This window comes from Arthrobacter sp. LFS091 (genome assembly GCF_047977885.1).
Taxonomy (GTDB): Bacteria; Actinomycetota; Actinomycetes; order Actinomycetales; family Micrococcaceae; genus Arthrobacter.
The window spans coordinates 115,344-173,014 of sequence record NZ_JBFPFP010000002.1; the positions used below are offsets into that span (position 1 = coordinate 115,344).

At 64.6% G+C, this 57,671-nt stretch carries 45 protein-coding genes, 1 tRNA gene and 1 pseudogene (2 of these 47 cut by a window edge); 25 read left to right on the top strand and 22 right to left on the bottom strand.

Annotation, left to right across the window (positions count from 1 at the left end):
- From ACNQOP_RS03295 to ACNQOP_RS03310, 4 genes are all read left to right on the top strand, one after another.
- A protein-coding gene (locus tag ACNQOP_RS03295) for a hypothetical protein (protein ID WP_416403320.1) crosses the window boundary here: on the top strand, window positions 1-98 show its final stretch. 757 nt of this gene lie to the left of the window's left edge; only the last 98 of its 855 coding nucleotides appear in the window; its start codon lies beyond the left edge, outside the window; it ends in the stop codon at window positions 96-98.
- Between the two features lie 133 nt (window positions 99-231).
- Window positions 232-1,587 carry a glycosyltransferase gene (locus ACNQOP_RS03300; RefSeq protein WP_416403321.1) on the top strand — a complete coding sequence of 452 codons (1,356 nt, stop codon included), beginning with the start codon at window positions 232-234 and terminating at the stop codon, window positions 1,585-1,587.
- Window positions 1,584-3,623: a glycosyltransferase family 39 protein gene (locus ACNQOP_RS03305; protein ID WP_416403322.1), complete on the top strand. Its 2,040-nt coding sequence runs from the start codon at window positions 1,584-1,586 to the stop codon at window positions 3,621-3,623. Before ACNQOP_RS03300 ends, ACNQOP_RS03305 begins: the two co-directional genes overlap by 4 nt.
- Before the next feature lie 2 nt (window positions 3,624-3,625).
- Window positions 3,626-5,671 carry an ArnT family glycosyltransferase gene (locus ACNQOP_RS03310; RefSeq protein WP_416403323.1) on the top strand — a complete coding sequence of 682 codons (2,046 nt, stop codon included), beginning with the start codon at window positions 3,626-3,628 and terminating at the stop codon, window positions 5,669-5,671.
- Window positions 5,672-5,735: 64 nt separating this feature from the next.
- Here the strand turns inward: ACNQOP_RS03310 and ACNQOP_RS03315 are convergent, their stop codons facing one another.
- The 4 genes from ACNQOP_RS03315 to upp are packed head-to-tail and all read right to left on the bottom strand — an operon-like array spanning window position 5,736 to window position 8,968.
- The gene (locus ACNQOP_RS03315) at window positions 5,736-7,127 is read right to left on the bottom strand and encodes a pyridoxal phosphate-dependent decarboxylase family protein (RefSeq protein ID WP_416403324.1); all 1,392 of its coding nucleotides are present in this window, start codon (window positions 7,125-7,127) and stop codon (window positions 5,736-5,738) included.
- A gap of 38 nt (window positions 7,128-7,165) precedes the next feature.
- Window positions 7,166-7,864 (bottom strand): HAD-IA family hydrolase, encoded by a 699-nt coding sequence (locus tag ACNQOP_RS03320; protein ID WP_416403325.1) that lies wholly within the window; start codon window positions 7,862-7,864, stop codon window positions 7,166-7,168.
- A 30-nt stretch (window positions 7,865-7,894) separates the two neighbouring features.
- Window positions 7,895-8,272 carry a VOC family protein gene (locus tag ACNQOP_RS03325; protein ID WP_257370406.1) on the bottom strand — a complete coding sequence of 126 codons (378 nt, stop codon included), beginning with the start codon at window positions 8,270-8,272 and terminating at the stop codon, window positions 7,895-7,897.
- 60 nt (window positions 8,273-8,332) lie between these two features.
- The gene (gene upp / locus ACNQOP_RS03330) at window positions 8,333-8,968 is read right to left on the bottom strand and encodes a uracil phosphoribosyltransferase (protein ID WP_026542238.1); all 636 of its coding nucleotides are present in this window, start codon (window positions 8,966-8,968) and stop codon (window positions 8,333-8,335) included.
- A gap of 22 nt (window positions 8,969-8,990) precedes the next feature.
- Between upp and ACNQOP_RS03335 the strand changes: the two genes are divergently transcribed.
- Both ACNQOP_RS03335 and ACNQOP_RS03340 read left to right on the top strand, forming a co-directional pair.
- Complete coding sequence (locus ACNQOP_RS03335) at window positions 8,991-9,524, top strand: nucleoside deaminase (RefSeq protein ID WP_416403326.1); 534 nt, start codon at window positions 8,991-8,993, stop codon at window positions 9,522-9,524.
- Window positions 9,525-9,547: 23 nt separating this feature from the next.
- Window positions 9,548-9,928 carry a VOC family protein gene (locus ACNQOP_RS03340; RefSeq protein ID WP_235519966.1) on the top strand — a complete coding sequence of 127 codons (381 nt, stop codon included), beginning with the start codon at window positions 9,548-9,550 and terminating at the stop codon, window positions 9,926-9,928.
- A gap of 18 nt (window positions 9,929-9,946) precedes the next feature.
- Here the strand turns inward: ACNQOP_RS03340 and ACNQOP_RS03345 are convergent, their stop codons facing one another.
- Genes ACNQOP_RS03345 through ACNQOP_RS03360 form a run of 4 tightly spaced genes read right to left on the bottom strand, consistent with a single transcriptional unit; the run spans window position 9,947 to window position 13,593 of the window.
- The gene (locus ACNQOP_RS03345) at window positions 9,947-11,161 is read right to left on the bottom strand and encodes a DNA glycosylase AlkZ-like family protein (RefSeq protein ID WP_416403327.1); all 1,215 of its coding nucleotides are present in this window, start codon (window positions 11,159-11,161) and stop codon (window positions 9,947-9,949) included.
- A 26-nt stretch (window positions 11,162-11,187) separates the two neighbouring features.
- Window positions 11,188-12,177, bottom strand: a complete 990-nt coding sequence (locus tag ACNQOP_RS03350; RefSeq protein WP_416403328.1) for a glycosyltransferase family 4 protein — start codon at window positions 12,175-12,177, stop codon at window positions 11,188-11,190.
- Window positions 12,178-12,576: a 6-pyruvoyl trahydropterin synthase family protein gene (locus ACNQOP_RS03355; RefSeq protein ID WP_211711465.1), complete on the bottom strand. Its 399-nt coding sequence runs from the start codon at window positions 12,574-12,576 to the stop codon at window positions 12,178-12,180.
- Window positions 12,577-12,579: 3 nt separating this feature from the next.
- Window positions 12,580-13,593, bottom strand: a complete 1,014-nt coding sequence (locus tag ACNQOP_RS03360) for a zinc-dependent alcohol dehydrogenase (protein WP_211711466.1) — start codon at window positions 13,591-13,593, stop codon at window positions 12,580-12,582.
- 114 nt (window positions 13,594-13,707) lie between these two features.
- Here ACNQOP_RS03360 and ACNQOP_RS03365 point away from each other — a divergent pair.
- A tRNA-Ser gene (locus ACNQOP_RS03365) sits at window positions 13,708-13,797 on the top strand.
- 441 nt (window positions 13,798-14,238) lie between these two features.
- Here the strand turns inward: ACNQOP_RS03365 and ACNQOP_RS03370 are convergent.
- The 5 genes from ACNQOP_RS03370 to ACNQOP_RS03390 all read right to left on the bottom strand — a co-directional run bounded on the left by ACNQOP_RS03370 (window position 14,239) and on the right by ACNQOP_RS03390 (window position 22,911).
- Window positions 14,239-14,427, bottom strand: a complete 189-nt coding sequence (locus tag ACNQOP_RS03370; RefSeq protein WP_257370412.1) for a hypothetical protein — start codon at window positions 14,425-14,427, stop codon at window positions 14,239-14,241.
- A gap of 353 nt (window positions 14,428-14,780) precedes the next feature.
- Window positions 14,781-15,335: a DUF805 domain-containing protein gene (locus tag ACNQOP_RS03375; RefSeq protein WP_257370413.1), complete on the bottom strand. Its 555-nt coding sequence runs from the start codon at window positions 15,333-15,335 to the stop codon at window positions 14,781-14,783.
- A gap of 1,140 nt (window positions 15,336-16,475) precedes the next feature.
- A complete protein-coding gene (locus ACNQOP_RS03380) occupies window positions 16,476-16,892 on the bottom strand; it encodes a hypothetical protein (RefSeq protein WP_257370414.1) in 417 nt (138 codons plus the stop codon).
- Window positions 16,893-16,909: 17 nt separating this feature from the next.
- Entirely contained in the window at window positions 16,910-22,480 is a 5,571-nt protein-coding gene (locus ACNQOP_RS03385; protein WP_416403329.1) for a DUF6531 domain-containing protein, read from the bottom strand.
- A gap of 149 nt (window positions 22,481-22,629) precedes the next feature.
- Complete coding sequence (locus ACNQOP_RS03390; RefSeq protein WP_026547649.1) at window positions 22,630-22,911, bottom strand: hypothetical protein; 282 nt, start codon at window positions 22,909-22,911, stop codon at window positions 22,630-22,632.
- Between the two features lie 236 nt (window positions 22,912-23,147).
- Between ACNQOP_RS03390 and ACNQOP_RS03395 the strand changes: the two genes are divergently transcribed.
- The 10 genes from ACNQOP_RS03395 to ACNQOP_RS03440 all read left to right on the top strand — a co-directional run bounded on the left by ACNQOP_RS03395 (window position 23,148) and on the right by ACNQOP_RS03440 (window position 42,527).
- Entirely contained in the window at window positions 23,148-26,009 is a 2,862-nt protein-coding gene (locus ACNQOP_RS03395; protein ID WP_416403330.1) for a hypothetical protein, read from the top strand.
- Complete coding sequence (locus tag ACNQOP_RS03400) at window positions 26,006-27,349, top strand: hypothetical protein (RefSeq protein WP_416403331.1); 1,344 nt, start codon at window positions 26,006-26,008, stop codon at window positions 27,347-27,349. The genes ACNQOP_RS03395 and ACNQOP_RS03400 overlap by 4 nt, the downstream gene beginning before the upstream one ends.
- A 25-nt stretch (window positions 27,350-27,374) precedes the next feature.
- Window positions 27,375-31,667: an FtsK/SpoIIIE domain-containing protein gene (locus ACNQOP_RS03405; RefSeq protein ID WP_416403332.1), complete on the top strand. Its 4,293-nt coding sequence runs from the start codon at window positions 27,375-27,377 to the stop codon at window positions 31,665-31,667.
- 19 nt (window positions 31,668-31,686) lie between these two features.
- Window positions 31,687-33,666, top strand: a complete 1,980-nt coding sequence (locus tag ACNQOP_RS03410; RefSeq protein ID WP_416403333.1) for a serine/threonine-protein kinase — start codon at window positions 31,687-31,689, stop codon at window positions 33,664-33,666.
- Window positions 33,667-33,755: 89 nt separating this feature from the next.
- Complete coding sequence (locus ACNQOP_RS03415) at window positions 33,756-34,313, top strand: SRPBCC family protein (protein ID WP_416403334.1); 558 nt, start codon at window positions 33,756-33,758, stop codon at window positions 34,311-34,313.
- 155 nt (window positions 34,314-34,468) lie between these two features.
- Window positions 34,469-35,089, top strand: a complete 621-nt coding sequence (locus ACNQOP_RS03420; protein WP_416403335.1) for a hypothetical protein — start codon at window positions 34,469-34,471, stop codon at window positions 35,087-35,089.
- 104 nt (window positions 35,090-35,193) lie between these two features.
- Window positions 35,194-35,931 carry a YcnI family protein gene (locus ACNQOP_RS03425; RefSeq protein ID WP_416403336.1) on the top strand — a complete coding sequence of 246 codons (738 nt, stop codon included), beginning with the start codon at window positions 35,194-35,196 and terminating at the stop codon, window positions 35,929-35,931.
- Window positions 35,932-36,036: 105 nt separating this feature from the next.
- Window positions 36,037-36,675: a DUF4232 domain-containing protein gene (locus ACNQOP_RS03430; protein ID WP_416403603.1), complete on the top strand. Its 639-nt coding sequence runs from the start codon at window positions 36,037-36,039 to the stop codon at window positions 36,673-36,675.
- Window positions 36,676-36,730: 55 nt separating this feature from the next.
- Entirely contained in the window at window positions 36,731-41,704 is a 4,974-nt protein-coding gene (locus tag ACNQOP_RS03435; protein WP_257370423.1) for a DEAD/DEAH box helicase, read from the top strand.
- Window positions 41,697-42,527 (top strand): DNA-formamidopyrimidine glycosylase family protein, encoded by an 831-nt coding sequence (locus ACNQOP_RS03440; protein WP_416403337.1) that lies wholly within the window; start codon window positions 41,697-41,699, stop codon window positions 42,525-42,527. Before ACNQOP_RS03435 ends, ACNQOP_RS03440 begins: the two co-directional genes overlap by 8 nt.
- 202 nt (window positions 42,528-42,729) lie before the next feature.
- Here the strand turns inward: ACNQOP_RS03440 and ACNQOP_RS03445 are convergent, their stop codons facing one another.
- On the bottom strand, window positions 42,730-43,992 hold the full coding sequence (locus ACNQOP_RS03445) for a ricin-type beta-trefoil lectin domain protein (protein WP_416403338.1): 1,263 nt from the start codon (window positions 43,990-43,992) through the stop codon (window positions 42,730-42,732).
- Window positions 43,993-44,327: 335 nt separating this feature from the next.
- On the opposite strand from ACNQOP_RS03445, the gene ACNQOP_RS03450 reads away from it, so the two are divergent.
- From ACNQOP_RS03450 to ACNQOP_RS03460, 3 genes are read left to right on the top strand one after another with little or no spacing between them, the layout of a single operon-like run.
- Window positions 44,328-46,223, top strand: coding sequence for a glycosyltransferase family 2 protein (locus ACNQOP_RS03450; RefSeq protein WP_416403339.1), 1,896 nt, complete (start codon window positions 44,328-44,330; stop codon window positions 46,221-46,223).
- 50 nt (window positions 46,224-46,273) lie between these two features.
- Window positions 46,274-46,711 carry an STAS domain-containing protein gene (locus ACNQOP_RS03455; protein WP_416403340.1) on the top strand — a complete coding sequence of 146 codons (438 nt, stop codon included), beginning with the start codon at window positions 46,274-46,276 and terminating at the stop codon, window positions 46,709-46,711.
- 1 nt (window position 46,712) lies between these two features.
- Window positions 46,713-47,972 (top strand): glycoside hydrolase family 26 protein, encoded by a 1,260-nt coding sequence (locus ACNQOP_RS03460; protein ID WP_416403341.1) that lies wholly within the window; start codon window positions 46,713-46,715, stop codon window positions 47,970-47,972.
- Here the strand turns inward: ACNQOP_RS03460 and ACNQOP_RS03465 are convergent.
- Window positions 47,969-48,613 carry a YczE/YyaS/YitT family protein gene (locus ACNQOP_RS03465; protein ID WP_257370429.1) on the bottom strand — a complete coding sequence of 215 codons (645 nt, stop codon included), beginning with the start codon at window positions 48,611-48,613 and terminating at the stop codon, window positions 47,969-47,971. The two genes, ACNQOP_RS03460 and ACNQOP_RS03465, sit on opposite strands and share 4 nt — an antisense overlap.
- Before the next feature lie 61 nt (window positions 48,614-48,674).
- Here ACNQOP_RS03465 and ACNQOP_RS03470 point away from each other — a divergent pair, with 61 nt between their 5' ends.
- On the top strand, window positions 48,675-50,129 hold the full coding sequence (locus ACNQOP_RS03470) for a PLP-dependent aminotransferase family protein (protein ID WP_416403342.1): 1,455 nt from the start codon (window positions 48,675-48,677) through the stop codon (window positions 50,127-50,129).
- Here the strand turns inward: ACNQOP_RS03470 and ACNQOP_RS03475 are convergent.
- Window positions 50,126-50,638, bottom strand: a complete 513-nt coding sequence (locus ACNQOP_RS03475; RefSeq protein WP_416403343.1) for a DUF4188 domain-containing protein — start codon at window positions 50,636-50,638, stop codon at window positions 50,126-50,128. The two genes, ACNQOP_RS03470 and ACNQOP_RS03475, sit on opposite strands and share 4 nt — an antisense overlap.
- Window positions 50,639-50,737: 99 nt before the next feature.
- Here ACNQOP_RS03475 and ACNQOP_RS03480 point away from each other — a divergent pair, with 99 nt between their 5' ends.
- Window positions 50,738-51,313, top strand: a complete 576-nt coding sequence (locus ACNQOP_RS03480; protein WP_284985386.1) for a TetR-like C-terminal domain-containing protein — start codon at window positions 50,738-50,740, stop codon at window positions 51,311-51,313.
- 7 nt (window positions 51,314-51,320) lie between these two features.
- Here the strand turns inward: ACNQOP_RS03480 and ACNQOP_RS03485 are convergent, their stop codons facing one another.
- The gene (locus ACNQOP_RS03485) at window positions 51,321-52,013 is read right to left on the bottom strand and encodes an SRPBCC family protein (RefSeq protein WP_416403344.1); all 693 of its coding nucleotides are present in this window, start codon (window positions 52,011-52,013) and stop codon (window positions 51,321-51,323) included.
- Window positions 52,006-52,656 carry an ArsR/SmtB family transcription factor gene (locus tag ACNQOP_RS03490; RefSeq protein ID WP_235519929.1) on the bottom strand — a complete coding sequence of 217 codons (651 nt, stop codon included), beginning with the start codon at window positions 52,654-52,656 and terminating at the stop codon, window positions 52,006-52,008. Before ACNQOP_RS03490 ends, ACNQOP_RS03485 begins: the two co-directional genes overlap by 8 nt.
- 141 nt (window positions 52,657-52,797) lie before the next feature.
- On the opposite strand from ACNQOP_RS03490, the gene ACNQOP_RS03495 reads away from it, so the two are divergent.
- Window positions 52,798-53,727, top strand: a complete 930-nt coding sequence (locus tag ACNQOP_RS03495; protein ID WP_257370532.1) for an RluA family pseudouridine synthase — start codon at window positions 52,798-52,800, stop codon at window positions 53,725-53,727.
- 8 nt (window positions 53,728-53,735) lie between these two features.
- On the opposite strand, the gene ACNQOP_RS03500 is transcribed toward ACNQOP_RS03495, so the two are convergent.
- Window positions 53,736-54,230, bottom strand: coding sequence for an Lrp/AsnC family transcriptional regulator (locus ACNQOP_RS03500; protein ID WP_235519928.1), 495 nt, complete (start codon window positions 54,228-54,230; stop codon window positions 53,736-53,738).
- A 173-nt stretch (window positions 54,231-54,403) separates the two neighbouring features.
- Here ACNQOP_RS03500 and ACNQOP_RS03505 point away from each other — a divergent pair.
- Window positions 54,404-55,588: pseudogene (locus ACNQOP_RS03505) on the top strand (amino acid permease); the annotation flags it as partial.
- A 104-nt stretch (window positions 55,589-55,692) separates the two neighbouring features.
- On the opposite strand, the gene ACNQOP_RS03510 reads toward ACNQOP_RS03505, so the two are convergent.
- Window positions 55,693-56,250, bottom strand: coding sequence for an O-acetyl-ADP-ribose deacetylase (locus tag ACNQOP_RS03510; RefSeq protein ID WP_416403345.1), 558 nt, complete (start codon window positions 56,248-56,250; stop codon window positions 55,693-55,695).
- A gap of 53 nt (window positions 56,251-56,303) precedes the next feature.
- On the opposite strand from ACNQOP_RS03510, the gene ACNQOP_RS03515 reads away from it, so the two are divergent.
- The gene (locus ACNQOP_RS03515; protein ID WP_284985382.1) at window positions 56,304-56,951 is read left to right on the top strand and encodes a DedA family protein; all 648 of its coding nucleotides are present in this window, start codon (window positions 56,304-56,306) and stop codon (window positions 56,949-56,951) included.
- Window positions 56,952-56,961: 10 nt separating this feature from the next.
- Here the strand turns inward: ACNQOP_RS03515 and ACNQOP_RS03520 are convergent, their stop codons facing one another.
- On the bottom strand, window positions 56,962-57,267 hold the full coding sequence (locus ACNQOP_RS03520; protein ID WP_416403346.1) for a hypothetical protein: 306 nt from the start codon (window positions 57,265-57,267) through the stop codon (window positions 56,962-56,964).
- 106 nt (window positions 57,268-57,373) lie between these two features.
- Window positions 57,374-57,671, bottom strand: the 3' end of a protein-coding gene (gene ppc, locus ACNQOP_RS03525) for a phosphoenolpyruvate carboxylase (protein WP_416403347.1). 2,501 nt of this gene lie beyond the right edge of the window; the window shows 298 of its 2,799 coding nt (coding positions 2,502-2,799); the start codon falls outside the window, past its right edge; it ends in the stop codon at window positions 57,374-57,376.

Here is a 57,671-nt window from a genome sequence, read left to right on the forward strand (position 1 = left end):
ACCAGACCCAGATCAAGTGGGGTTTGAACTACATCAAGGAACGCTACGGATCCCCGTCGGCTGCCCTGGCCTTCCACTTGGCCAACAACTGGTACTAAGCCAAGAGCTTTCACGAAAAGCCGCTCCCGCTCCGGGGGCGGCTTTTCGCTTTTAAGGGGCCCCGTCAACTTACACAGTCGCGTCACAGCTTCCGCCTAAAGCACTCACAATCGGCGGCCCCACTGTGAATGCATGACGCTCATAGATCCCGCCACCAGTGCGCTGCCGAACCCCGCCCATGCGGGGACCTTCGCCGCTCCTGCCTTGCCCTACCGGCAGCCGCGGCGCTTTCCCGTGGACACGCGGACCACGGTCCCTGTCCTGGACGTCACCATTCCCGTCCACAACGAAGAGACCGACCTTGAGGAATGCCTGCGCCGCTTGCACGGGCATTTGGTGGAGACGTTCCCGCATACGTTCCGCATCACGGTCGCGGACAATGCGAGCACGGACAACACATTGAAGATCGCCGAGCGCCTGGCCCGTGAACTCCCCGAAATCGGCGTCATGCGCTTTGAGGAGAAGGGCCGGGGCAACGCCCTCCGTCAGGTCTGGCTCGCCTCCCCGTCCCCGGTGCTCGCCTACATGGACGTGGACCTCTCCACTGATCTTGCCGCCCTGGCACCCCTGCTGGCTCCCCTGATCTCCGGCCACTCGGACCTCGCCATCGGGACCCGGCTCTCCCGCAACTCCCGTGTTGTCCGCGGGCCCAAGCGCGAGTTCGTCTCCCGCAGCTACAACGTCCTCCTGCATACGCTCATGGGCGCCCGGTTCTCGGATGCCCAATGCGGTTTCAAAGCCATCCGGGCAGACGTCGCCCACAGGATCCTCCCCCACACCCTGGACAACGCCTGGTTCTTCGACACCGAACTCCTGGTCCTGGCCGAGCGCTGCGGCCTCCGCGTCCATGAAGTCCCCGTCGACTGGACGGACGATCCGAACTCAAGTGTCGACGTCGTACGAACCGCCCTGGCCGACCTCCGCGGAATGGCGCGCCTGACGCGCGACCTCGTCACCGGGCGCATCCCTGTCCCCGAACTGCGCGCGGCCTTGGCCCGCGGCCCATTGCCGGCGTCGTCGCGAACATCGGAATCGACCCCACGCGCCAGCCTGTTCGGGCAACTGGTGCGCTTTGCGGTGATCGGCGCGGCGTCCACAGTGGCCTACCTGCTGATCTTCCTGCTGTGCCGGGGATTCATGGACCCGCAGCTCGCCAACTTCCTGGCCCTGATCGTGACGGCCGTCGCCAACACAGCCGCCAACCGGCGCTTCACGTTCGGCATCCAGGGCGGCAGCCACGCCCGCCACCACTTTGAAGGCTTGATTGTTTTCTGCATCGGCCTGGCACTCACCTCGGGCGCGCTGGCCCTGGTGCACGGAACCACGACGCCGGACCGCTGGCTTGAGGTGGCAACGGTAGTTGGCGCGAACCTCGCCGCGACCGGGGCCCGCTTCCTGTTGTTCCGCCTGTGGGTGTTCCGCCGACCCGCCACACCGGCCCCTCAAACCGAGGGTTCCGACAAGACCACAGAGGTGCCAGCGAAATGATCACCGCCCTTCAGCCAAGCCATGCCGTTGACGAACCAATGAAGTCCCCGGAAACACCGACCCGCCTGCAGCGCCTCGTTTTCGGACCGCAACCACGCTGGGTACGACCGTCCGCCGCCGGGCTTCTGGTGGGGACCGCGTTCCTCTATCTCTGGAACCTTGCCGCCACCGGATACGCCAACTCTTTCTACGCCGCAGCTATCCAAGCAGGCACCAAGGACTGGACGGCACTCTTTTTCGGCTCCCTCGATGCCGGCAATGCGATCACGGTGGACAAGCCGCCGGCATCCCTCTGGATTCCGGCCTTGGTTGGCAGGATCTTCGGCTTCTCCCCTACCAGCATGCTGGTTCCGGAGGCTCTCATGGGGGTCGCCGCCGTCGGGCTTCTGTACCTGACGGTCAAGCGCGTGTCCGGTCCCGCGGCAGGGCTCCTCGCCGGTGGCGCTTTGGCGCTGACCCCCGTTGCTGCCCTGATGTTCCGCTTCAACAACCCCGACGCCATGCTGACGTTGTGCCTGGTGTTGGCCGCATACCTGACAACCCGCGCCATTGAGAAGGCCGGCTGGAAATGGTTGGCCGCGGCAGGCGCAGTGGTGGGGCTGGCTTTCCTGAGCAAGATGCTCCAAGGGTTCCTGATCGTGCCGGGTTTGGCACTGGCCTATCTGTGGGCCGCTCCCACAACTCTGGGCAAGCGAATCCTGCACCTCCTTGCTGCGGGCGCGGGCATCGTTGCCGTGGCGGGTACCTACATTGCGATCTTCCAGCTGACTCCGGCGTCGGCCAGGCCCTATATGGCCGGCTCGGCGGGAAACAGCTTCCTGGAACTCACCTTCGGCTACAACGGGCTGGGGCGCATAACCGGTTCGGGTGAGGGCGGCGCCGGCGGCGGCATGCCCGGGGGTTCCGGTGCGGACGGCGGTCTGCCGGGCGGCGGAGGCTTTGGTGGCGGTCTGCCGGGCGGTGGCTTCGGTGGCGGTGGCTTTGGTGGCGCTGCGGGACTGGGCCGTATGTTCGGGACCAGCTTTGGCGGTGAAGTCTCATGGCTCCTGCCCGCGGCGTTGATCCTGCTGGTGGCCGGGCTGAGGTTTACCCGCCGCGAAGCCCGCACGTCGCGAAGCCGCGCTGCCCTGCTGATGTGGGGCGGCTGGCTGGTTGTCACGGCCGGCATCTTCAGCTTCATGAGCGGCATCGTCCACCCGTACTATGCAGTGGCCCTGGCACCGGCTATTGCCGCACTTGTCGGCATCGGATGCGTCGAACTCTGGCGCGGCCGGGCGTCGTGGACGCCCCGGATCGTGCTGGCAGTGGTGGTGCTGGGAAGTGCGCTGTGGTCCGCGGTACTCCTCGGCCGGGATGCCTCGTGGCTGCCGTGGCTGCGTATCGTGGTGGTGGTTCTTGGTGTCCTTGCTGCAGCCGCTCTCCTGCTTCGTGTGGATCAACTGGGTGGCACCAGGCTCAAGGGTGGCCTCCGGCGGCTGCCTGCTGCCGCCGTCGTCGTGATGTCGTTGCTCGCCGGCGGCCTCGGAACCGGGGCATGGACAGTGGCTACTGCGGCGACTCCGCACTCGGGTTCAATTCCGACGTCGGGACCTGCCGGTGCGGCCAGCGGCGGCTTTGGCGCCCGGGCAGGACTGGACACCCGAGCAGGACTGGACACTGGAAGCCGCGACTTTGATGGTGCAGGAGGCGGTCCGGGCGGGAGCACCGCGAACGCCGAGCTGACGGCGCTACTGAAATCCACCACCACCAAGTGGTCTGCCATTGTCTCCGGAGCCACCCAGGCCGCTGACCTGGAACTCGCCACGAACACCAGCGTGATCGCCCTTGGTGGCTGGAACGGCGGCGACCCCTACCCCACGCTGGCCCAGTTCCAGGACATGGTAGACAAAGGCCAGATCAGCTACTTCATCTCCGGCGGCGGCATGGGCGGCGGCATGGGCGGCCGCGGTGGCAACTCCGAGGTCGCGGCCTGGGTAGCTGCAAACTACCAGGCCCAAACCGTTGGCAGCACTACCGTCTACAAGCTGGTGGGCTGACCATGACCACGTACTTCAAACCGCTGACCGAACCAGCAGGACAGGCGACCACGGCACAAAGCAGCCGTCTGGCGCCAGGAAGCCGGGCCGGACATCGCAGAAACCAGGGCCCCGTCCGGAACCGCCTCGAACTCACGGCAGTCCTTTTGGGAACTGCAGTCCTTTACATCTGGGGCCTTGGATCTTCCGGCTGGGCCAACGCGTTCTACTCCGCTGCTGCCCAGGCAGGCTCGCAGGACTGGACAGCGTGGTTTTTCGGCTCCTCCGACGCCGCCAACTCCATCACCGTGGACAAACCTCCGGCGGCACTCTGGATCACTGGACTGTCCGTCCGAATGTTCGGCCTGAGCTCCTGGAGCATCCTGGTTCCCCAGGCGTTGATGGGGGTGGCGACGGCGTGGATCATGTACCTGGCCATCCGCCGGGCAGCGCTCCCTGCCACGGACAACCTCCGCTTGGCGCACCGCGCTGGCCTCCTGGCTGCCGCGGTCCTGGCCCTGACGCCGGTAGCCACGCTCATGTTCCGCTTCAACAACCCGGACGCATTGTTGGTCCTGCTCATGACAGCCGCGGGCTATGCCGTGCTCCGTTCCATCCAGGACCGGAAACTGCGGTGGCTCATCCTTGCCGGGGTATTCCTGGGCTTCGGATTCCTGGCCAAGCAGCTTCAGGTCCTCCTGGTGGTTCCGGGCTTCGGGCTCGCCTATCTTGTCTGTGCTTACCCTAGGCCGGGCCGGCGGGTACTCCACCTCTTGGCCGCAGGGGGCGCGATGGTGGCGTCGGCTGGTTGGTGGATTGCCGCCGTCGAGCTTGTCCCCGCGAACCTGCGCCCCTACATCGGCGGCTCGCAGAACAACTCGATCCTGGAATTGACGTTTGGCTACAACGGCTTGGGGCGCCTCAACGGCGACGAGACCGGCAGTGTGGGCGGTGGCGGCAACGGGTGGGGCACTCCGGGTTTGCTGCGCATGTTCGGCACGGAGTTCGGCGGCCAGATCGCGTGGCTCATTCCGAGCGCACTCATTCTTGGCGGCGCACTCCTGTGGCTGGGCCGGCGAGCGCCGCGAACTGATGTAGTCCGTGCGTCGGTCATTGTGTGGGGTTCATGGCTGCTGGTGACCGGCCTGGTGTTCAGCTACATGCAGGGCATCATCCACCCCTACTACTCCGTGGCGCTGGCTCCGGGAATTGCCGGGCTGGTGGGCCTGGGCGGCGTGCTGTTGTGGCAGCGGCGCTCGCGGCTCCCTGTCGCCCTGCTGCTTGGGGCGTCACTCATGGCCGCAGGGTTCACGGCCTTCGCCCTCCTGGGCCAGGCTCCGGCGTTCCTTCCGTGGCTGCGGTGGGTGGTGGTTCTTGGCGCCGTGGTCCTGGCCGCCGCCGTCGTCGCGAGCGGCCGCTGGCGCCGGGCCTGGGTGACGCGTACGACGGCGGGCCTCGCGGTCGCTGTTGCACTCGCCGCGCCGTTGGCCTACTCAGTGGCGACCGCCGCCACGCCTCACACGGGGGCGATCGTGAGCGCAGGGCCGGTCACGGCTGGATTCGGGCCCGGTTTCGGCCGCAACACGTCAGCGCAAGGTATCAGGAGGCCTGGCACGCAACAGGGCACGGGCCAGGCGCCCGGCGGGCAGGGTTTTGGTGGCGGCGGTACTAACGGTGGCGGTTTTGCCGGTGGCGGGCAAGGCGGCGCCATGGGCGGGCTGCTCGGTGCCACCACACCATCCTCCGACTTGGTAAGCGCCCTCAAAGCCGACGCCGACAACTACACGTGGGCGGCCGCCGTCGTGGGTTCCAACAACGCAGCCGGCTACCAACTGGCTGCCGGACTGCCGGTCATGGCGGTTGGCGGGTTCAACGGAACGGACCCTTCGCCGACGTTGGCGCAGTTCCAGCAGCTCGTGGCCGACGGGAAGATCCACTACTTCATTGGAGGGCGCCTCATGCAGGGCAACGGCGGTTCAGACGCTTCCAGCGAGATCGCTGGTTGGGTGGCCGCGAACTACCAAGCCACCACCATCGGCGGAACCACTGTGTACGACCTGGGCGGCTGAGCGCTCCTCGTCCGCCGCGCGGCAAAAGGTGCGAAAATCCCGCCGGACAGCACCTGGAGTAGGGCTATGCTTCCGGTTCTGCTTCCAGTGCCCCGCGGACGGCGGCGATCGAAGCTGCGACGTCCCCGGCGTCCGTGGTCCAGTTGCTCACCGAGATCCTAAGGATTTCCCGGCCCCGCCACGACGATCCGGACATCCACACTGCGCCTTCGGCCATGAGCCGTTGCGTCACGCGGTGGGTGCGGTCATCGCTGCCGAAGCTCACGGAGACCTGCGTGAAGACAACATCGTTGAGCACCTCCACGCCGGGAATGGCCGCGAGTCCCTCTGCCAGCGCTCGGGCATTTGCCGCCAAGCGCTCCACCATGGAGATCACGCCATCCCTGCCCAACTGCCTGAGCGCCGCCCACACCGGGATGCCACGGGCGCGTCGGGACATTTCCGGTACCTTCTCCAGAGGGTCCCCCAGCCCCGCTTCGGTGGCGATCAGGTAACTGGTGTGGACGCTGAAAGCCCTCCTCAGGGACTCGGGCCGGGAAACTATGGCAAGCCCGCAGTCGTACGGGACGTTCAACGTCTTGTGGGCGTCCGTGGCCCACGAGTCGGCCTCTTCCACACCGGCAAGCCGTTCCCGCAGGGTCGGGCTGATGGCCGCCCATAAGCCGAACGCGCCGTCCACATGGACCCACGCTCCGCGGTCGTGTGCCACGGCGATGGCTTCCGTCATGGGGTCAAAGGCGCCGGAATGCAGGTTGCCCGCTTGCAGGCACACCAGTGTTGGCCCCGGTTGCTCATCCATGGCTTCGGCCAATGCGTCCGGGATGATCCGCCCTTCCCGGTCAGCGTCCACGGGGACACAGGCTCCCAAGCCCAGGTACCGCAATGCGAGATCCACAGCGGCATGGCGTTCCCGTCCCGCGAACGTGGTGATCCGCGGGCCTCCGTTGAGTCCCAGCGCCTCGAGGTCCCAGCCGGCCTCGTCCATCAGGTACTGACGACCAGCCGCCAGTCCAACAAAGTTCGCGGTGGTGGCACCCGTGGTGAATCCGACGTAGGCGGTTGCGGGAAGGTGCAACAGGTCCAAAAGCCAAGCCGCAGCTGATTCCTCGATAGCTGCGGCAGCGGGGGTGGCGAAACGGAGGCCGGTATTTTGATCCCAGGCCGAGACAAGCCAATCAGCGGCCATTGCAGCCGGCAAGGTTCCGCCCATGACCCATCCAAAAAAGCGGCCTGACTGGATTGCCATGAGGCCTGGCTCAGCCAGTGCGGCCAGCTCATCCACCACTTCTGCCGCATCAGTAGGCCCATCCGGGAGTCGCGGCAAGATGCTTCCGGCAACCTGATCGGCGTCGGATGAAGGGCGGACGGGACGGGTAGGCACCGACGCGAGCCAATCACCGGCGTGGACCATGGCCCGCCCCAATGCAGCACCGTACGCCTCCGGCATCGCAGACATGGGCACAGCCTACTCCCGGCAAGCCGGGCCGAACAGGGCTAGAGAGTGAGCGTCAGGAGGTGACCGCCGTCGTCGTCCTTTACAGCGGTGACCGTCACCGCGGAGTAGTCCGGGATCCGCCACATGCCTGGTTCCAATTCCGCATTGTGCCTGGCAGCGGCCTTGCCCACCACCACAGTGCGCATCCCTGCGGCACGCGCAGCTGCGATCCCGGCAGGTGCGTCTTCGAAGACCACGACGTCGGCCGGGTCGGCTCCCAGCAGCGCGGCGGCTTTGAGGTAACCCTCCGGATGGGGCTTGCCGCGGGTGACAGACTCCGCGGTCACGGCGGTGGAAGGCATGGTCAGCCCGGCTGCCCGCATGCGGATTTCGGCCAGGATGCTGTCAGCAGAGGTAACCAACGCAACGGCATCGTCCGGAAGTGCTTTCAGAAGGGCTTCGGCACCGGGAAGGGCAATCACGCCATCTGTCCGGGACCTTTCCATCTCGCCAAGTTCTGCCGTCAACGCTGCGAAGTCGGACCCGGCCGGCGCATACCGCCGCACCGTGTCGCCGGCCTGGACGCCGTGCGAGGTGCGGAGGATCTCGTCAAAGTCCAGGCCGTAGCGCTCGGCGAACTCCAGCCACACCTGTTCAACGATCGCCGTCGAGTCAACCAACGTCCCGTCCATGTCGAAGAGGACGGCGCGGACAGTCAGGACGGGTGGCTGGGAAGGGCGTTCGGCAGGATGGCTCATGGTTCCATCCTGCCGCACGCCAAGGGGATGTCAGCCGTTGGGCCGCTGCGGGAGGTACTGAAGTGCCCACTTGTTGCCGTCTGGGTCCGCAAAGTAGACGAAGTGGCCCCAGGCCTGGATGTCGATGTCGCTGACGTCCACTCCGTTGTCCTTGAGCTGCTGGTGGGCCTTGTTGATGTCGCTGACCACGATTTGCAGGCTTGGAGCTGTACCCGGAGGGGCGTCGTTCAGGCCCTCTCCAATGCAGATGGAGCATGCCGAGCCCGGCGGTGTCAGTTGCACGAAACGGATGTCCTCCGAGGGACGCTCGTCGTAGTCGGCGTTGAAACCAACCTTGTTGACGTAGAAATCCTTCGCGCGATCGACGTCGGAGACAGGGACATATACCAGTTCAAGTTTCCAGTCCATGCGCCACAGGCTAGCGGGCTGGTTTGAAAACCGGTAGGGGTCAATCGTTCCCTGTGGAGATCAGCCGGCCACGCCGTAGAGGCGGTCGCCGGCGTCGCCCAGGCCGGGCACGATGTACGACTTCTCATTGAGCTTCTCGTCGATGGACGCCAGGACAATGTTGACGTTGGCGTCGGAAAGCTCTTCTTCCAGTTTGGCCAGTCCCTCAGGAGCAGCAAGCAGGCAGATGCAGGTGACGTCGGAGGCGCCGCGCTTGAAGAGGAACTTGATGGCCTCGCGCAGGGTGCCGCCGGTTGCAAGCATGGGGTCCAGGACGAAGATCTGGCGGCCGGTGAGGTCCTCGGGAAGGCGCTCGGCGTAGGTGATGATGTCCAGGGTTTCTTCGTCACGGGCCATGCCCAGGAAGCCAACCTCGGCGGTGGGGACCAGCTTGGTCATGCCCTCAAGCATGCCAAGGCCTGCACGCAGGATGGGGACAACCAGCGGAGTGGGCTTGGTGAAAGCCGTACCGATGGTCTTCGTGACGGGGGTCTCGATTTCGACCGGCTGCGTCTTGACCTCGCGGGTGGCTTCATAGGCCAGGAGGGTGACAAGTTCTTCAGTGAGTTGCCGGAAGACCGGTGAAGGGGTGTTCTTATCCCGCAGAACGGTGAGCTTGTGAGCGACCAGCGGGTGGTCCACGACGAGTGTGCGCATCCCCCAAAACTATCATTGAGACATGAGCGCCACCGAGCCGTATCACGCAGACCACATGGCCTGGATGGGCCTTGCCCTGGACGAGGCCCGGTTGGCGCTGAAAACGGACGACGTACCTATTGGCGCAGTGGTGTTGGGGCCGGACGGCGGCGTGCTGGGTTCCGGACGCAACGAACGCGAAGCGCACGGGGACCCGACGGCCCACGCTGAGGTGGTTGCAATCCGCCAAGCGGCTGCTTCGCTGCGCCAGCGCGCTCATGATGCGGGCGCCGGCGGTGACGGCTGGCGGCTTGAGGACTGCACCTTGGTGGTGACCCTTGAACCGTGTGCCATGTGTGCCGGGGCTATCGTCCTGGCACGGATTGCGCGCGTGGTTTTTGGCGCGTGGGACGAGAAGGCGGGAGCGGTGGGATCCGTGTTCGATATTCTCCGCGAGCGCCGGCTAAACCACTGGGTAGAGGTCTACGCCGGTGTGCGGGAGGAAGAATGCGCGGCCCTGCTGAAGGAGTTCTTCGCCTCTCATCGCGTGCCCGGCGGGAGTAACTACCCGGCCTGATCCTCTTCTTTGCGGGAGTAGCAATGCCAGTCTCTTTCAACCACACCATCGTCTACGCAACGGACAAGCACGCCTCAGCCGAATTTCTGGCGCGCATCTTCGGCCTTCCGAAGCCGCAACCCATGTGGTCCTTCGTCACGGTGTTGTTGGACAACGGTGTCACGTTGGACTTCCTGGAGGCGTCCGGGGAGATAGCGCCCCAGCACTACGCCTTCCTGGTCAGCGAAGAGGAGTTCGACCAGATCTTCCTGCGAATCACGGCGGAGCACATCCCCTATTGGGCCGACCCCGCCCGATCCCGTGCGAACCAGATCAACCACAACGACGGCGGCCGCGGCATCTACTTTTCCGATCCGGACGGCCACTTCCTCGAGGCGATCACCCGCCCGTATGGATCGGGCTGAGTTGGTTCCTTGAAGGCGTCAGCGTCCGGCGGCCTCATCCAAGGCGTCGATCCGCACTTGCCGTGATGCCGGCGAGTCAAGGCTGAACGAGCGGAAATCGCCGAGTTCTTCCCGGATCCACGTTTCCACCTGCGTGATCCTCTCGCGGACCGCCTCCGTCGGCTGATCGAAGGTCCAGGCGGCGATCCGTTCCTTGCCGGGATCGTACTGCCACAGCCCCATGATCCTCCCTCGGTCCAGGATGGGGTGATCCGGGAGGTCGGCCTGAAGCGCAAGCGTGGTGTCCAGGACTTTCTTGCCCTTGTCCTCGTCGGCGAACATGTCCACGGAGTTCCTTCTGTGGAGGACCAGTGAGTCTGTGCCTGCCAGCAGCTGGATTTGTTCGTCGCCCGGCACTTCGAAGTCCGCCAAACGATCGACGTCAGCGGGCAGCATCCAGAGCACGTCCCCGTTCGCTGTTGGCACCTCCACAGCCCCGATGCCAGCGAGCGCCGCTTTGCTCTGCGCCACGGTAAACGCGGTGAACCATTGGGTCTGCTTGAAGGTCGCTCCGCCAGTCCAGCGCAAGTACCGTTCGAGCAGGAGGCGGCGGGCGCCGTCGTCGCCCATCCCGCTGGGCTGCAGGCCCCACCCGGTATAGGCGTAGCGCTGCTGATCGAGGCGGCCGTTGACGGGGACGCGGCGGATACGGCCGTCCGCCTGCAGCAGCCCGAGAGCAGTTGGCAGTGTGGTGGAGGCACCCTTCTTCTTGCCTTCCTCTCCCAGGCTGCGGACCGAATCGCCCAGTACGTCCCTGAGCTGTTTGGGGTCCATGGGGCTGCTGGATTCCTTGAGGGCATGCTCCACTTCGTCCTCAAGGAGGGTGATTTCGCCGCGCTCTACGCCCAGCCTCGCCAACACTTTGAACGGGGCAATCGCGGCGTCGCGGCCGATCTGGAGGGCCCACGCGTAGTCGGCCTGCCCCAGGACGTAGGTGCATCCGCGGGCCGTAGGGAGTTCATGGATTTTCAGGGCTTTGACGTCCTGGTCTGCCTGATCGCGGCTGATCCCCGCCCGCGCGAAGAGCGTGAGGTACGGGTTGGCGCCACCCACCGAACGCGCCCATCCGGCGTGGTCAAGAACTTCCTCGGAAGTCCTGCCGATCAGTGAGCCGTCGAGGCCTTGTTTGTGCCAGGCCCACGCCCGAAGGCGCTCGGGAGTGAGGGTGGCTGCGGCGGGAGCGGTGGCGGTCATGGCCCCATTCTGCCCCTAAGCCGCTGCTACGTGATGGCTTTTAGGACCGTCGCGGCAGTTACGTCCCAGCTCTGCAGGCTGTCACGGGCTGAGATGGCTGCTCCGCGCCAGCGCTGCTGAAGGGCGGGGTCGGTCAGCCAGTTCCGGAGAGTCATTGTCAGGTTGTGGGGGTCGCTGAGGTCCAGCGCCGCGCCCGCTCCTGTGTCACCGAGCGCTTCAACTGCCCCGGTCCCCCGCCGGACAATCACCGGGACGCCGTGGGCCACCGATTCTGTCACCACCATGCCGAACGACTCGGACCTAGACAGGAGGACGCTGAGGTCGGCTTCGTGCCACTGGTCCTCAAGTTCCTGTCCCGTCAGCTCGCCGGTCAAGGTGACGCTGTGCTGCAGCCCGTGATGTTCGACGGCGTCCCTCACCTTTGCCGCGTACGCCGGGTCGGCGTCGTGGGAGCCGATCAGGGACGCGGTCCATTCCAGGTCTTGCAACTGGCTGAGGGCCTCGACCAAGAGCGTTTGGCTCTTGTTGGGAAGCAATGCGGCCACCGAGACGATGCGCTTCGGTACGGATCCGGCACTGGCACCGGCCGATGCTGTGCCCGGCGTCGCCACCACCGCATCCAGTACCCCGTGCTTGGCCACCAATTCCGCGACTGAATGGGCGCTCGGGCAGATGATCCCCGTGGCGGCAGCCATTGCCTTGGCCTCAAGGTCATCGTGGTCCGCCAACGCCATGTGGGACAGGATCCAGACCCTGGTTCCATCACCCACTGCGCGTGCAACCTCATCCGGGGCCCCACTCGCCACAAGGCCGTCGGCAATAACCGTTGTACCGCCGTCGAGCGCTTCCGCGAACCGCTGCCTGTCCGCTGGGCTGCCAACCGGCCAATCGCCGTCGACCGTTACAGTCTCAACGTCCGCGCCCAAGGCGGTCAGGTGCTCCGCCAGTTTGGCGTTGTACTTGTTGCCGCCGGAGCCGTGGCGGACGTTCCCCGGGACCAGGAAGCGGACGTGCATCTACTTGGCCGGGAGCTCCAGCGAATAGCCGGCCCAAGCGTCCGGGTTTTCGCGGAGGACGACGTCGATGCCGCTGAGCGCGGGGCCGTCTTCTGTGTCCTGGATGCGGGCGGCCATGGCGTCGGCGATGTGCTTGGCGAGTGCCTCGGTGGTGGAGAGCTTGCCCTTGAAAGCCGGGTGCTCGTCGAGGTTCTTGTAGTTCAGGTCCGCCAGGATTTCTTCCAGGATGCCGCCGGCGGCACCGATGTCCAGAACGATCGCGTCGTCGTTGAGGTCCGGGCGGCGGAAGCTGACTTCGGCAACGAACGTGGCCCCGTGGAGACCTTGCGCGGGGCCGAAGGCTTCGCGGGGAAGGCTGTGGGCGACCATGAAGTGGCGTCGGACGGTCAGGCTGAACATGTATTAATCCTCCGGGTTGGGGTATGCGACCACATGGCAGAAGCCGCCGGGCTGTTCGAATAGTTTGGCGAGAGTGGCGGGCAGGTTCCGGAACTGGCATTCGCTGGTCAGGAACGTGTCGAACAGCGGATCTTTCAACTGGTTCGCCGCTTCTTGCAAGCGCTGTGCGTTGGTTCGCCGGTGCCTTCTTGGGAGGGCCACGGCGCCGACCTGGCTGGAGCGGATGTTGAGCCTGCGGGCGTGGAAGTCCTCGCCGAGCGGGAGGGTGACTTCCTTGTCCGCGAACCAAGAGAGCTCGATGACGTCCGAGTCGTCGCCGGCCAGTTGAAGGCTCAGCTTGAGGCCCTCGTTGGAGGCGGAGCAGTGGAAGACGATGTCGTTGTCGTCTTTCGCGTTCTCGGGAAGGGCAAAATCGATGCCGAGTGTTTGCGCGAGTTTTTGCTTCTCCGGGTCCGCGTCAACCATTTGCAGGCGTCCGAGCGGGTACTTCCGCAGGAGCGTCGCCAAGACGCCGCCCACCAAACCACCACCGACGACGGCGACCCGGTCACCCAGGCGCGGCCCCGCTTCCCAAAGGGCGTTGATGGCGACTTCGACGATGCCTGTGAGAACGGCACGCTTGGCCGGGACATCCTCAGGAATGACGGTGAGGTTGCTGGTGGGAACAACGTAGAGGTCTTGGTGCGGGTGGAGGCTGAAGACTGTTTTGCCGATCCATTCCTCCGGGCCTTGCTCTACCGTGCCGACGCTCAGGTAGCCGTACTTCACGGGGCCGGGGAAGTCGCCTTCCTGGTGTGGTGCCTGCATCAGGTCAGCCACCCGTTCCGGGACGCGGCCTTCGTGGACCACACGCTCGGTGCCCCGGCTTACGCCTGTGTAGAGGGTCCTGACCAGGGCTTCGCCTTCCTGGGGAGCTGCGATCGTTTCGGTGCGCATTTCACCGTCGCCCGTCTTGGTGACCCAATAGGCGTGGGCTTGGAGTCCTGGTTCGTGTTCCTGTTCACGCGAGATAGTCATGATGCTTACGAATCTATCGGTGTGGGGCTGCGGACGGAAGTTGGCGCGTGTTCCCGGGCCCGCGTCCGGGCCGTTTTGGGGAACCGGGCCCAACTCCGGTACCCTATTTCAGTTGGTGACGTGTCCGAGCGGCCGAAGGTGCAACACTCGAAATGTTGTTTGGTGTAAAAGCCAACGTGGGTTCAAATCCCACCGTCACCGCCAATGAGAAAGGCCCTGCTTCCCTTTGTTTATGAGGGAGGCGGGGCCTTTTGCTTTGTCACAGCGAACAGGGCTTCCACCATCCGAGTGCGCTCATGTGTGCGACTGAAGCGAACATGACGACGGGTGCCGGCGCTGGAGCGGGAAACCGGACGGCAAAGCCGCCAGGGGCGAATCCAGACGGACCACGTCCCAGACAAGTACCTCCTTCGAGAGATCACGCTCGCCTGATCATCAGTCAAGGACCCAGAAGGACCCCGCGACTCATGGTCACGGGGTCCTTCTGTTGGCTTCCGCACGCGCCTCGCGCGATTGCCGCCGTCAGGTGTGATCACCTCCGGTTCCAAAACCACTTCAATTTTGCTCGGCCGGAAGGATGATCCGGACTGTTGCCTCTGGCCATCGCTTCTTTCCCTATTCTGTGCTGCGGCAGTGAACCCGAAATTATCCCGCCAAGCCGTAGTCTCGCGCTGACGGAATCCCGTTCCCCAAATCCTTCATCACGACGCGCGAGAACCAACCCAGATCGAACTCGAACACGCTGCCTTCCGTGAACGACGACGCAATCTTCTCTTCGTTTTCGAAAGTTACTCCTTGGGACACCGAGATGCTTCCGCAATCAGAAGTCTGCACTAAAACACCGGCAGTAGATGCCGACCCCCTTGAACCGCCTGAACTCGTACGCGGCTCAGCCGAAACCACCTCGCATCGGATACTTTCTACGGCAATCGAGTCCCATACTGGAATGAGGAGAACGAAGATACCCGCGAGGAGTATGAGGACTCCTGCTACCTTCCAGAGCCTCTGAAATTTCCGCCTGGGAGCCTCGCCTTTAGAAGGTCTATTTTTCTTGGACATCGCCCTCCTGTCACACCGATGCATGTAACTGGATGGTGCAGGGTTAGGTGCATCTGGCCGTTCCGAAGATTGCACCGGAACGCATCGATCTGGCGCCGTTCACGCAGTGATGAGTATGCCGTCGCTCGTCAGCGGGGGTCGAAGCGCCGGCCTTCTGCCTTGGAAGGCATAAGCGCCAGAATCAAAACAGCCAGTCCGCCGACCATCGGAACAATCCCAACGAACGCAAGCGGACCCGGAAGATTTGCATCATGCAAACGCCGCCAAAGCAACGACAGCTGCGGCACCACAATGGCCAGCCCCAGAACGACGACGAGAATGAAACCTGCCACCATGAGGCCTCCCGTCGGGGCGTTCACAATACCAGGAGCGGCCTCGTAGAACACTTCTTTCCCGGTGGCTGGATCGAAACCCATGGATTGCACCTTAGGGTTCTGCTGAGCCCAGGCAGTGCTGGCCACGAACCCGATGGTCATCATGAGGTACGGGACCACCATCACCAGAAAAACGAAAAGCTGACTCCACCAGAACTCACTCCGCGAGGCGCGACCAGCGAACTTCGCATACTTGGCAAAGAACCGCTTCACCGACTTACCAAACGACGCTCCATATAGAGGACCAGCCAGCTCGCCCGAACCTGTAACCTCCGCTACGCCTCCGCCTGCAGGATCAACAGTCTTCATATCCATCTGTCTTCATGTCCTTCCCAGAAACTATCAATAGAAACCAACATACAACTATCTTCCAAACGCAAACGTTCTGCGCCCAATAATCTCATCCGTAGAAGACAATTTGAATGAGCAGAACGAATAACCACTGGTCTGAAGTGGAAACCTCACGCATCTTAAGAACTGCCCGGGTGCACCGGTTAGGCACGCCTTGACTCGAGCTATCTCAGCATTGCGTCAGTCGTCAAGACAAGCCTCCCGACCCTCAAAACTGAAGAGCAGCAGCGTGCTACTCATCTAAAATATCCACTCTCACCCAGCACTATCACGGCTAGAAATGCCTGGAAGGAAATACACACCAGAATGGTAGCCGGGCCCGAAATAGAAACCAGCGCACGCGCCTGGCCACGAGTAGGATGGGTCACCAATAGCCGTTCAGAAATCCAAAACATGAGTATACCCAGTGCGCACAATAGTAGAAGTAGGACTGCGGGAATCGATCCGCCGTGATAGGCCACTTCGGCACTCAACGGAGCATTCATGAAAACGAATGTAGTAATACCAAGGCTCACCAAGATGCCAAATAGACACATGAGGTCCAGGTAACTACTTGTCTTCTTCTCCAATCGAACGTTTCCTTCCATTAGACCTCCCCGCCGACCCTCCTTTTGGCACCTCAAGCCATTTAGGGCCCCCAAACACAAGTACGGTCACCAGCTGCGCGCTAACGCTCTTCTCCGGCAGTCAGTGTCAGTCCAGCCAATAGACCAAGAGGACAGCCCGTCCACAGCGCCCCCCCAGTCAAGCCAATCACAGGGATAAAATTAGAAAGAGCGGCGAAGGCTAAACTGCCTAAGATGATGGTGGCCCCAAACGCTAACGTGGCGGCAAAGTTGGATTTCCAATACGTCACACATCCAACGCCAAGGGCAGTAGCAATAACGACAAGAGCGTTAGCAATCCATACGGAAATACCATACTCTTCAGTCCTATTGACGCACAGAACCAGCATGAGAATTCCCGGTATAACGACGCCGTTCCAGTAATACTTCGTTGCTCACAAACCGGTTGTTCGGCTCACCGCCACCTAGCTCCGGGCTGTTGCCTCGGACTTGTAGTTTTTTCGTATCCGCCTAGGCAGGCATTGAAAAAGCGTTAGCGCACCAGCCGATAGTCTCGCGCTGTGGGTATACCATTCCTGATGTCTTTAGTTACGACTCGTGAAAACCATCCGAGATCAAACTCGTAGCTACTACCAGCCCTGAAGGATGCGGCTACCTCGTCTTGTGAGTCGAAAGTCACCCCCTTTGATATGTAGATTCTCCCGCAGTCAGCTGTCTCAACAAGAACGCCTGCCGTTGTGGCCGATCCTCTGGAACCACCCGAGCTCGACTCCGACTTGGCAGAAACGACTTTGCATTGCAGACTCTCCACAGCAAACGAATCCAACACGGGCATCAGCATATAAAAAACAGTAACGGCGAGAAGTACAATACCCGGCCACTTCCAATACCACTTCAGTTTTGGCCTATCAGCATTCCGTGCCGAGCTGTTACCGTTGGTCTCGCTCATGTCATTTCCTTCTCCGGTCACCAGCCACTAGCCCGTCGTCCACTCAATGGACCGCTAGCGCCATTTGTAAACCCCTGAACCACGCCGTTCCATCGATCCTGATCCGTTGCATCGCCCGGCTGCAACTCCGTGTTGACAAGACCCACGGCAGACCCTCCAAAGCGATTAACCAACTGCTCAGTCCATATTGAGCCCCAGTTCGAGGGAGCACCAGCATGGCCGCCTGTAGATACTGGCCCCGTCCAGTTAGGGAAGCGGGCGGCAACGTCATCTGCCCAAGCCGTTCCGAGCTTACTGAAAATTGCAGAACCTCCCGCAGCAGTCACAAAACCGGTACCCGCCGTTGCGAGGTACCCTCCGATCGTCTGATCTTGTTTATCGTCAAGGGCATAAGTCAGCATATTGCTTCCGGACCCGCCTACACCGGCGGACAATGAGCTCCGGACTGTGGTGCTTCCAAGCACAGTGTTGGTCCTCATCACGAGAGACGACGTTGAGCCCATGGATGTCGCCACACGGGTTGCGTTCGCAGCACGTGCCAGAAGACCGCCCGCGGCACCGCCGAACCCACCGCCGACAGCGCCAATGGCGGCGTCTTGCCACACCTTTCCCATGTCGACTTTTCCGGAAGAAGCCTTCTGCACAATCACTGAAGTTCCGCCCGATGTCAGTGCGCCCGCAGCCGCTCCGACGAGGGCCATTCCAACGGGTCCACCGACTCCGGTGAACATCAGCCCCACCCCCACAGCGATCGCGGCCCCGGCGGCGACGTATTCCCAGTTATCTTTCCACCAGTCTCCTGCTGCGGCGAGGGCGCCGCGGGAGGAGCCGTCGTAGGCTTTCAGGTCCGCGTCCGTCAGGGGCCGCAGGCCGGTGGGGTCGGTGGTGTTGAGGGGGTTGTTCCCGGCGTAGGCGTAGGGGTTCCCGTCCCAGCCCGCGCCGAGGACGGGGGCGAGGGGGTCGGTGGAGAGGAATACCCGGGTGGCCGGGTCGTAGGCGCGGGCGCCGAGCCATTCCAGTCCGGCGATGTCGATCCCGCCACCGGCGGTCAGGGTGATCCCGGCGGGCAACACACCACCCAGCCCGGCGCCAACACCGGCCCCAGCCGGCCCGGCACCGGTTGCTGGGGTGGGGGTGGTGGGGGTGCCGAGTGCTGCCCAGGGGTCGTGTTGGTCGGTGGGGCGGGCGGCGCGCCACCCGGGCGCCGTGAAAGCGTCGCCGATGCCGGTGACACCGCCGGGCAGGGACAACACCTGGGTGCTGTTGACACCGGCGAGGGTTGGGACGGGCGCGGCGGTGTCCCACCACAGCGGTGTGCCGTCCACGGCGGCGAGTTCACCGAGCGCGTCCACGTGCAACCGGTGCCGGGCTAGCACGGCCCCGTCACGGTCCTTTTCGATGGTGCCGGTGAGGTAGCCGGTGGGGCCCCAAGCGTATTCGGTCCAGGACCCGTCCGGCCCGATCACCCGGACCCGGCGCCCCAACCCGTCATACACATACCCGGTCCGGGCACCGTCAGGTTCCGTGACGGACCGTAGCTGGCCTGCGGCGTCGTACTCAAACGTGCGGGCCCCGGCGGGGGTGGTTTCGCGGAGCAACCGGCCCCCGGCGTCGTACTCCCACCCCACCACCGACGCCGAAGCGGAGGCCCGAGCCCTGTGGCTGTCTGTGGTGGTGGCGGACACCATTTGCCCGGCGGTGTCGTACCCGTACCGGGTGGTGACCCCGCCCCGGGACAGGGCAGTGATCCTGCCGCCGTCCTCACGCCCGATCAGGGTCGCGTCCGCAGACCCCGGGTCATCGGTGGTGGTGCGGGTGTGCTCGATCAGTGCCCCGTCCCGGTACACCCATTCCTGGGTGTAGTTCCCGGCGGTCGCCGAAACGATGCGCCCGGAGGCATCGTGGGTGAAGGTGGCATCCCCGAGCAACGGATTCGACACGGCCGTGACCCTGCCGGCGGGGTCGCGGGTGTAGCGGGTGGTCCCGGCGCCGGTGGTGAAACCGGTCCGGTTCCCGTCCCCGTCACACTCCCACGTCAGGGTCTGGTCACCGGTGGACTTTCGGGTGAGGTGGCCGCGGCGGTCGAAGCAGAGTTCGTGTTCGACCGCGTACCCGGCCCCGCCGGTGTGGTCGGTGATGACGACCCTGCGGGCGGGAAGGTCGCGTTCGATGGCGGTGACCAGTGACCCGTCCACCAAGGTGGTCGCTTCCCGCCCGGCAGCGTCGTAGGTCCAGGTGGTCGTGTGCCCGTCCGGGTCCGTTTGGGAGATCTGCCGCCCGGCCGGGTCATACCTGGCCGTCGTAACACGGCCGAGCGGGTCAGTCACCGTCTCGACCTGGTCCGTGGCCGTGTACGTGCGGGTGGTCACCCCACCGGTGGGGTCCGTGATCTTCGTGAGGCGGCCGCGGGTGTCGTACTCGAACCGCGTACGGCCACCCACCCCGTTAATGGTCGATACCAGTTCGGCGGCGAGGTTGTATTCAAAGCGGCGGGTCCCGTACCAGGAATCCTGGGAGAAGGTCAACCGCCCGCACTTGTCGTACCCGTACCGGGCCGTGCCCTCCCCGGGGGTGTGCCTGGCGGTCAGCCGGCCGCAGGCGTCGTAGACGAACGTTTCGACCTCCCCGCCCGGCAGTCTCCTCGCCGTGAGGCGCTGGTCCGGGTCGTAGGAGAGCTGCGTGAGGGCCCCGGCCGGGTCAATGCTCTTCCACGGCCGGCCGCAGGAGTCGTACTCGTACCGGGTCACGGCCCCGGTCGGGGAGGTGATCGAGGTGATCTTCCCCGCCGCGTCACGGCCCAGGACCGTCAACCCGCCCTCACCATCAACCAACTCGACCGGGTTCCCCGCCGCGTCATAGGAGACCAGCTCCGCGGACCCGTCGATTGATTCGATTTTGGTGGGGCGCCCGTACTCATCAAAACTGAACGCGGTGGTGCTGAAGGCATCGGTCAGGGACGCGGTCCCATTCCCCCGGTCGGTCACGGCCCCGGTCCGGACCCCGGTCGGATCGACCACAGCGGTCAGCGTACCGACCGTGTCGTACTCCCGCACCCAGCCATGCCCGGCAGGGTCCGTGATCCCGGTGAGCCGGGAAAGGTTGTCGTGGGTGAAGCCCCACCGACCCCCGTCCGGCAACACCGCGGCCGTGAGGTTCCCGAGCTCATCAAACACCTGCTCCACGACCCGGCCGAGGGGGTCCGTGGTGCTCACCAGTTCACCATGGGGCCCGTACCCGAACACGGTCCGGCCCCCGTCCGGGGCGATCACCGCGGTGATCCGGCCCGCGGTGTCATGCTCGAAAGACCACACCGCCCCGTCCGGGTCGACCCGCCGCACCAACACCCCCGCAGCGTCATAACTGAACCGGGTCTCCGCCCCAGACGGGCTCACCGCGGTGACCGGCCTCCCGGCCTGGTCCCGGACGATCCGGGCCACATCGCCGGCGGCGTTGCGGGTCACGGTCAGGTCCCCGAAGTCGTCGTATTCGAACCTGATCGTGACCCCGACCGGGTCCGTGACCTGGGTCAGGAGCCCGTCCCGCCACCCCAGCACGGTCCGGCCACCCAACGCATCCACCACCACGGACGGGTCCCGGGAGAGCTCATCAGCATACTCATACGTCACGGTCGCGCCGGTAGCAGTCACCAAGGTGATCAGACGGTCCTGGTCGTCCCACCCATAGCTCAGGTCCGCGCCCTCCGGGGTCACCGTGCGGGTCTTCCGGCCCCGTGCGTCATACCCGTGGACCGTGACCGCGCCGTCACGCTCGGTCAAAGAGACCAGATTCGAGTGCGCGTCATAGGACATGGACTGGCGCCGGTCCTCCGCGTCCAGGACCCCCACCAGGCGGCCCTTGGAATCAGCAACCCAGGAATTGGACCGGGACCCGTCCTCATCCGAAACCACCGTGACCCGGCCCGGCAAATACGCGAACCGTGTCCGCCGCCCATGCGCCGTGACCTGCAAAACCACCCGCCCGTGCTCGTCATACGTGTTTTCGGCCTCCACCACACCCGCAGCAGACACCACCGAGGCGATCAGCCCAACCTCGTTCCACTCATACGTGCGCGTGCCGGCCTCCGTGCCGACCGTGACCAGCCGGCCCTCGGCGTCGTACCCGTACTGGACCCGGCGCCCATCCGATGAACGAACCACGCCCACCACACCGTCGACGTAGTCAAACTCCACGAACCGGCCCCGCGCATGCACCAACCGGTCAACCACACCCAACCCACCGCCGTCGATACCTTCTTGGCGGTGGGCGGAGATGGTCCGGCCGGGTCCTGCCCCGGTCCCGAGCCACACCCCGCCGGTCGTGTAAGCCCACCAGGCGCCCTGGTTATCGGCCACGACCAACACCTCAGACACACCCGCAGGGATGGAGGTCAGCTCCGCCAGCCACGGTTCCGTGACCGGCTCCCGGGTCAGCCAGTAGTTCTCCCCGACTGCACGGGCCCAGCCCGTACCCTCGCGGGGGAAGTCCACCGCCCGGCCGTCGGCCAGCACCCACCGGCACCGTTCATCGGAGAAGGCCAGGTGCTGGTCCAACACCGACACCCAACCCGGACCAAACACCCCCGGGGTCTCCAGGCCGGAGCCGAGGGAGTTATACATCCGGGTCACCGCCAGGTCAGCTCCCGCCCCGGCGAACCCCAAATCGGTTTCGGGTTCAATGAAGTTCCCCGTGGCCGTGTTCACCGGATCATTCGCATACCCGCTCGAGGGCATCGCCCCCGCCGCCGTGGGCGGGTCAATCACCAACCCGGTCCGGGTCCCCGAAACCCCAGCCGCGGCCAACGCCTCACCCACCGCAGCGTCCGACAGGGTCGAAACCGCGCCCTCACCACCAGCAGCAGCGAACGCGTCCGCGACCACCACCGCCCACGCCGCGTCCGCCTCATTCAACCGCAAATACTCCCGGAACGCCGTCACCACACCCGCAGCATCAATCCGACCCCAGGAACACTGCCCCGCGAACGAAGACAACTCCCCCTCCAAGGACCCCGGCACCGACGCCACACCCTCATCCAGGCCACGCGAACCCGCAGCGAACGAACGCAACGACTCCGGACGCGCCGAAGACACACCGCCCCCGTACCCGCCACCCGGGCCCGGGGTGTCCCGGGACCCCGAACCCGGGGACTGAGAAGGGAACGACGGCGCGCTGCCGGGCTCCATGTTCGGCCGGGCTTCCTCACCCCAAAGGTTGTCCCAGCTCTCCTCGAACCAGTTCCGGTTGTTATGCCGACGCACCCACTCGTTGTTCTGCCGACGCCGGTCATCCTCGTCCCGCGCCGCCGAAATCATCGTCCCCACATACCCGGCCACCGTCCGCAACGCCGCGGCCAGGGACTCCGCGTCCCGTGACGCCGTGGCCGCATTGGCCGCGAACACCTCCGAAAAATGCCCCCGGAAATCCTCCCCCGCCCCTGACACCAACGGGGCCCGCGACCCCGAAAGCTCCAAAACCCGCGACGCTGCAGACTCAAAAGCACCCTTCACCGACTCAGCAACCCCATACACAAACCGGCCACCATGACCAGCCCCGGAATCAGGCAACAACGGCATCTCAACGAACTCGGTCACAACCACAGCCCCCCACAGAACAAGAACGCGAACACAACCAACAAACCCACCAAAACCAGCACCACCACCACACAGCGCAACGGCCGGGCAACCACGCCACGCATCAACGTGGCACGATCACCCGGCCCCCACACCAACGAACTACAAAATCAAGCCCCGCCACCAGCAGAGAAAATATCCTGCGAAATCTTCTGCAACTGACCCCGCAACTGCTCCAGCTCTTCCTTGGCCTTATCCAACGCAGCCTTCGTCTCCGGCCACGTCGAACCACGGAACTCAGCAGCCAACGGACCATCCCACACATTCGGATCCGACAACACACGACCCTGCGCATCCAACGCCGAAATCTGATCCGTAAAACCACCAGTAATAATCGACTGCACCTGACCAATAGCAGCCTTGGCCTGCTCAGTAGACAACACACGCGACATAGAACTTCCCTCCCAATAAGAACAATCGCAACACCCAAGCCAAAAAAACCCAGGCAACCGAACGCCCCTTAAACTACCAACACCTTCCAATAAATCCAACAAACAGACAAACAACCTGTGGAAAACAACAGAGACCCGTAACCTGCAGTGATGCCCAGGGGAGCCGATTAGTCCATTCGTCAGCGCAACCCCGTATGATACTCAAGGCACCGTGAACGGAATGAGGGGGACGATCCATGCCCAGGCAGGCTAGTTTTAACCAGTACAACCCGGGGCGTCGCATCCCTCCGGGTCGCGCTCTTGGCATCGCATTGGTTGCCCTCGGAATGATCGCGACGACATCATGCACCCCGACGCCCAAGCCCGAGCCGGTAGAGAACCCCGTCAAGCTCCTGCAGAGCGTCCGCGTAGGCCTGTCCTCGGCCGCCGGAGTGCACACGGTAGAAGGCACCACCATCTCGGTCTCTGCGACGGGGGAATCCTCCGCGGAGAACGCCACTTATGACGCCGCCCAAGTAGTGGGCGAACTGCCGGTCCGTGTGAGCCTGCAATACCGCGCCGGCGAGAAGTCGGGCTCCGACCTCGCCGAGCTCAAGGGCCACACCGGTCCGGTGGAGATCAATCTGACGCTCGAGAACCTCACCGTCAAGCCACAGACCATCCAGTACGACGCCGCAGGCCAGGCCCGTTCCGACACCGCCCTGGTGGGCGCGCCACTGACCGTCGCCGCATCGACGAAACTGCCGGGCCTCCGTGCGGATGACGTCACTCCGGGCTCTGCCGATGGCACCACAGGAACCAACGGTGTCCTGAGCAGCACCGAGGATGGCGCCACCGTCGTCCAATGGGCCACGGTCCTCGCTCCCCCACGCTCCGGTGCCAGCACCACGCTGCGTCTCGCCGCGGACGTGAAAGACTTCCAGGTTCCCGAAATCGACGTTGCCGTGCAGCCGGGCCTGAACACGGACCTCAGTGCCAACGGAGTACTTGCCAGCGCGTTTTCCTCAGGCTCGGGTTCGGAGATGGAACTTCAACGGCGCACCATCTCGGTGGTATCGGACGTCAACACGGTCCTGGCGAAGGCCGGATCCACCATCACCGAGGTCCGCCGCAACCTGCAGGCAACGTCCCAAACCCTCGGAGCCAAGACAGCGGGCGAGCTCCGCGACAACTCACAGGCCCTGGCCGGGACAATGAAGGACCTGAAGCAGCAACTGAAGGTTCTGGGCTCGGACCTGGAGGCGTCAACAAACGCCACCCAATCCACCACCATGTCCCAGCTGAAGCTAACGGTCTCTGCGGTGGACGCGATGCTTGGCGACACCTCCGCCACACCCCCGGTAGCTCCCATCACCGGTGACGGTTGCACCGCTGAAGTGGCCAAAGCGGCGCCCGCGGCCACGGTGTACTCCAGCGTCCTCACCATGTCTTCACAACTGGATGCCTACGCGAAGGTCAGCGCAAGTTGCCGGGACACCGTAGCCAGCGCCCTCAAAGCCACCATGGGTCCCGAAAACCCGAGCCAAGCGGAGTGCGCAGCACAGGGTTCCATGACGTGTTCACTCTACGGTTCGGCCGTGACTGTCACCGGTGCGCTTCTGGGTTTGGTGCAGAAGGGCGACGAACTGGTTTCCGGCCTTCAGCCGGAGGTCATTGAAGGTGCGATCAAAGACCAGGCGAGTTCCGCCGTCGCACTTGAAAAGGTGCGCACCGACCTCGGTGCAATGCTTGACGGCTCCGGGACGTCCCAGGATTACAGCAAGGCACTCGCGGCGCTGGAGGCGGCGATCAAGTCGTCCACTGACTCTGCAACCGCGACCCGTAAAGCTGCCACAGCGGCCCAAAACAGCGTTGATACCCTCAGGCAAAAATTGCTCGCCATCGCCACACGTGCCAAGACGGCCAAGGGCGAATTGGGCCAGGGATCGTGGCTGAATGGCTCCATGCTCCAGCAGAACCAAAAACTGGCTGATGAACTCTGCAAACTGTCCGACAACGGCCTCCTCCCAGGCAAGGGCAAGCTCTCTGCCAAGGACGTCGAGCGACTGCGCTCCTACCTGACTTCGGTTCCCTGCGAACCCACCGATGCAAACGGCAATCCTTCACCCCAGCTGAACACGCCCCCGGGCTTCAAGGAACCCCTTGACGTCCGGCTGGAGGGCCAGTCAGCTGCCTGGGACGAAGTCCTTGCGGCCACCGATACCACCGCTGCCGACCAGGCGATTGGCCAGGCATTCACAGCCCTGGGGACCACTTTCGACGATGCCGATACCAAGCTCGAAGCCGTCAGGTCAGCAGTCAAAACGCTCGACGGCGCCGCAACCGGAAGCGTCGACGGCACCAAAAAGGGACTTGAGTCCCTGGACGCTGCCCTCGCCAAAGCGATCGACTCCTCCGGCAACGTGACAACGGCGCTTGCGAAGTTGAAAGAGCAGCAGGACATGCTCGGCGACAAAATCAAAGAGTCACTCCGCGACGTTTCGGCTGAAACCGCCGCAGAGGTCTACAAAACCGTGGGCGAACAGGTGCGCCAGGTTGCTGAAATCGGGGACGCCAGCTCCGAGGCCGTCACGACCGCGTTCAACCGGTCCATTTCAGGGCTGAAGACCACCTCGGATGACGTTGTGAAGGATGCCGAGGGAACCGTCAACAAGCAGCGGGACGAGTTGTTGGGACAGAGCGGTGAACTCGCGGCCGCAGTGTCCAAGAGCACCCAGGCTTCCTTGGACAACATCGCCTCCAGCACCGCAGGCTCCACCCGCGACGTTGAAGGCGCCAGCGCCCTTCTGGCCTCCAGCCTCAACAAAGTGATGCTGGATCTTGGCGACCGCTCCGTGAACGGATCAGGATTGCTCGGCTCCATGGCCACCAGCGCGGCGAAAGCGGACACCGCCGACTTCCAGTTGGCTTTGGCCTCCCAAAACGCAGAAGGCTACGCCAACATCCGTTCACGCGATGTCGCGGGCCTCCTGCTTCGGCAGGCACAGTTCAAAGCCTCTCTCACTGCCATGGATGAACTGCCACCGTTCAAACTCGAAGTTCCCGAAGGTGCGACCTCCCAAACCCTGTACACACTGAAGATCGGCGGCGCGGCATGACCCCCCGGAACCGTCTCCTCGCCCTGATCGCTGCGGGAGTCGCCGTCGTGGTTGCTGCCGCCGTGGTCCTGACCCTGACACTGAACCGCCCGGCGGAGGCGCCGCGGCCCGATCCTGTTGCCGCCACGGTTCCCGTGGCGCTGAAGGCTGACGGCCTGCCGTCAGACTTTTCGATCGGCGTGGTCATGACCTTCGGTCAGTCCGGCGAGCCCGGCACCGAATATAACCGCGCAGCACAGGGCGCGGTGGTTGCAGCTCAGCGTTTCGGCCAGAGTGGCGCGAAAGTCGCCCTCCCAACCCAGAATGACCGCGGCACGGAGGACGGCGCCCGCGCCGCCGTCGCGGCGTTGGCGGATCAGGGAGTATCCGGCGTCGTCGTGGCGGGTACAGGTCCGCAGGCCGTTGCGGCTGCAAAAGCGGCCGAGGAGCGGGGTGTCCCGGTGATCCTGCCGTACGCACAGCCGTCCGAACCGGGACAAACAACCTGGACCACCGCGCCGACAGCAGCCTCCGTGGAGGGCGCCCTCCAAAAAGCCCTGAACGGCAAGAACCGGGTGTTGTTGGTCAACGACGGCGGACCGGCCCCCGCGTCCGTCGCTGTCGCCGACACACTGGCACTTGAGGGCTTCCCCGACGTGGCTGGCCTGGCCCAGGAAGCGGCGATCCGTACAGGCGACCAGCTCCGTCCGCCGTCGAAGGATGCGCCGGCAGGCGCTGAAGGCATCCGGACAGCCAACCCGGCGGACGCCGTCGTCGTGTCAGCGGCAACGCCGCAGCGTTTGGCGAAGCTGGTCCAGGCCCTGCAGTCACGTGATGTGTCAGTGCCGCTGGTGCTTCCCGACGGCGCCACCAGCCCCGCGTTCGCGTCCTCGCTTTCCGAGCTGGACGGCACAGCTTCCGGTCAGCTGATCGGCGTAGCTGCACCGACGGGCGACGCAATCGCCCTCCAGCAGGACGCGCAGGGACGCGGAATGTCCGCTTTCCTTTCCGGCATAAGGTTGGCCACAGGGAATCCGGAGATCAAGAACCTGACGGACGACAACCCGTTCTCTGCAGACGCCTGGGCCGCTGATGCGCGCAGCCATGACGCGATCGTGGCCCTGGTCCGGGCAGGTGCACTGGCCGGGAGCAAGGAACCGTCGAAGGTCGCAGCGTCGCTGCGCACCCTGTCCTTCGGTCCCGGGGAAGGCCTTGCCGGACCGGACCTGGACTTCACGCGATCGCAGGCGCTGGCCGCTGAAGCAACTCCGGTCTATGCCTCTCCTCAGGATCTGGGTCTTCGTCCGGCGGACGAGAAGGCGCCGCGGCTCGTCTGGGTACCGGCACCAGCCAACTCTTAACCAACCACTACAGTAGGAGCTCCCGGTGCGAGTGCTGATCGACCTGGACGACCGTCGATTCGAGTGCGAGGTTGCCCGTGCCGCGCCCGCCACCACGTTGTCCGACCTCGTGGAGGCCGCCGGCGGACCACGGGTTGCTCCTGATGAGCCGGTGTTTGTCAATGAAACAGAGGTGCGTGGGGCGACGCCGCTGTCCGAGCTGATTCTGCTGGAAGGCAGTCGGATCTCCCGTGCGCCGTGGCCGGTGCCGCAGCGTGTCCGCGGTTGGACCCTGACGCTGGCCGGCGGTCAGCGGACGGGAGGCGTGGTGGACGTTCCCCGGAACCGGGACATGCTGATCGGCAGGTCGCCCCACGCTGACCTGAGTCTCCCCACCGAAAGCGCGTCGTGGGATCACTTCCGGATCCACCGCGAGGAAGATGACGCGCTTCGTGTGCTGGATGGCGGCTCCACCAACGGCACATTGGTCAATGGGGAACCTGTAGGCGAGGACGGAGTCCTTGTCACGCAAACGGCCACGATCACGGCAGGCGGAACGGTTCTGCTCCTCCGCCCGGCGTTGGAAGAGACGCCCGCTCCGGCACCCGGCAGCCTGCATAACCTGACACCCGCATCAACGGCCCCGTTCAACAGGCCACCGCGCCCCGGGCGCGCGCCGGCCGGTGATCCGTTGGTTCCACCGGCCCGCAAGGACGTACCGCCGGCGAACAAATTCAGTTACATCACTGTCCTGGCTCCATTGGTCATGGCGGTCGCGATGGTCATGATCCTCAGGGACATGCGCTTCGCCATGTTTGCCATGCTCAGCCCGGTGATGGCGGTGGGCATGTGGTTTGAGCAGAAGCGCCGCCACGCCCGCGGCCTCAAGGACGAGGCAGAGCGTTTCGATGGTGCGCTCAAGGAATTTGAGCAGCAGATCCGTAAAGCCGCAGAAGTGGAAACTGCACGACGCCACCGGATGGTCCCCGATCCTGCCACAGTGGTCCGGCGTCCGGCCCTTCCGGCCACGTCTCTGTGGCAGCGCCGTGCCGACTCGGACGACTTCCTGGCCTTGCACGCAGGTACGGGTGACGTGCCGTGGAAGCCGGAAGTTGATCGGGCCGCGGGCTCGCGCCCGGACGAAAAGGTCAAGGAAACTCTCTCGGCAGCAAGACTTTTGGCCGCCCCTGTCCTGGTGGACCTGACCGACGCCGGCGTGGTGGGCATTGTTGGTTCACGGGACGGAGCATTGGCGTTGGCCCGCTCCCTGGTGGCCCAGGCCGCGGTGCATGTAGGTCCGGCAGACCTGACCATAGGTGTGTTCTGCGACGCCGGGCGGGCCGACGAATGGGAATGGGCGTCCTGGCTCCCGCACACACGCCAAACAGGCAGCAGCACCGGCGAGCGCTGGATGTCAGCGCATCGTGAAACCAGCCTTGCCATGTTGCGGACACTCAAGGATTCCGTGGAGGAACTGCCCACCCCGGCGCTCATGGTGGTCCTGGATTCCGATGTGCTGACCGAGGGCAGGGATGCTCCGGCCCGTGCGTTGCTCGGCATGGGCCGCTCCGTTCCCGGCGGCCACGTCAACCCGCAGAAGCGCCCGCCCCGCGTGGCTGGAATCGTCATCGCGACGTCCGAGGAGCAACTGCCTGCCTCCTGCACCACCATCATCAGGGTAGGTGCCGACGCCGCCGCAACGGTGGACCAGCCCGAGGACCTGACCCGCGTGGAGGACGTCATCCTGGCGGGCCTCGACCAGGAAGAGGCCCTGCGGTGCGCTACCCGCCTGGCACATTTTGACGACCCTGAGCTCAGCGTCCCCGGTGCCTCCCTGCCCTCGTTGGTCCGGCTGCCCGGGCTCCTGGGCTACGAACGCCCCTACGCAGCCACCGTCCGCCGTCTGTGGCAGGCACCCTCGGGCGTTTCCACACCTATCGGCACAGGGGAAAACGGGCCACTGACACTGGACCTTGTCAAGGACGGCCCGCATGGCCTGGTGGGCGGCACCACCGGCTCCGGCAAATCCGAATTTCTGCGTTCCCTCGTAGCCGGCCTCGCTGCCCGCAACGATCCAACCCGCTTGAACTTCATCCTGGTCGACTTCAAGGGTGGCGCCGCTTTCAAAGCCTGCGAACGCCTGCCCCACACCATCGGAACCATCTCCAACCTGGATGAGCAACTCGCAGACCGGGCCCTGATCGCCTTGGAAGCGGAGATGGAGCGCCGCCAACGGGTTTTTGCGGAGGCAGGCGAGGGGATCGATAACCTCAGTGCCTACCTGGCGACGAACCCGGCCGAGCCGATGCCCCGCCTACTGCTGGTAGTCGATGAGTTCGCGATGCTGGCCAAGGAATTCCCGGATGTGCTCACTGCGCTTGTCAGCATTGGCGCAGTGGGCCGCACCTTGGGCGTCCACATGATCCTGGCCACCCAGCGACCGGCCGGTGTGGTGAGCGATGACATCCTCGCCAACACCAACCTCCGCGTGGCGTTGCGTGTCCAGAGCCGCGATGACTCCAACAACGTCATCGGAGTACCCGCCGCGTCCGCCATTGGCCGGGCACAGATGGGGCGCGCCTTCGTGAAGCTTGGCCAGGACGACATCACGCCCGTCCAGACCGCACTGGTCACCGGACAGGCGCAGCTCGACGGCGGTCCCGCCGTCGACGTCCGGGACATCCGGCAGTTCGGCGTCCCCGCGCCCGCACCGGCACTTGCCCGGTCCGCTGCTGCGGACGAGAACGACCTGGACCTCCTCATCGACGCCGTTGTAGAAGCGAACGCTGAGGCCGGCTACGCCCCTCCCCGACAGGTCTGGCCGGAGGCATTGGGCGAACGCGTTGAGCTGGAAGGTTTTATGGCGGACACCGCTGCTGCAGGGACTGGAACCGTTGACCTTCCAAGGGTCGGCCAGGTGCAAGGGTCCAGCGTCCTGGTCACCCTTCTGGATGAGCCGGAGCTGCAGCGTCAGTCCGCGGCCGGGTGGGACATGTCCGTTGGGAATTTGATGCTGATGGGCGTTGCCGGCTCCGGGACCAGCACCACCCTCGCGTCCATCGCCCTTGCCCTTGCCAAGGACGCCGATCCGGCAGATCTCGACCTGATGATCCTGGACATGGGATCCGGGGACCTCGAATCACTGAAGCGCCTGCCCCACGCGGTGGCATATGTGGGAACCGGCGCCGGTGCCAAGGAGCAACAAGCGCGCTTCCTGCGGCACCTGAACACTGAATTGGAGAGCCGAAGGGCAGCGCCGGGTACGCATCGCCGGACCGTGGTGCTGATTGACGGCCTGGCATCCTTGCGCGATGAGTTCCAGGACTTTGAAGGGCAGCAGCTCCTGGGCCTGTTGTACCGGGCGTACGCGGACGGGCCGGCCCTCGGGTTGTCCTTTGCTGTGACCACTACCCGTGCCAAGGCCGTTCCCTCTGTCATGAACGAGGTCACCCTGCAGAAATGGCTGTTCCGGCTCGCCGACAACTACGACTACTCCTCGCTGGGCGTCCGGGCGAAGAACGTTCCCGCGGCGCTCCCCGGACGGTGCGTGGACCCTCGTACGTCCTTGCAAATGCATGTTGCAACGCCCGAAATCGGCCTGGAGGCGGCCGTGGACCGTGTGCGGCAGATCTGGGGGGACGCACCCGCCAAGACCACGGCCATCAGGAGCCTGCCCACCGACGTCACCATGGCCGATCTGGGCGTGAAACCACAACTCGAAACTGAGCCTTGGCACATCCCGGTGGGAATCCGCGAAACGGACCTGGCCCCTGCCTTCCTGGAAATCTACGAGGGCGAGCATGCCCTGATCGCCGGACCGGCCCGTTCGGGAAAATCCACCCTGCTCCTCGCCTTGGCCGATGCTGTCCGAGGCGCGGCCACCTCCCGGGGCTCCGCGAAGGTCTGGGCTATCTGCGACCGCCGCTCACCGTTGGCCAGTGCTGATCTGGACCGTACAGCCGTGGGGACGGACGAGATTCCGGCGTTGCTGGCTTCCCTGCGGATCGAGCGCGCCCCTGTGTTTTTGTTGATCGACGACGCCGAACGGTTCGAGGACACCGATCAGTCCATCGCGGGAATCGTGGCCTCCGGACCTCCGGGACTCTGCATCATTGCTTCAGGTCGTGCCGCTGACCTCCGCGGACTGTACAGCCACTGGACCAAGTCCATCCGCAAGTCCCGGCTGGGCGTGCTTCTCCAGCCGGACGTCAATTACGACGGCGAACTGCTGGGTGCCACTCTTCCGCGAAAGGCGCCCGTAGCATTGACCGCCGGACGCGGGTACTTAGGGGTGGGCGGGCAGATGTCGCTGATCCAGTCGATAAGCCCGGGCAGCTAGGGAGGGTACAGACATGCAGATGGCACAAACTGGTCAGGCGTTGGGAGCCTCCTACCGATTCGGAGAGCGGGTGGGCTCCGGCGCGGTGGGCGAGGTCTGGACGGTCACCTCCACGGACGGCCGGACCTTGGCAGCGAAGGTCCTGCGTCCCGAGCACGCCGATGACCCCTCCCTGGTGGAGCGGTTCGTCCGCGAGCGATCGGTGTTGCTCGGCCTGCAGGACTCCCACATCGTCACGGTCCGCGACATGGTGGTTGAAGGTGAACGGCTTGCCATCGTCATGGACTACGTCGCCGGCGGCTCGTTGCGCGACGTGGTTAGGGACGCCGGACCGCTGCCTCCCCAAGACGCCGTGAACGTCGCAGCCGAGATCTTCGATGCCCTGGCGTTTGCCCACTCACGAGGTGTCACGCACCGGGATATCAAGCCTGACAATGTGCTTCTCACGAAGCCGTGGTCCGAGTGTGGGTCCGGGGATGTGCGGGTTTCCGACTTCGGTATATCCGACGTCGTGGGCGAGAAGATCCGTCAAACGACCGGCCTGATCGGCACACCCCAATACATGCCGCCCGAACTCATCAGCCAAGGCCGTTCCGGGCCCCTGGGCGATGTGTACTCCACAGGAGTTCTGCTTTACGAACTCCTCGCCGGCCGGACTCCCTTCGCCGGTCCTGGTACAGACTTCACCGTCGCCTACCGCCACGTCTCTTCACGGCCACCGCGGATTCCGGTGGAGGATGCCCTGTGGGGTGTCCTTGAGCGGTTGTTGGCCAAGGATCCTGACCAGCGCCCCACCGCCCACGAAGCCGCGGCGACCCTCCGGCGCCTGGCACCCCGCCTTGCCGGCATCAAACCGATCGCCCGTGGGGAAGCACCCGAGGAATTCGACGACGTCGAACGTCACGCCACGGTGGTGCGTGGGGCATTTACCGATGACGATCTTGAAGCCTTGGCAACTGCACCTCCCTCCAGCCTCGATGCCGCAACCCCGGAACTCGGCCAAGCGGGCAACGCCACGATCGTCCGGCCCATGCCACGCCGGGACGAGGTGCCGTCCACCGCCGTCGAACGGTCCGAAGCCCCTGACGCGACTCCTTTCTGGCGCACCCGCAAAGCACTGCTTCTTGCAGGCGGTGCAGTCCTGTTGATCGTGGCGATGGTGGCTGGTTTCTTCCTCTTGTCCCCCACAGCCCAGCAGGCAGCACCTGCGGTTCAAGGCCAACAACTCTCCGCTCAGCTGCAGGACCCGGCGCTGCCGACCGGTCTCACCATTTCACGAAGCGCCACGTATGAGCCTTCCTCCGGGCAGGTCCGTTTGACGGTGTCCTACTCGGCGCAGAAGGCACCCTTGTCCGGTGAATTCCTCGAGGTCATCCCGGGGCTGGCAGAGCGAGATACCTGCCCGGCTGCCACCTGGGATGGTGCTGCCGTAAGCCGGAACCAGGCCTCCATCAGCGGCGTGGACGTTGAGTGCGGGTGGAAGCTTTCGGGCGTGGAGATCCCCGCAGGTGGATCCATCCAGGCAACCGCCAAGGTACCGGTGGCACCCGCGGACCAAAAGTCACTCGATGCGTGGCTGCGCTCAGGTTCCGAGGCAACCAAAGCCGCGACCCAGGATCCGGCCGTAAAGGGCACGGCTTACCCCGTGCAACGCCTCAAGGGCGTAGAGGTGCGCACGCCTGCCCGGGTTGTGACGCCGAGCCCGTTGAAGATCACCCTGGTTCCCGTATGGGCGGGCGGTGCCGACGAGTTGAACCCGCTTTACGTGAGTCCTTCGTCGGGCAAACCGTCCCAGATGCTCGCAGCAGTGACCGGTGGGGAGAAGGGCCTGCGATTCGCCGATGGCTGCGGCGGCGCGCTGGCCGTAGACAGTTCGGGGCTCACGGTCACAGCCCTGCAGATCACTCCGCAGTGCACCGTGCGGGCCAGTGTTGGGAACTTCACGGAGCTTCAGTCAGCGCCGTTCGGCATTACGTCCCGGGAGAACGCCGGGGACTAGCTTGCACGTGAGGGGTTGGCCCTCAAGACTTTTAAGCCAACCAATGCCACGAGATCCAACCCCTCGCTACCATGGGAATGGAGGCAACCATGGGCAAGTCACCGCAACGAACAAGCAAAAGCACTGACTATGAATTCGTCACAGTCTGGCGGGTGGCGGGGACCCGCGAGGAAGTTCTGGACGTCCTCGGCAACGCTGCGACGCTCAAACAATGGTGGCCCGCTGTCTACCTCACGGTGACGCCGTTGACTCCGGGTGGACCCGACGGAGTTGGAGCCTCGTACGACCTCCACACCAAGGGCTGGCTCCCCTACACGTTGCGTTGGCGGCTCACTGTTACTGAACCAGTCACAATCGACGGCTTCGCACTCACGGCCGCAGGAGACCTCAATGGCACCGGCCGCTGGACCTTCGAGGCCGACGGACCGGAAGTTGTGATCACCTACGACTGGCGGGTCAGCACGGCCAAGCCCCTTCTTCGCCGACTCAGTTGGCTCCTCAAACCGGCTTTCTCGGCGAACCATCACTGGGCCATGGCGCGCGGCGAGGAGAGCCTGAAACTGGAGCTCCGCCGTCGGCGTTCCGGTTTGGCCACGGACATACCCGAACCTCCCCAACCCACGTTTGTTCGACGCGCGAGGGGTTAGTTCCCGCGACTTTCAGAGCCCCTAAAGCCGCGAGATCCAACCCCTCGGCACCGTTGTCCACATAGCAACCCATCCGGTTCCAAGGTGGTTCCGAACTCCCGATAGAATCAAGACGCTGACAACGCCGGCGATCAGAGAATATGGAGGGAGGACCCGTGCGCACATCGCAGACCCGGGCACCCTTCCATGCATTCCGGTCCGGCATCATCTCCTTGGTGATTGTCCTGTTGGCAGCCGGAGCGCACGTCGCAGGTGGCGGAGAACTCCCCACGGCCCCGGTCCTGATCGCGCTTATCGCGCTGACAGCATTGGCCACCACATTGGCCACGCGGTTCAAACTCAACGTCGTCACCCTGGTCACGCTTTTGGGCGCGGGCCAACTCGCGCTCCACGAGGCCTTCACGGCCCTCGGGCCAATCGTGGCGGCAGCACCAGGAACCAGCCACCACCTCGGCGCGGAAACCCCGCCCCCAGCTTTGGACATTGCATCAGCCCACGTCCATGAACTCAGCGGCACGTTTGGTGTCCTGATGCTGATGGCACACGCTGCTGCCGTCGTAGGCTCCGCGATCCTGCTGGCCAAGGGCGAGGATGCGCTTTGGCAGCTGGCGGCATGGTTGCGGCCACTGCTCGCGCTGCCCGCTTTGGTGTTCAGGCCCGACGCCGGAGCGTCACCGATCGCCGTCGGCGCGCCTGCCATATTCATTCCCCGCCCTTGGCGGAACCTCAGGCAAGACAGCAGACGCGGGCCTCCCGCCGTCGTCGCGCTTTCCTAGTTCCGCCCGGCACCAACGCTGCAAAGCGTGCACAAGCCTTGCATGGTGACGGGCCCCATACCCGTACCCCCGCGCCTTATACAGCGCACCCGAAAGGCAATCCCATGAAGACGTCCTCGCTCCGTCGTACCCTGTCCGCAACCGCCGTAGCCGGCGGGACCGCCGCCCTGATGATGGCTGGCCTCGCGGGAGCATCCGCACACGTTTCCGCCGATCCGAACAAGACCGCTGCCAACTCGTACGCGCTGGTGACGTTCGGCATTCCCCATGGCTGCGACACCTCCCCCACCACCAAGGTGACCATCAACCTGCCCCAGGAATTGACCGACGCCCAGCCCACTGTGAATCCCAACTGGACGGTCGAAAAGGTCAGCGAAACCCTCGCGGAGCCCAAGAAACTGGACGACGGCACCACCATCACCAAGCGCACAAGCCAGATTGTCTACACCGCCAAGACCCCCTTGGACCCACACCTGCGTGACGCCTTGGTTTTGTCAGTGAAGTTGCCGGATGCAGCAGGCAAGACGATCTACTTCCCCACGCTCCAGACCTGTGAGCAGGGGCAGACGGACTGGTCGGAAATCGCCAAAGAGGGCCAGGATGAGCACGAGCTCAAGGCTCCCGCGCCCTCTGTCACCATCACGGCCGCCGATGCCGCAGGAGACCACCACGCGGCACCCGCCGTCTCCACCGAACAAGCATCTGCAGTATCCGATGACGGTTCGCAGGCCCGCAGCTGGGCGGGCCTGATCGCAGGCATTGCCGGACTCGGCCTGGGCGGGGCTGCCTTCTTCCGCAGCCGTTCGGCGAAGCCGGCCGCGGTCGAGGCCGACACCAAGTAGCGCCCCCACGGGTTGGCGTCCGGAATATCACGATCCGGACGCCAATCCGTGCTCTTGGCCGTGGCTGAATTGACTCACGTGACGGCCAAAGCAAGGCTGGTGCCCATGTGGACTCAGCGCATCAAAACCGGACTTGTGACGACGACGGCAGCCGCATCATTGCTGCTCCTTGCGGCCTGTGGGCCCAGCCCCAGCCCCGCGGGATCCAGCGGCGCCCCGCCCACCAGCGCAACACCGTCGGCGTCGGCATCGTCCACGCCCTCCCAAACAGCGACGACGACGCCGTCGCCCTCGGCGACCGCCACATCCGCCGCACCCGCAGCTCCCGCGCTGTGCAAGGCAGCATCGCTCACTGCAACAACCGATGCAACCGGCGGCGGAGCAGCAGGCAGTGTCTACGAAAAACTGATCCTGACAAACTCCGGCGCTACTAACTGCGTCCTGGAGGGTTTTGCCGGTGTTTCCCTGACCGCAGACGCCAGCGGTGATCCGATCGGCGAGCCTGCGGCGCGTGAAACCACCACCCCCGTCACCAGGATTGAGCTGGCTCCGGGCAAGTCTGCGTGGGCAGAAATCCGTTACACACAGGCCGGCAATTACGGCGACTGCACCCGGGTTTCGGCGGCAGGATTCCGTATCTACCCGCCCAACGACACTGCGTCCTTGTTCGTGGCCGAACCGCACGATGCGTGCAGCAACGCTGGTATCAAGCTCCTGACGGTCACCGCATTCCAAGCAGTCTGATCATCTTCCGGCGGCTCCGGCTTATTCTGTCGGAGCCGTGGGGCATGATGGAGGAATGCAGGAGCCGCAGGCGTCGCAGGGCGCCATCAGCCGTTTCAGCCAAGCAACCAGGGAATGGTTCCTAGGCGCCTTTTCCGAGCCCACGCCCGCGCAGGATGGGGCTTGGAATGCGATCTCCTCCGGCTCCCACGCTTTGGTGGTGGCACCTACTGGCTCCGGCAAAACCCTCGCCGCCTTCCTGTGGGCGTTGGACCAGCTGCATGCCAAGCCGACGGATACGCTGCCTGGGCTCGAAACGGTTCCAGCCAACGGCAAAGGCCGCGCCAAGCGCCCCAAAACCAAGACCCGTGTCCTCTACATCTCACCGCTGAAGGCCTTGGGCGTCGACGTCGAGCGCAACCTCCGGGCCCCGTTGATCGGCATCACCCAGACCGCCAAGAGGCTGGGGCTTCCGGCGCCGCTGGTGACTGTCGGGGTCCGCTCCGGTGATACGACGGCGGCAGATCGCCGAACGCTGCTGACCAACCCGCCGGACATCCTGATCACGACTCCGGAATCCCTCTTCCTGATGCTGACGTCCCGGGCCAGGGAAACGCTCAGCGAAGTGGACACCATCATCATTGATGAGGTTCACGCTGTTGCCGGAACCAAGCGCGGTGCGCACTTGGCGGTATCGCTTGAACGGCTGGACGCGCTGCTGCCCAAGCCCGCACAGCGCATTGGCCTCTCTGCGACGGTCCAACCCCGCGAGTTGGTGGCACAGTTCCTTGCGGGTCAGGCGCCCGTGGAGATCGTGGCACCTCCGTCCAAGAAAAACTGGAACCTGACGGTCACAGTGCCTGTAGAGGACATGTCGGACCTGCAGGGTGCGGCAGGGGCGTTCGACTCAGGTCCGGCCTCGGGCCTTCAGCCGCAGGCCTCCATCTGGCCGCATGTGGAGGAACAGATCGTGGATCTGGTCCTGTCCAAACAGTCCACCATTGTCTTTGCCAATTCCCGCAGGCTCTCGGAGCGGCTAACGGCCAGGCTGAACGAAATTTACGCCGAGCGCCAGCTCATGGCAGTGGGAGGCGGAGCGTGGGCGGCACCGGACGACGCCCCCGCGGTGCCGGCATCCACAGCGACTCCCGCCCACATGATGGCGCAAGCAGGCAGCACCACCGGCGCGGACCCCGTCCTGGCCCGCGCACACCACGGCTCGGTATCCAAGGACCAGCGGGCCATGATCGAGGACGACCTCAAATCCGGGAGGCTGCGCTGCGTTGTGGCCACGTCGTCGTTGGAGCTTGGAATCGACATGGGCGCCGTGGACTTGGTCATCCAGGTGGAATCACCGCCCTCGGTGGCCAGCGGCCTCCAGCGTGTCGGCCGCGCCGGGCACCAGGTGGGCGAAATTTCGGAGGGCGTGCTCTTCCCCAAGCACCGCGCGGACCTCCTGCATACCAGCGTCACCGTGGAACGCATGCTCAGTGGCCAGATCGAGCGTTTGAGCATTCCGGCCAACCCCCTCGACATCCTCGCCCAGCAGACAGTTGCGGCCACCGCCCTGGGCAGCATCGACGTGGAGGACTGGTTCAGCACAGTGCGTCGGTCTGCGCCGTTCGCGAGCCTTCCCCGCTCCGCTTTCGAAGCAACGCTGGACCTGTTGGCTGGACGTTATCCCTCCGACGAATTTGCCGAACTCCGGCCGCGCATCATTTGGGACCGTCACGCCGGGACCATTGAGGGTAGGCCTGGCGCCCAGCGCCTTGCCGTTACTTCAGGTGGCACCATCCCGGACCGTGGGCTGTTCGGTGTGTACATCATCGGCACCGAGGTTGAGGGGTCCTCCTCCTCCGGCAGCGCGGACGGAAGTGAGCCCACTGCTTCGGCCCGTGCTGCGAAGGGCGGACGCCGCGTCGGGGAACTCGACGAAGAAATGGTTTATGAATCCCGGGTGGGCGACGTCTTCGCCCTGGGTGCCACCAGTTGGAAGATCGAGGACATCACCCACGATCGCGTACTGGTCTCGCCCGCTTTCGGACAGCCCGGCAAGCTGCCCTTTTGGAAGGGTGACTCGCTGGGCCGCCCCGTGGACCTGGGCCGCGCACTGGGCGCGTTCATCCGTGAACTTTCAGCTGCCGACCAGGCGCCCGCAATGGAACGCTGCCAGGCCAGCGGGCTGGATGCCTTCGCTGCCAGCAACCTCCTGCAGTACTTAAGGGAGCAAAAGGAAGCCACGGAAATCGTCCCCAGCGACCGTACGTTGGTGGTGGAACGCTTCCATGACGAACTTGGAGACTGGCGTGTTGTCCTCCATAGCCCGTTCGGGATGCCCGTTCATGCGCCGTGGGCACTCGCCGTGGGTCAACGCCTGCAGCAGCGGTACGGCCTGGATGGTTCGGCCATGGCAGCGGACGACGGCATTGTGCTGCGCGTCCCCATGATGGAGGACGAACCACCCGGGGCGGACCTGTTCCTGTTCGATCCCGACGAACTCGAGCAGATCGTCACCACCGAAGTGGGCGGCAGTGCCCTGTTCGCTTCCCGGTTCCGGGAATGCGCAGCCCGGGCTCTGCTGTTGCCGCGCCAGAACCCTGCCAAACGGCAACCGCTGTGGCAGCAGCGCCAGCGTTCTGCACAACTGCTGGATGTCGCCAAGAAATACCCTTCCTTCCCTATCGTGCTCGAAGCAGTCCGCGAGTGCCTGCAGGATGTTTACGATCTGCCCGCGCTCAAAGACATTGCGGCATCGGTGGAGCGCCGCGAGCTCAGGATCGTGGAAACGACCACGCAGCAGCCTTCCCCGTTCGCCAAGTCCCTCCTGTTTGGCTACGTGGCCCAGTTCCTTTACGAGGGCGATTCACCGCTCGCCGAACGGCGGGCCGCTGCCCTGGCACTGGACTCCACCCTCCTCAATGAGCTCCTAGGGCGGGTGGAACTCCGTGAACTCCTGGACGCGTCCGTCATTGACCGGACCGAGCTGGAGTTGCAACGGCTTCTGCCTGACAGGCGGGTTCGTGGCATGGAGGGCGTCGCTGATCTGTTGCGCCTGCTTGGCCCCCTCAGTGTCGAGGAAGTGGCGGAACGGCTTCAAGGACAGGAACAGCCCGAACCTTCCCTGCAGGCGGCTCTGGACCAGGCAACGGACCCCGAGGATCCTGACCACATCGAGGAAGCCCCCGCGGCAGCACCACATGGCACTGTTACTGATGCCGGCCATCACCTCGCTGCACTCCAGAAAGCTAATCGCGCGCTCAAGGTGACCATTGGCGGCGTCGAGCGCTTTGCTGCGGTGGAGGACGCTGCCCGGCTGCGTGACGCTATTGGCGTCCCGTTGCCCATGGGTGTACCCCTGGCGTTCATCGAGCCGGTCCACGATCCTCTGGGCGATCTCGTTTCACGGTATGCCCGCACCCACGGACCGTTTACTGCGGCCGAGGCTGCCACACGGCTGGGGCTGGGGGTTGCGGTCGTCAATGGCGCGCTGAAGCGATTGGCCGGCGATGGCCGCGTTGTGGAAGGCGAGTTCCGTCCGCATGCGGTGGCCGAACCGCAGGCCGTCGAAGCAACGGATCCCGAGCTCATGTCCGTCGATGCACCTCCCGCGAGCGAATGGTGTGATGCCGAGGTCCTGCGGAAACTGCGCCGGCGGTCACTGGCTGCGCTGCGCGCCGAAGTGGAACCAGTGGACACGGCCGCTTACGGGCGGTTCCTTCCCGAGTGGCAAAACGTGACCACCCCGGGCAAGTCCCGCAGCCAGGCGTTGCGCGGGCTGGATGGAATCATCACGGCAGTGGACCAGCTGTCCGGCGTGCCCATTCCGGCGTCGGCGTGGGAACCGTTGGTACTCGCGAGCCGGGTGGCGGATTACAAGCCTGCCATGCTGGACGAACTGATGGCCGCCGGGGAGCTCCTCTGGTCCGGAGCCGGGTCCCTGCCCGGTAACGACGGCTGGATCAGCCTCCACGTTGCCGACTCCGCGGAGCTGACCCTCAATCCTTCTCCCGATTTCGAACCGGGGGATGCCCAACAGCGCCTCCTTGAGCACTTCAGCGCGGGCGGCGGCTACTTCTTCCGGCAACTCACGGACGTCGCTGGTGGCATGGATACGGTGCTCAGCGATGACGCCGTGGTGACCGCGCTGTGGGACCTTGTCTGGGCCGGGCGGGTAACTGGAGATACATTCGCCCCCGTCCGTGCCATGATTGCCGGCGGGAAAACAGCCCACCGCCAGGTCGCCAAGGCGCCGAGGGCGCGGGCACCACGCATGAGCAGGCTCGGCCGTTCCCACGGGACGGGACTGCTGGGATCTCCAGGCCTCACCGGGGGCCGCTACGGTTCGGTGACGGGCGGCATTGCGCCCGCGCCGCCTTCCGCGGTCGGCCGCTGGTCCGCGTTGCCTGCGCCGGAGCTGGACCCCACCATCCATGCCCGGGGCACGGCTGAGCTGCTGCTGGACAGGTACGGCGTCGTAACCCGCGGTTCGGTGATGGCTGAGAACATCCTGGGCGGCTTTGGGCTCATGTACAAAGTCCTTGCACGGCTTGAGGAAGCCGGGCGATGCCGCCGAGGCTACTTCATCGAGCATCTGGGGGCTGCCCAGTTCGCGGTCCCCGCCACCGTGGACCGCCTGCGCTCGTTCACAGAAGATGCCCGCATTTCCAAGGCGGAACCGTCCGCGCTGGCACTTGCCGCCACGGATCCAGCCAACCCCTACGGTGCCGCGCTCCCCTGGCCGGCGCTGTCCGTCGACGCCGGGTCCGGCCACCGCCCGGGGCGAAAAGCCGGGGCGCTGGTGGTCATGGTCGACGGCGCGCTGGTCCTTTACGTGGAACGCGGCGGTAAGACGCTGCTCACTTTCAGCCAGGACGAGGGAGTGCTGACGGTTGCCGCCCAGGCGTTGGTGGACGTGGTGCGGCGGGGAGCAGTGGACAAACTCTTCATGGAGAAGGTCAATGGCCACGATCTCCTGGAAACACCCATCGCAGTTGCCCTGGCGGCGGCAGGCGCATACTCAACTCCGAAGGGACTGCGGATCCGTGCCTGAAGGCGATTCCATTTGGCGGGCCGCGTCACGGTTGAACGAAGCTTTGGCCGGACATGTCATCACGGCGTCGGACTTCCGTGTGCCGCGCTTCGCCACCCTCAACCTGTCGGGTTGGACCATGAAGGAAGTGGTCCCCCGGGGCAAGCACCTGCTCATGCGTCTCGTTGGGCCCGCTGACGAGGCGCCCGGTGCCAGCAGGAAGCCCCGGGAACTGACCATCCATTCCCACCTCAAGATGGAGGGCAACTGGATGATCTACCCACCGGGTGGTCGTTGGACCAAGCCCGGCCACACGGCACGGTGCGTCCTGCGCACGGCCGAGGCTGACGCGGTGGGGTTCTCGCTGGGCATCCTGGAAGTTGTGCCCACGGCAGAGGAAGAAAAGATCGTTGGACACCTCGGCCCGGATCTCCTTGGTCCGGATTGGGACGAAGAAGAAGCACTCCGCAGGCTCCGCGCCGAACCGGAGGTCACTGTAGGTTTTGCTTTGTTGGACCAGAGGAAGCTTGCAGGCATCGGCAATATTTACCGCTGCGAAGCGTGCTTCCTCTCCGGCATCCACCCCGCACTGCCGGTGGGTGAAGTGCCCGACCTCGCCAAAACGGTGAACGACGCCAAACGTCTTTTGGGTGAAAACCTTGGACCTGGCCGCCGGACGACCTTGGGACCGCGCGCCCTGCGGCCCGGCTACTGGGTTTACGGCAGGGAACGCCAGCCTTGCAGGCGTTGCGGCACCACGGTTCGACGCGGCCTCCTGGCAGGCCCCGACGGAACAGAGGAACGGGACATCTACTTCTGTCCACGCTGCCAGCCCGCGCCGTAGCCAGCCCGCCGTTGCCAGCCCAGCCCCTGAGGCCGCGGCCCGGCCGGACACCGTATCTCCGTCCCGGCCGGGCGCATCGGTAACCGCCGCGACGACGACGCACTACGCGCAGGGCCCCGCCGACTACTCCAGGAAGCTCCCCAGCCGCCCCAGCAATAGTCGCCGGACCCGCGCTGCCTGCGCGCCGCCGTCGGACGTTTTTCTACACCGTCCGCCACCATTTCTGGTTGGCCGAACCGGCGCAATCCCATAATTGCAAGCGTGAACCATTCGTAGCAGACCAGTCCGCGACGTCAACGCATTTGTTGGCCTGTGGGTTCACCAAATCCCCCGCGGAGTTGAGGACGAACTGCTGCGCCGCGCTTCCGTTGCAGGCAGTCAGCTGGATCTGGGCGCCGTTGGCCGTGGAGCCCCACGCCACGTCCATGCACTTGCCCAACGTCCGAACGGTCCCGTTGCCCGCAAAAGTCCATTGTTCTGACGCGGCAGTGTCGCAGTCCCACAACTGGAGTGAGGAACCGTCGATGGCCTGGCGTCCGGCGACGTCGATGCATTTGCCCGCATAACCCTGGATCCGGACACTGGGCGCGGCGGACGGTGGCGCCGAAGCGGGTGCGAGGTCGTAAACGCGGACGTAGTCCACCAGCATGGTTTGCGGGAGCGCCGTCTCCGGATCCGGCGCTCCGGGCCACGTGCCGCCGACGGCGAGGTTGAGCAGAAGGAAGAAATTGTGGTCGAAAGCCCAGGGCCCCGGAACGCTGGCCTTGGTCTTATGTGAGTAGGCAATGCCGTCGATGTACCAGGTGATGGAATCCGGCCCCCAGTCCACGGTGAAGGTGTGGAACGCGTCTCCCAAAGCTTGGCCGTGGGGCAGGGTGTAGCTGGCGTTGACCGAGTTTGCGCCCGAATAGCCTGGACCGTGGATGCTGCCCCAAGTGGTTCCGGGTTCCTTGCCGACGTTTTCCATGACGTCGAGCTCGCCGCTGTTGGGCCAGCCATCTGTGAAGACGTTGTCGCCCAGCATCCAAAACGCGGGCCACATTCCTTGTCCTTTAGGCAGCTTCAGACGGGCTTCAAAGCGTCCTTGGTTGCGGCTGAACTTACCAGCGGTCAATAGCCGGGCCGAGGTGTACTGGCACGGTCCGTAGTGGCAGGTGTAATTGTCCGGGTTTTCGCGGCGAGCAGTGATGGCCATGTTTCCGTTCCCGTCCATGGCGGCGTTGCGGGTGCTGTCCGTGTAGTACTGCAGTTCGCTGTTGCCCCATCCGGACCCTCCCGTGTCGTGGAGCCATTTGCTGTTGTCCGGGGCGGTGCCGGCGGGACCGTTGAACTCGTCGCTCCACACCAGCGCACCAGGGGCCGGCATGCCGGCGGCCGCCAGCGCCGGAGGCTCAGGAGCGATGAGTGTCGCCATGAGCGTAAATCCGACGATGACCATCACCATGGGTGTGAGTCGTCGCTTCATGACAGCAACTCTGACTGCCTTGCCATTCGGCGCGCAAGGCCTTGGTGTGGGGACACGCCAAATGTCACCCCCAGGAAATAATCAACGCGAAAGTACTTATCAATCCCGTAACGGCGACGAAATGCAGCCGGGAGAAAGTGGAAAGAGGAACCATCGGCTTGGCCCAACAAGTCCGTGGCTTAGGGAAATTCCGTTCGCACCTGAATTCCTTCCTCTGAGCATCGACGATGCATGCTCCAGGCGCGTCAGCCGTGTCCTCCCAACTTCGCCTTCAGGGCGTAGGGACAGCCTGCCGCGCCTTTGCCTTTTCCCCAGCAGTTACCCGGAGGCTAAACATGGGCATTCACAAGCAGATATTGGTAAGGATCCTTGCGGTCCTCGTGGTTTCCTTTGGATTGATCTACATCAGTTGGCGCTGGTCAGGAACCGTTGCGTGGGACGCGTGGTGGATCTCCCTGCCGCTCGTGGCCGCGGAAACGTACAGCCTGGGCGAGTCAACGCTGTACGCCGTCACCATGTGGAATGCACGACGGCGGCCACCGCCCCCGCCTGCCCTGCCGGGCCGGACGGTGGACGTTTTCATCGCCACCTACAACGAGCCGCTTGAGCTTGTCCTCAAGACGGCGATTGCGGCCAGGGACATGGAGTATCCGCACGAAACGTGGATCCTGGACGACGGGAACCGCAGCGGGTTTGCGAGCGCAGCCCGGCAGATCGGCGTCGGATACATTACCCGTGGTCCCGAGTGGGACGGTCGGCAGCGGTTTGCCAAGGCCGGCAATGTCAACAACGCATTGTCCATGACCACGGGCGAGTTCGTGGCCATCCTGGACGCGGACCAGGTCCCCGAAGCACGGTTCCTGGACCGGGTCATGGGCTACTTCGATGCTGAGGAAGTGGCGTTCGTCCAGACGCCGCAACATTTCTGGAATGTTCCGGACCGGGACCCCCTGGGCAGCCAGGCCGAACTGTTCTACGGCCCCATCCAGCAGGGCAAGGACGGTTGGGACGCAGCGTTTTTCTGCGGTTCGAATGCTGTCCTGCGCAGGGAAGCCCTCATGGCCCTGGGCCTGACGCGCTACACCCGGACCGCCACCGAGCACACCTGGAGCGCTTTGCGCAGGGGCCGGTCCCGGCTGCAGGACCTGCACGGGGAACTCGGCCGTCGCCATCCAGCCGCCATGCCGGTGGTGGAGCAGGCCATGGCAGCGGTTACCCGTGCCGAACAGCAGCTTCGCCGCGGCGACGTCTTGGCTGAGATCACGTTCGAGCTCCGGGTTTCCTTCCACGCCGCAGCGTTGGCTGTTCCGGAAGCCATGGAGGACGTCATGCCGGAACTCGACGCAGTCCTGGAGTCGGTGGATGTTGCCCATACCGACCAGGCGTTGGCCATCCACCCGATGGACACCACCACCATCACGGAGGACATGGCTACGGCCATGCACCTTCACGCCATGGGCTGGGGCAGCGTTTACCACCACGAGGTCCTGGTGCACGGGTTGGCCCCGGAGGATGTGTCCACCATGCTGTCCCAGCGCCACCGCTGGGCAGCCGGGACCATGCAGGTGTTTTTCAACGACAATCCGCTGTTCCTGCGGGGGCTCACCGTGGCCCAGCGCCTCATGTATTTGGGCACCATGACCAGTTACCTGAACGGTTTTGCCGCACTGAGCTACATCTCGGCGCCGGTGGTGTTCCTGGTGGCCGGCACGTACCCGCTCACAGCGAGTCCGGTGGTGTTCTTCTGCCTGTTCCTGCCGTTCTTCCTTTCCTGCCAGCTCCTCTTCCAGGTGGCAGGCAACGGGTCCAAGGGATTGTGGCGCGGCCAGCAGTGGTCGTTCGCGCTCTTTCCAACATGGATCGCGGCGACCTGTTCCGGTGCTGCCGCGGTCTTCCTGGGCAAGCACCTGACGTTCTCCGTGACGGCCAAAAGCAAGCAGGCGGCAGGACGCGGCTTCCAGCACGTCCGGCTTCAACTGGTGGCGATGGCTGTCCTGGTGGTCTCGTCGGGCATCGGCATAGCGCGCGCAGCTACCGGCGAGGCGCCGCTGTACCCAACGCTCATCACCCTCGCTTGGGTGGCATTGGACCTTGCCATGCTCAGCGTGGTCATCGGCGCCGCCAGGTACCGGGGCCCTGGAGAGGAACAGGTGGATCCCATGCCCACACCCGATGAACTCCCCAGCGTCCTCAATCCGGCGACGCTCACCCCTCCGCCTGCCAGGCGCTGATCCACACATCCCCATAACGCCGTTCCAACTCCCAGCCAGGAGCGACCATCATGTCCACACTTTCCCGTGTTTCAAACACCATGCCCACGTCCCTTTCCTGCATTGACCTGACCGTCACCGGCGCCTTGGACGCAACAACGGTCCTGGGCATTCGCCAGGAATCCGCAAAGGCCGCAACTGACGGGCCCATCCTGGTCCTGCTGGATGTGGCGGCGGTGACGACCGTCGGCGCTTCCGGCGTCGTTGGCCTCCTGGAGGTGTTGCACCTCCTGCGCGCCCGCGGCGGAGACCTGCGTCTTTTCGGCAGCTCCGCGGCCTTGGAAATTACCCGGCTCCAGGCTCATCTGGGGCAAGTCACCCGCATATATGGAACCCGGGAGGAAGCCGTCGACGGCGGCCTGGGACCAGGGCGCGCACGCCACCTGGCGCCCGGGTTCCGATGGCACAGGCTCTTCCCAAGACGGCGTCGCACCCTGGGGTGGAGCTGACATGGCCCGCGCCACTGCGGTAGCGCCCAGGCCACCACGGCTGAAGCCCACTCCCCCAGCCTTCGCCGGCCACCCGGACCGCAGACGCAGGAGAGCCAGCCTCGTTGTTCCCTTGCTGGTGACCGCACTGGTGGCTACCGGCCTGGGTTTCGCTTCCAAGGAGGTGGTCCCCGTTGTCCAGGCGTTGTCTCTGTGCAAGGCCGGAGATGCGGCCTCGATTATCCCCAAAGATGGCGTGCTGCTGGGGGTCAACCTGGATTGGAACACCGAAACCCTTGCCGAACACCGGGCCAATCTGGGACATGATCCCGCAGTTGTGGTGCAGTTCTCCGACATTCCCTATGACGACCAAACGTGGGCGCACACCACCAACGCCGTGACGCAGGTCCGGGCGGCGGGTGGGGTGCTGCTCCTGACCTTGGAGCCGCACGGCGGCCTGGCGACGATGAGTGACGAGGTGATCGCCAAGTTGGCCACCGACTTACGCGCCATCAACGATCAGGGGACGCCCGTCGTCGTACGTTTTGCCCATGAGATGAACGGCTCCTGGTATTCGTGGGGCCAGCAGCCCACCCGCTACGTGCAGGTTTTCCGCAAGGTGGCGGCGGCGGTGCACGCGCAGGCGCCGGGCACGTCCATGATGTGGGCGCCGAACTACGGGGGTGGTTATCCGTTCACGGGTGGCCAGTACGCGGCCCGTCCGGGCACCCCGGACTTCGCAGCGCTTGATACCAACCATGACGGCGTACTCACCATGGCAGACGACACGTATGCCCCCTACTATCCGGGGGACGACGCGGTGGACTGGGTGGGAGTCTCGCTGTACCACTGGGGCAACCAGCGCCCGTGGGGAAACAACGACATTGCTGAACCGGGCAAGTTCCTGGCCATGCTCACCGGAACCTACAGCGGCACGGCGGGCGACGACAGTTCCGTGCCGGATTTCTACCAGGTGTACGGCGTGGACCATGACCGGCCTGTGGCTGTCCCGGAGACCGCTGCGATCTTTACCCCTGCGCGCGGTGGGGCATCGGAGCTGGAGGTCAAACGTGCTTGGTGGCGCCAGGTCTTCTCCGCCGAAACGCACCAAAAGTATCCGCAGTTGAAGATGATCAATTGGTTCGAGTGGAAGAAGTACGAGATCGAGATTAACGACGACGTCGACTGGCGGAGCGCCGGATCGCCCGCCATCCGCGACGCACTGACCCAGGACCTGCCGGACTGGTTGCGGTACGGCGAGGACGTGCCGGCGTGCCGCTAAGCTGCGGGCGCTGCTTCCGTGGTGGCTGTTTCCCTGCCAGGATCCGAACCCGGCGCCGGGACGGGCTCGGGCACCATGAACCTGGGAAGCAACACTTGGACGATCGGCCCGATAGCCAGGGCGTAGACCACGGTACCCACGCCCACGGACCCGCCCAGCAGGAGGCCTACAGCCAGGACAGTAACTTCGATGCCGGTGCGGACCAGGCGCACCGACCAGCCGGTACGGCGAACCAGCCCGGTCATCAGGCCATCACGGGCACCGGGACCCAATCGTGCACCGATGTAGCAGGCAGAGGCGATGCCGTTCAGGATCACGGCTCCGGCCAGCATGGCAATTTGCCCGCCCAGGTGTGAGACCGCCGGGATGAGCCAGAGCCCCAGGTCAGCGAACAGGCCCACCAAAACGGCGTTGGCAACGGTACCAATCCCGGGCATCTGCCGCAGCGGGATCCAGAGGAGGAGGACAATAAAGCTGACCGCGATGACCACCACGCCAATGCTGAAACCGGTCTTGGTGGCCACGCCCTGGTGGAAAACATCCCAGGGGTCCAAGCCAAGGCCGGCACGGATGAAAACGGCCAGGGAGATGCCGTACATCGCGAGGCCGATCAGGAGTTGAGTGAGTCTTCGGGTCATCATGGAATCCATCGTCGCCGAAAACTGGCCTTGTATTCCATAGCCAGTTTGCAATACTGGTCTTATGTCCGGCTCTTTGAACCCCACCGCACTCGTTCGGCTCCTCGGCTCCTGGAACTCCGGTTCCCTGCCCGCCTACCGCGAGCTGGCCGACGTCGTGCGCTTGCTGGTGATGGACGGGCGCATACCGCTGGACGTAGCGCTGCCCAGCGAGCGGGCCCTGGCCCAGACCCTTGACCTGAGCCGGACCACCGTCACGGCCGCGTACTCCAACCTCCGCGAACAGGGCTTCCTCACCTCGGGCCAGGGCAGCCGGGCCCGGACGTGCATCCCCCACCGGACCGTACCCGTGAGTGCGCCCGGCCTCGCCGTGCCGGATGGCCTCCTGGACCTCGCCTACGCGTCCCTGCCGGCTGCCGGGGAAGTGGTGCATCGGGCGTTCGCGGACGCCTTGACCGAACTGCCCGCCCTCCTGCCCGGCTTTGGGTACGACGCCGTGGGGGTCCTGGCACTCCGCGAAGCCATTGCGGACAAGTACACCGCCGACGGAGTGCCCACCATGCCGGGCCAGATCCTCGTCACTTCCGGCGCCCAGCACGCCCTCAACATCGTGCTTCGCACCCTGGCCGGCAAGCAGGACCGGGTGTTGGTGGAGCACCCCACCTACCCCAACGCCCTGGACGCCATCCGGGCCGCCGGCTGCAAACCGCTTCCCGTCGCATTGCCCTCGGGGACCTCACCCGCATGGGACATCGATGCCATGGTGTCCACCATGAACCAGCAACGGCCCGCGATGGCGTACCTCGTCCCGGATTTCCACAATCCGACGGGCCGCATCATGTCCGATCTGCAGCGTCGGCGCCTGGTGCGGGCTGCAGCGGCGTCGGGGACAGTCCTGGTGGTGGACGAAACGCTCCGGGGATTAAACCTCGACGGCGTCCGCACCGCACCGATGTCCGCTTTCGGTCCCGCCGTGGTGTCCATTGGGTCGCTGAGCAAGTCCCATTGGGCGGGCCTCAGGACCGGGTGGATCCGCGCCGACGAGGGCCTGATTTCCCGTTTCGTGGCAACGAGGACCGTCATGGATCTGGGCGGTCCTGTTGTGGAGCAATTGGCGGCGGCCCGGCTGGTGCGGTCCTTCGCCGAGCCCCTGGATGCCAGGTTGGAGGAACTGCGGCACAACCGGGAATCACTCCTCGGCTTGCTGGCTGAACACCTGCCGGCCTGGGAAGTGGAGCGGCCGCGGGGCGGACTCACCGTTTGGTGCCGCCTCCCCAGCCCCTGCAGCACTGCGCTGACGATCCTTGCCCCGGACTTTGGGGTTCGCTTGGCAGCGGGTCCCAGGTTCGGGGTGGGCGGAGCCTTTGAACACTTCCTTCGCGTGCCGTACACGTTGCCGCCTGAGCAGTTGGAGGTCGCCGTCCTGGCCCTGCGCGGAGCCCAGGACAAACTGGACTCCTCGCCCCACCTCCGCCGGTCCCTCAAGTCTGAGCGATCAGCGGCGGCGGCAGTGGCCTAGCCTTCTGTTTGGGCGGCCCCCGCCTGGGCAGCCCCCGCGCCCATGCGCTGCTTGGCTGTGTTGCTGCCGGGGCCTACGGGGATGTGCGAGGTAGCTTTGGCAAGGCCGAACCGTGGCATGCCGTTGTAGACCACTTCAATGCCCGACGCCGGAACCTGGTAGGTCTCATGCCACACGCCCACGTCGCCGCTGCCGGACATTTCCTTCATGAACTTCCGCCAGGGAGCAAGGTGCGGAGACTCCCTGTCGGCAGCAAAACGCCGCAGGTGCTCGGGGCTTTCCCAATAGCTGAGCAGCATGGTGGTCCTCCCGAGCCACTGTTCCGTGCCAAGCAAGCCCGCCTCGGGATTCGCGGCCAGGTGCTGCAGCATGGCGGTCATGGCTGAAGCCACCCGGGCAACCCGGCCCACCTTCCACCACCTGTTGGCGCGCATCCCGATCAGGAACACCGTGACTGTATCGCGCCCTACGTCAGCGGTGAATCGGCCGGGGAAGATTTCCTGTGCCATGTGAATTCCTTCGCTTGGGGAACCCACTGTCAGATTCCTGTTCTCATAACGTCGTTTAATAACGTCGTTATGAAACAATGTTATGAAACACTGGAAGGCATGGCAAGACCTATCGTTCATGATCTCCAGGTCCGGCAACGGCTACTGGCGGTCACCGCAGAACTCGTGGACCGCGAAGGCCCGGCCCGCGTGACCCTCCGGGACGTCGCCGCCGCAGCAGACACGTCAACCACCGCGATCTACTCGCTCTTCGGCGGAAAAGCCCAACTGCTGACGGCCGCCGTCGACGACGGTTTCCGCACCTTCGGGGAGTCCCAACGCGAAGCCGCCCACGGCGGTCTTTTGGCGCTCGGCAGGGCCTACCGCGTTTGGGCCCTTGAGCACCCGGCCCTTTACCGGCTCATGTTCGGTGGCGCGCTGGCCGCCTATGTGGAGTGCAAGCCGACGCCGGATGTCGCCTCGGATTCGATGCTGCCCCTGGTAGAGGCGGTCGCCGAGGCGCAGGCCGCAGGGAGGCTCCGTGCGGAAGACCCCATAGTGGTAGCGATGGGGATCTGGGGACAGGTCCATGGGCTGGTCAGCCTGGAGCTGGCCCAGATGAACGATCCCGCCACCGACTGGCCCGGAATTTACGAAGCCGCCCTCGCGTCCGTAGCCCGCGCCTGGGCCCCCTAGCCAATCCTTAGGCGTATACCTTTTCCAGGAAGCCGCCCCATGCCTTGGCCGTCAGTTCGGAATCCCCGGAACCGCTGAAGTCGTGCACGGTCAGGCCGACGGGAGCACCAAAGGCGTTCCGGCCGAAGAAGCGATACATGGCATCCGCGGTCCGCAGGCCCAGGAAGTTCTGGTTGGCGAAGTCCACCTCGCCGCTCAACCGGCCAACGCCGTCGACCTCAACATCAAAGCGCGAACCGGCGGCAGCACTTTCCACCCCGAGCGCCTTCTTCAGCTGCACAAAGCCGTCGGGAGCCTGCGAAGTCGCGGGGCCCTGGATGTCCGTGAACACCACCGGCCGCCCGTCGAAGTGCTGGAGGTACTGGCCCAGGGTGTGCAGGTAGAACTCGGTGTGCTTGCTGGCGCCGTCGTACTGCTCATCCCAGTTGTCCGCAAAAATGCCACTGTGGACGTAGTGCAGCTTGGCGCGCCCACCCTCGAGGGGTTCGAGGACGTGCTCCAACTGGTTGAACCAGCCGTCCGGGCCGTCCATCCGCGACACGAGATGCGTGGGGTATTCCTCCACCGTTTTCACGGCGGGCCACTGATCGGTGGGGAACATCCAGGCAGCGGTGTCTGCAGTAACGGCGTTCCACACGCGTTCAGGCGTGCCGGGCAGCTCGGTGTCCGCCACGATTTCGAATTCCCGGTTCTCAGTCATTGCCTTGGTCCTTTTCTGCTGTGTGCCCGGAGGCTGCTTGTTCCGTTGAGGGGGTCTTGAGTGCTGGATGGAGGACGACGACGAGCCGGTGCTTGCGTCCGCCACCCGCCGGGGTGGCAGAACCGCCGTCGTGGTATTTATCGACGAGCCGCGTCACCGCCACGCCGAGCTCCTCCGCGAATGCCGCGCGATCGGCGGCCGAGCGGAAAGTAATCTCGCCGTCGATGGCGAAGCTGGCCAGCTTCTTCCTGGCCACGGCAGCGCCGGAGATGAGCTTTCCCATTTCCTGAACGGTGCGCGCGGCAAGCGAGAGCAGCCAGAAGGCCGAGAACCTGTCAGCGAAACGCCGTGGATCCGGCGCCACGGAGGCCAGTGCGGCCGGCGAAATGACGTAGGAGGCGGCGGTGGCGCACAACACGCGCTCGGTGACATTGCCTTTGCGGCGCTCCTCCACCAACTCCACCAACCCGTGCCGCTCGAGGGCTTTGAGGTGGTAGTTGATCTTCTGCCTCGGTAATCCAACCCTGCCGGCAAGCTGCGTGGCCGACGCCGGCTCGGCGAGCTCCTGGAGAATGCGCGTACGGATTGGGTCCAGTGACGCTTCCGCCGCGGCCGGGTCCTCGATCACTTCGATGTCCAACATGCTTCAAGTATGTTCACCGACAACTTTTCTTGTCAAGAACTTTTTTCTGTTCGGTGTTGTGAGGCCCGCTCTGCGCCCATTCGGGCCACCCAGGCACGCAGAGCGGGCCCCACAACGCGATCCCGGTAGAATTGTCCAGTGATGCAATCCCCCCTCCCCGTGCGCGACGGCGTCAACGCAACCCGCCTGCGCCTCCCGGACGACGGGCCCTGGGAGACTGCAATGGACTACATGATGCATCGCTGGGGACACATCGACCCCCAAGGCATCGAGGACCGATTCGACGCCGGCGAAATCGTGGGCGAAGGCGGCGTCCCCCTCGATCGCAGCACCAGGCTCGAGGACCACACGTTCATCTGGTATTACCGCACGCTCCCCCCGGAGACCCGGATTCCAGTGGAAATCACCATCCTCCACCAGGACGAACACATCCTCGTGGTCGACAAACCGCACTTCCTGCCCACCACCCCGGGCGGTACCTACATCCAGGAATCGGCACTGGTCCGCCTCCGCAACCAGCTGGACCTCCCGGACCTCATCCCCATGCACCGCCTGGACCGCATGACCGCCGGGCTCCTGCTGCTCTCCACCAACCCGGAGACACGGGGAAAGTACCAGGTCCTCTTCGAGAAGCGCCAGGTCCAGAAGGAATACGAGTGCGTGTCTGCCGCGACACCCGCCCCCGGTTTTCCCGCCGTCGAGTTCCCCGCAGTAGTCCGCAACCGCATGACCAAGTCCCGCAGCTACCTCCTCGCCGAAGTCATCGACGGCGAACCAAACGCAGAAACGCGGATCGAAAAAACAAGGACGTTCGACGCCGGCACCCACCAGCGCGCGCTGTACCGGCTGGAACCCCACACCGGGAAGACCCACCAACTGCGCGTGCACATGGCCTCGCTCGGACTCGGAATCGTCAACGACGCCTTCTACCCGGACCTGCTGGACAAAGCCCCGGACGACTACGCGAAGCCACTTCAACTACTGGCCCGCGGCATCACTTTCGTGGACCCCATCAGCAAGAAGCCAGTGGAATACCGAAGCCGGTTGGAGCTCAGCGAAGCCCACGCCTGAACGGGGCACTACTCCCCCGGCGTCAAATGGTCGAACACCAGGTTGGTTTGCGTGTTGGCGATGGCCGGATCCGATGCGAGGTGGACAGCAATGAAGTCCCGCAACTCCGTCGGCGTCCCGCAGGCCACATGCACTAAAAAGTCCTGGTCGCCGGCCAGAAGGAACACACTCTGGACGTTCGGCAGCGACTTGAGCCGCTGCGCGATGGCCAGCATCTTGTTGCGGGCCTGCGGGTTCACCCTGATGGAGATCAGCGCGTAGACCAGCAAGCCCAACGCCTCAAGATCCACGGATGCATGGAAACCCCGGATGACTCCGGCATCCTTGAGCGCCCGGACCCTGCCAAGGCACGTTGAGGGCGCAATCCCCGCCTTGGACGCGAGCACGTTGTTGGGAATCCTGGCGTCGGCCATGAGTTCCCGAAGGATCAGACGGTCTGTGTCATCCAGCCGAACGGGATTCGGAACGGCGCCCGCCGTTCGGTTCACGGTTGAATCCGACACGAAATAGCCCCTGTTCTTTTTGTAATTCTTCAGAATCCTTGGCAGGACATTGGACTGGATTCTATCTTGAATCGATTTGCAGAATCGACGAGGAGGTCGTGATGGGCAGTTTCGACAAGATCCAAGAACGTGAAGGCGGGCTGAAAAAGCAGCTCACCTCACGGCAGATGACCATGATCGCCTTGGGCGGCGCAATCGGCACCGGGTTGTTCCTGGGCAGCAAATTCGCCATAGGTTTGGCAGGTCCCAGCGTGATCATCAGCTACGCCATCGGCGGGCTGATCGCTCTGCTCCTGATGGGCAGCCTCTCCGAGATGACGGTGGCACACCCCACGTCCGGTTCGTTCGGTGCCTTCGCCGAGCATTACGTCAGTCCACTGGCCGGGTTCCTGGTCAAGTACATGTACTGGTCCTGCATCGTGTTGGCTGTGGGGACCGAGGTCACTGCGGTGGGTGAATACATGAAGCTCTGGTTCCCGGACATCCCGTCCCTGCTGTGGGTGGTCTTCTTCTCGGCCGTACTCATCGGCGTGAACACCATGAACGTGAAGGTGTTCGGCGCCTTGGAATACTGGTTCTCCAGCATCAAGGTCTTTGCAATCATCGCCTTCATTGTGCTCGGCGCATACATTGTCTTCGGAGCCCGAACCGACGGCACCGGCTTCCAGAACTACTCGGCCGACGGCGGATTCTTCCCCAACGGTTTGTCCGGTACCTGGTTCGCCGTGATCGTCTCCATCTTCAGCTACCTCAGCATCGAAATGATCGCCATCGCCGCCGGGGAGGCCAAGGATCCCGCCACAGCAGTGAAGAAGGCATTCCGCACCACCATCGTCCGGCTCCTCCTGTTCTACATCGTCACCCTGGCACTGATCCTGGCCATCGCGCCGGTCAGCCAGATCCTGTCGGGCGGCAGCCCCTTCGTGACCGTGATGCAGAACCTTGGCGTCCCTTTCGCTGACAGCTTGCTCACGTTTGTGGTGATCATCGCTGCGCTCTCAGCCATGAACAGCCAGCTCTACATCTCCACCCGGATGATCTTCAGCCTCTCCCGCAGCGGCGACGCACCCGCCATCTTCGGCAGGCTGCGCGGTAACGGTGCCCCAGTGAATGCCCTGATCCTCTCAACCACTGGTATTGCGATCGCCACTGTGGTCTACGCGATGTTCCCCGAGACTGCCTTCACGTTCATGATGGCGATCTCCATGTTCGGCGCAATGTTCACCTGGTTCATGATCTTCGTGACCCACTGGTTCTTCCGCAGGAGCATGAAACGCACGGGGACAACACTCTCCTACAAGACACGCTTCTACCCGGCGGGAACCATCCTGGGGGCGATCCTCATGTTGGCCATAGCCGTCAGCACCTTGGGAACTGAAGCATTCAACATGACCCTGGTCTTTGGCCTGCCGCCTCTGGCCCTCGTGACGGTTCTGTACTTCATGGTGCAGCGACGCAAACGTCAGGCCACGGAATCGGGCGAGGCTTCAAATGCCGCCCGGAAGACCGCCGTCGTCTCTTCGGAGAACAGCACGAATTCCACCAACTCCAGCGGGCTGCCTGACGCGGCACCCGCTGACAGCGACGCCCAGAAGGACCTGACGGCGTCGAACGCAACCTCGGCGACCTGACGGGCATCCCAACCATAAATTCCGGCGCTGATCGCAGGGAAGGCAACCGACCGGGCACCCAGTCCCGTCGCCACCTTCAGGCTTTCGCTAAAGCACGATGCGAGCAGCGCCGGATCCGTCTGCCCGGCACGCCGGTTAGGCCCCACAGTGTGGACCACCCAACGGGCCGGAAGGCGGAAACCCGCAGTTGCGACAGCCGCGCCCACAGGCAAACCATCGGGCAATTCCGAACGCCTAAGCCTCCGGCACGCCTCAAGAAGTTCCGGCCCGGCAGCCCTGTGGATGGCACCGTCCACTCCCCCTCCACCAAACAGGGACGAGTTGGCGGCGTTGACAATAACGTCCACGGGACGCGTCGTGATGTCGCCATGCAGGATGTCGATTCGCATGGCGCCAGTTTCGCCCAGAGCGGCAGCGGCAGCAAGTGCGGTACCTTGTGGCCATGGACATCACCGCCCCTGAGACGTGGGGATCCGCGATCTACCTGTGGATCGTACCCATAGTGGTGGGCGACGCCATTTTTCCACCGATCCCGTCCGAAATGGTGGTCATTACCGGCGGGGCGCTCGCGGCCGACGGCCACACCAACGTTTGGCTGATCCTGCTTCTGGCCGCCTTCGCGTCGTGGCTGGGCGACATGGCGGTGTATTTGCTGTTCAAGCGGCGCATCAGCCACGTTCTCGACCGTTGGTCATGGGGCCGCCACGTCCACCGCGGAATTCACGCAGCGATCGCCAAAGCGGGCCGCTCGTCCACATACGGCGCAATCATCGGCGGGCGATTCGTCCCGGGCGGTCGGCTCGCGACTTCCGCCGCATCGGGCATCGCCAACGTTTCCGTCCGCGGGTTCAGCCTATGTGCTGCCTTGGGCGCCATGCTCTGGGCTGTCTGGCAGGTGGGCCTGGGCTACTTCACCGGTTCCACCACCAAGCTGCCGTTCTGGGCCAGCTCGTTGATCGGGGTCGGCGTTGGGTTGGTCATCGGAGTGGTGGTGGGGCTGATCGTCACGCGTCGCCGCGGCAACCGCTCCCCCGTCGAGGAACCGTTCGACGGCGATCCGTTCGACGGTGAGACGCCCCAACCCGAGTAGGGCTCGCCTGTTAAATGGGCGACCAGCGCCCGCGGCTGCGACGCAACACGTACAGGCTTCCGGTCAAGGCAACGCGTTCGACGGCGTCACGCATCATGGCAGCCGACGTCCGGGCTTCGTCGTTCTCGCCTGCGTAATCGCGGTCGCCAACGGTAAAGCGGAGGCTGAGTTGGGGCACTCCGCCCACAATGTCCAGCTGGTTCGATTCCACGTGGTGGCGGGTTTCCAGGGCCTCGACTGCCGCAGCCATGACGGACTCGGGCGCGTTTCCCAGTTTGAGGCCTGTAATCTTCAGCTTGGTCTGGAACGAAGGCATCCCATAACCCTAACGCTCTCCCACATCCCACCCCCTTGAACGAATCCCTCCTGCAGCGAGTGCAGGAGGGATCCGTTGAATCGGGAGGGATCTGGAGGAGGGTCTGCTAGCCGGTGTTGCGCAGTCCGGCAGCCACACCATTGACGGTAATGAGCATGGCCCGCTGGAGCCGCTCGTCAATCTCGGCGCCGGACACGGACTCTTCACGCACACGGCGCAGGAGTTCCACCTGGAGGTAGCTGATGGGATCCAGGTACTGATCACGGATTTCCAGTGACCGCTTCAGCGTAGGCTGGGCATCCAGCAGCTCGGTCTCACCTGTGAGCCTTTCAATTTCAGCCACCGTGAGCTCGTACTCATCACGGATCATGTGGAACAACCGGTGCAATTCGGCGGGGACCAGC

Coding starts and splice junctions, on each gene's coding strand:
- ACNQOP_RS03300 (WP_416403321.1), top strand. CDS start 232: ATGACGCTCATAGATCCCGCCACCAGTGCGCTGCCGAACCCCGCCCAT.
- ACNQOP_RS03305 (WP_416403322.1), top strand. CDS start 1,584: ATGATCACCGCCCTTCAGCCAAGCCATGCCGTTGACGAACCAATGAAG.
- ACNQOP_RS03310 (WP_416403323.1), top strand. CDS start 3,626: ATGACCACGTACTTCAAACCGCTGACCGAACCAGCAGGACAGGCGACC.
- ACNQOP_RS03315 (WP_416403324.1), bottom strand. CDS start 7,127: ATGTCTGCGATGCCGGAGGCGTACGGTGCTGCATTGGGGCGGGCCATG.
- ACNQOP_RS03320 (WP_416403325.1), bottom strand. CDS start 7,864: ATGAGCCATCCTGCCGAACGCCCTTCCCAGCCACCCGTCCTGACTGTC.
- ACNQOP_RS03325 (WP_257370406.1), bottom strand. CDS start 8,272: ATGGACTGGAAACTTGAACTGGTATATGTCCCTGTCTCCGACGTCGAT.
- upp (WP_026542238.1), bottom strand. CDS start 8,968: ATGCGCACACTCGTCGTGGACCACCCGCTGGTCGCTCACAAGCTCACC.
- ACNQOP_RS03335 (WP_416403326.1), top strand. CDS start 8,991: ATGAGCGCCACCGAGCCGTATCACGCAGACCACATGGCCTGGATGGGC.
- ACNQOP_RS03340 (WP_235519966.1), top strand. CDS start 9,548: ATGCCAGTCTCTTTCAACCACACCATCGTCTACGCAACGGACAAGCAC.
- ACNQOP_RS03345 (WP_416403327.1), bottom strand. CDS start 11,161: ATGACCGCCACCGCTCCCGCCGCAGCCACCCTCACTCCCGAGCGCCTT.
- ACNQOP_RS03350 (WP_416403328.1), bottom strand. CDS start 12,177: ATGCACGTCCGCTTCCTGGTCCCGGGGAACGTCCGCCACGGCTCCGGC.
- ACNQOP_RS03355 (WP_211711465.1), bottom strand. CDS start 12,576: ATGTTCAGCCTGACCGTCCGACGCCACTTCATGGTCGCCCACAGCCTT.
- ACNQOP_RS03360 (WP_211711466.1), bottom strand. CDS start 13,593: ATGACTATCTCGCGTGAACAGGAACACGAACCAGGACTCCAAGCCCAC.
- ACNQOP_RS03375 (WP_257370413.1), bottom strand. CDS start 15,335: ATGAAGACTGTTGATCCTGCAGGCGGAGGCGTAGCGGAGGTTACAGGT.
- ACNQOP_RS03380 (WP_257370414.1), bottom strand. CDS start 16,892: ATGAGCGAGACCAACGGTAACAGCTCGGCACGGAATGCTGATAGGCCA.
- ACNQOP_RS03390 (WP_026547649.1), bottom strand. CDS start 22,911: ATGTCGCGTGTGTTGTCTACTGAGCAGGCCAAGGCTGCTATTGGTCAG.
- ACNQOP_RS03395 (WP_416403330.1), top strand. CDS start 23,148: ATGCCCAGGCAGGCTAGTTTTAACCAGTACAACCCGGGGCGTCGCATC.
- ACNQOP_RS03400 (WP_416403331.1), top strand. CDS start 26,006: ATGACCCCCCGGAACCGTCTCCTCGCCCTGATCGCTGCGGGAGTCGCC.
- ACNQOP_RS03410 (WP_416403333.1), top strand. CDS start 31,687: ATGGCACAAACTGGTCAGGCGTTGGGAGCCTCCTACCGATTCGGAGAG.
- ACNQOP_RS03415 (WP_416403334.1), top strand. CDS start 33,756: ATGGGCAAGTCACCGCAACGAACAAGCAAAAGCACTGACTATGAATTC.
- ACNQOP_RS03425 (WP_416403336.1), top strand. CDS start 35,194: ATGAAGACGTCCTCGCTCCGTCGTACCCTGTCCGCAACCGCCGTAGCC.
- ACNQOP_RS03430 (WP_416403603.1), top strand. CDS start 36,037: ATGTGGACTCAGCGCATCAAAACCGGACTTGTGACGACGACGGCAGCC.
- ACNQOP_RS03435 (WP_257370423.1), top strand. CDS start 36,731: ATGCAGGAGCCGCAGGCGTCGCAGGGCGCCATCAGCCGTTTCAGCCAA.
- ACNQOP_RS03445 (WP_416403338.1), bottom strand. CDS start 43,992: ATGAAGCGACGACTCACACCCATGGTGATGGTCATCGTCGGATTTACG.
- ACNQOP_RS03450 (WP_416403339.1), top strand. CDS start 44,328: ATGGGCATTCACAAGCAGATATTGGTAAGGATCCTTGCGGTCCTCGTG.
- ACNQOP_RS03455 (WP_416403340.1), top strand. CDS start 46,274: ATGTCCACACTTTCCCGTGTTTCAAACACCATGCCCACGTCCCTTTCC.
- ACNQOP_RS03460 (WP_416403341.1), top strand. CDS start 46,713: ATGGCCCGCGCCACTGCGGTAGCGCCCAGGCCACCACGGCTGAAGCCC.
- ACNQOP_RS03465 (WP_257370429.1), bottom strand. CDS start 48,613: ATGATGACCCGAAGACTCACTCAACTCCTGATCGGCCTCGCGATGTAC.
- ACNQOP_RS03470 (WP_416403342.1), top strand. CDS start 48,675: ATGTCCGGCTCTTTGAACCCCACCGCACTCGTTCGGCTCCTCGGCTCC.
- ACNQOP_RS03475 (WP_416403343.1), bottom strand. CDS start 50,638: ATGGCACAGGAAATCTTCCCCGGCCGATTCACCGCTGACGTAGGGCGC.
- ACNQOP_RS03480 (WP_284985386.1), top strand. CDS start 50,738: ATGGCAAGACCTATCGTTCATGATCTCCAGGTCCGGCAACGGCTACTG.
- ACNQOP_RS03485 (WP_416403344.1), bottom strand. CDS start 52,013: ATGACTGAGAACCGGGAATTCGAAATCGTGGCGGACACCGAGCTGCCC.
- ACNQOP_RS03490 (WP_235519929.1), bottom strand. CDS start 52,656: ATGTTGGACATCGAAGTGATCGAGGACCCGGCCGCGGCGGAAGCGTCA.
- ACNQOP_RS03495 (WP_257370532.1), top strand. CDS start 52,798: ATGCAATCCCCCCTCCCCGTGCGCGACGGCGTCAACGCAACCCGCCTG.
- ACNQOP_RS03510 (WP_416403345.1), bottom strand. CDS start 56,250: ATGCGAATCGACATCCTGCATGGCGACATCACGACGCGTCCCGTGGAC.
- ACNQOP_RS03515 (WP_284985382.1), top strand. CDS start 56,304: ATGGACATCACCGCCCCTGAGACGTGGGGATCCGCGATCTACCTGTGG.
- ACNQOP_RS03520 (WP_416403346.1), bottom strand. CDS start 57,267: ATGCCTTCGTTCCAGACCAAGCTGAAGATTACAGGCCTCAAACTGGGA.